Below are 57,671 nucleotides of genomic sequence, written 5' to 3'. Positions count from 1 at the left end.
CCGACGAGCCCACCGGCGCCCTCGACACCGGCACCGCCGCCGAGGTCCTCGGCCTGCTCCGGCAGGCGGTGGACACCCTCGGCGCCACCGTCGTCATGGTCACCCACGACCCGACCGCCGCCGCCTGGGCCGACCGCGTGCTGTTCCTCGCGGACGGCACCTTCGCCGGCGGCCTGGAGCGCGGTTCGGCGCAGCAGATCGGTGAGCGGATGTCGGAGCTGACCGCCCGCACCGCCGCCCGTACCGCCCGTACCGGCCGCACGGGCGCGATGGCGGGGGCGGCCGCATGATGCGCCCCAACGGACTCGCCCGCGCGGCCGTCCGCTTCAAGCCCGCGTCCTTCGCCGGGACCTTCGTCGCGCTGATGATGTCGGCACTGATCGTCACGGCCTGCGGCATCCTGCTCGAAACCGGCCTGCGCGCGTCGGTGCCGCCGGAGCGGTACGGAGGCGCGCAGGTCGTCGCAGCCGCCGACCAGTACGAGTACATCGTCACGGGCAGCGGCGAGGACCGCGAGGAAGAAGCCGTCCCGCTGCCGGACACCGCGCGGGTGGACGCCGGGCTCGCGGCGAAGGCCGCCGCCGCTCCGGGCGCGGCCACCGCCGTCGCGGACTTCACCTTCCCGGTCCGGACCGGGAACACCACGCACAGCGACAGCTCCCTCACCGCGCACGGCTGGGGCTCCCACGCCTTCACCGGTACCGCGCTGACCACCGGCTCCGCGCCCCGCGAAGGCGAGGTCGTACTCAACGCCCCCGCCGCCCGCGCGGCGAAGGCCACCGTCGGTGGCACCGTCGCCCTGCAGACCGCCGCCGGGCAGCGGGACTTCCGCGTCGCGGGTATCGCCGAGGCAGGACCCGCGGACACGGCCCGCAACACCGCCCCCGACAGCGGCGCCGCCCTCGCCTGGTTCGCCGACACCGAGGCCCCCGCGCTCGCCGGCCATCCCGGCAAGGCGGACGCCATCGCCGTGCTGGCCAAGGACGGCACCACCCCCGCCGCCCTCGCCGACTCGGTGAAGAAGGCCCTGGCAGGTTCCGCCGCCGAGGTGCACACCGGCGACGACCGTGGCGCCATCGAGGACCCGGGGCTCGGCTACGCCAAGGTGACGCTCTTCGGCATCGGCGGCTCCTTCGGCGGTATCGCCGCCGTCGTCGCGATCTTCACCGCGGCCGGGACCGTGGCCCTGTCCGTGTCCCAACGGGCCCGGGAATTCGCGTTGTTGCGCGCCGTCGGAGCGACCCCCCGGCAGATCCGCCGCGCGGTCGCCTCCGAAGCGCTGCTCGTCGCGCCGCTCGCCGGGATCATCGGCTCCCTGCCCGGCATCGGGCTCGCGCACTGGTGGTTCGGGCAGTTGCAGGACCGCGGCGCCGTCCCGGAGGCCGTGCGGGTGCACGTGTCCGGGCTCCCGCTCCTCGCCGCCGTCGCCGTCGGGCTGCTCACCGCGCTCGGCGCCGGCTGGATGGCCGGCCGCAGGCCCGCGAAGATCAAGCCGGGCCAGGCGCTCGCCGAGGCGTCGGTGGAACGGCTGCGGCCAGGCGTGATCCGTACGGCACTGGGCATCGCCGCCCTCGTCGGCGGCGCGATCCTCACCGGCGTCTCCGCCCATTCGGCGGGGGACGACGCGGCAGGCGCCGCGCTCGGCGTCGTCATGCTCTTCATGCTCGCCGTCGCGCTGCTGGGCCCCCTGGTGGCACGGCTGTGCGCGGGTCTCTTCGGCCTCCCGCTGCGCGGCGCCGGCCCGGCGGGACAGCTCGCCGCCGCAAACTCCCGTACCAACGCCCGCCGTCTCGCGTCCGCGATCACACCGATCGTGCTCGCCATGGCCTTCGCCTCGACGCTCGTCTTCATGCACACGAGCGAGAACCACGTCGCGGACAAGCAGTTGCGCGCGGGCATCACGGCGGACCACGTGGTGACGGACCCGGCCGGGCTCCCGGTGGACGCGGCTGAGCGCGCCGCCCGTACGCCGGGCGTGGACGCGGCCGTAGGCCTGCTGAACACGCAGGTGCTGGTGCCGGTCGGCTCCGGCGAGTTCAAGTCGCTGCTGGGCGCCGGGACGCAGGGTGTCACCGGCTCCGGTGCCGAACTGGCCAAGGTGCAGGACCTGGACGTACGCGAAGGCAGCCTCGGCCGGCTCGGCGCGGACCGTATCGCCGTCGACTGGACCCTGGCGAACTCGGCCGACGTCGGCGTGGGGGACAAGCTCCCGCTCTACCTGCCCGACGGCACCAAGGTCGCCCCGGAGATCGTCGCGGTCTACGGCCGAGGCCTCGGCCTGGCCACGGTGACCATGGACCGGGCGGCCCTGGCCGGACACGTCACCTCGGGCTTCGACAGCACTCTGCTGGTCAGCGGCGGCTCGGAGAAGTCACTGACCGCCCTGGGCGAGGTCACCGACGCGTCCGGTTACGCGACCCAGCAGAGTCTCGACGCGAAGCTCGGCGCCTGGACCAACAACATGATGGCCGCGGTCCTCGGCGGCTTCGCCGCCATCGCCGCTGTCAACACCCTGGTGATGACGGTCCTCGACCGCCGCCGCGAGCTGGGCACCCTGCGGCTCGTCGGCTCCACCCGGCGCCAGGTGCTTCAAATGCTGCGCTGGGAGGGTCTGTTGGTCGCCGTGGTCGGCGTCGTCCTCGGCTCGGCGATCGCCGCGGCCACGCTGATCCCCATGATGCGCGGTACGACCGGTGAACTGCCCTACGTCCCACCGCTGTTGTACGGATCCCTCGTGGCCGCGGCCGGCGGTCTGACGCTGGCGGCACTCACCCTGCCCGCCCGAGCGGCACTGCGCCGCTGGTCATGACGCACGCCGGACAACGCACGCCGGACAACACACGCCGGACAACGCACGCCGGTACAACACGCGCCGGGCAGCACACCGACGAAAGGACGTCCATGACCACAACACTCGCTCCCCCGGCCCGTATCGGAAAGGCCGCCGTCTGGTCGCTCGGCCTGCTGGCAGCCGCCACCGGCACCTTGGAGTCGGTGGTGACACCGACCCTCCCCCTCCTGCAACGCGAGTTATCGATGAGCCCCGCCCAAGGGGCGCTCATCAGCATCGCGATGCTCATCACCGGCGCTCTCGTCGCGCCCGTCGCGGGCAGCCTCGGTGACCGCTACGGCGGGAAGCTGGTCATGCTCCGCCTGATGACGGTGGTCAGCGTCGGCGGTCTGGTGTCCGCGCTGGCACCGAACCTGCCGGTGCTGCTGCTCGGTCAGGTACTGCAAGGCGCGATGGTCGGCGCGATGCCGCTCTCGTTCATCCTGGTGCGTAAGCACCTCCCGGCGGGCGAGTCCGCGGTGGCCATCGGCGTGGTCAGCGGGCTGTTCGTGGGCGGCGGCATGCTGGGCACGCTGATCGCCGGGCCCGTCGCCGAAGGTCTTTCCCGGCACTGGATGTTCGCGATACCGACGGGCGCGATCGTCGTGGCGACCCTGTTCGTCCGCGCGCTGATGCCGGACGATCCGCCGGCCAGGTCGGACGGCGCCGGGATCGACTGGCCCGGGCTGGTTCTGCTGAGCGGGATGCTGGTCACGCTCATGCTCACCCTCGCGCTGGCCCCCGAGATCGGCGCGCAGCCGCTCGTGCTCGGCGCCCTCGTCGTGGTGCTGGCCGCCTTCGTCGTCGGATGGACGGCCGTCGAGCGGCGTGCGGCGTCGCCGATGGTCGATCTGCGCCTGCTCGCGAAGCCGGCGATCTGGAGCTCGTACGTGATCACGTTCGCCGTGTGCGTGGGCACCTCGGTGTCGATGTATCTCGTGCCGCAGCTCTTCGCGGTCTCCGCCGACACGTACGGCTTCGGCGCCGGCGCCACCGACATCGGCCGGTATCTGCTGCCCGGCGCCGTCATGGCCGCGATCAGCGGGCCGCTCGGCGGGGCAGCCGCGCGTCGCTTCGGCACGCGCGCCGTGGTCACCGCCGGCATCGGCGTCATGACGGCCACCCTGGTCTTCCTGGCGTTCCTGCACAGCGAGGTCTGGCACCTCATGGTCGGCAAGGCGCTGGTCGCCCTGGCCAGTGGTGTGTGCGTGACGGCGATGGTCGTCAGGACCGCCACCTCCGTGGACCACGGCAACACCGGCACCGCCACCAGCCTGGTCCTGGTGACGCGCGTGATCGGTTTCGCCGCGGGCGCCCAGGTCAGCGGCGCCTTCCTCACCGCCGGGACCCCCTCAGGGTCGGACGTCCCGGCCGAATCCGCCTTCATCACCGGCTTCCTCATCGCCGGCGTCGTCACGGCGCTGTCCCTGCTGGTCGTCCGAACTCTGCGCGAAGGAGCCAAGGAATGCCCCACACCGAGCAGTTGACGCATGCCCGCACCACCCAGAGGCGCACGGTCCTGATATCCGGGGCCAGCATCGCGGGCCCCGCGCTCGCGTACTGGCTGAACCGGTACGGATACGCCGTCACGGTCGTCGAAAAAGCGGCCGCACCGCGCAGCGGTGGCTACCCGATCGACGTGCGCGGCACCGCACTTGAGGTCGTCCACAGGATGGGGATCCTGCCCCGGCTCCGCGAGGCGCACATCGATCTGCGCCGGATCACCTTCCTCGATGGCGACGGCGACACCGTGGCCTCGATCCATCCGCACACCGTCACCGGCGGTGTCACGGGACGGGACCTGGAGGTGCGGCGCGGGGACCTGACCGAGGCGCTGTACGCGGCGGTCCGTGACGACGTGGAGTTCCTGTTCGACGACTCCGTCGGCACGCTCGACCAGACCGGTCACGGGGTGGACGTCACCTTCCGTGGCGGCGGCAGCCGTACGTTCGACATGGTGTTCGGCGCTGAGGGTACGCACTCACGCACCCGGGAGACGCTGTTCGGCCCCGAAGAGCGGTTCCACCGCTACCTCGGCTACTGCTTCGCCGTGTTCACCATGCCCAACACCTTCGGCCTCTCCCACGAGACCGTGCTGTGGAACGCCCCGGGCAGGGCGGCGGCGCTCTACGCCGTGGGGGACGACGACGAGGTGCACGCCTTCCTGAACTTCGCCCGGCCGCGACCGCCGTTCGACGCCTTCCGGAACCGGGCGGCCCAACGGGACCTGGTCGCGACGGTGTTCGCCGACGCGGGGTGGGAAGTCCCGGGCATGGTCGCCGCCATGCGTGAGGCGGACGACGTGTTCTTCGACGCGGTCAGCCAGATCCGTATGCCCCACTGGTCCCAGGGCAGGGTCGCGCTGCTGGGCGACGCCGCGTACGCGCCTTCCTTCCTCACCGGCCAGGGCACCAGCCTCGCCCTCGTCGGCGCGTACATGCTCGCCGCATCCCTGGCCGGCCAGGACCACACCACCGGCTTCGCCGCGTACGAGAACGCCACCCGCGCTTTCGTGACCGCGAACCAGGACCTGGTCAAAACGGGCGACGCCGCACTCTTCCCCAGCACGGCCCAGGCCCTGGAGCAGCGCAACAAACGACTGCGCAGCCTGAGCGCCATGCCCGCCCCGAAGGGAATCCCGGCCCACTCGGCCCTGACTCTCCCGGCCCTCGCCCTCCCCGGTCCCACCCTCACGTAAGCGGGGCAACGCCGTGTGCGCGGTTGGTGACTTCTCGGGGCGTTCACGGTGTTCGCGGCGTTCCGGACACATCTTCCGTCCGAATTCTGTTTGCCCGTCGTATTCCTTTTCCCTGTCTGATGGCGCACGGTCGTGAACGCCACGGGTGCGATCCCGTGCGTCCACTTCCGCCTTTGCTCCGCACGCTCCGGTGTTTAGTCTGACAACGTTGTCTTCCTTGCGGGGCGGACTGTGCGGACGCCATACGACACTGGAGAGGTTACGTGCCCATCAGATCTCGAACTCCCTTGCCCCGCGCGGTTGTTCCGCGCGCCAACCGAAGACGGCACCGGCAACTGCGCGCCACCGTCGCCGTGCTGCTCAGCGGCGCGCTCGGCGTCGGCGCGCTCGCCGGCGCCGGCGCGGCCGCCGCCGTGCCCGGCGCGGCCACGGCCACATCCGCGACCACGAGCAAGTCCCCCGGCACCACCGGCGGTACGGACTACACGAAGCTCGTCGACCCGTTCGTCTCGACCGCGGGCGACGACGGCAACGACCTGCCGGGCGCCCAGGCGCCGCACAGCCTGGCCAAGGTCAACCCGATGACCACGCCGAACCGCAACCACTCCGGGTACGACTACAACGAGGACCACATCGCCGGGTTCACCGCGACGAACCTCGACGGCGTCGGCGGCTCGGGCGGCGGCGGCGACCTGCTCGTCGTCCCCACGTCCGTGAAGTACGACGGCCGGCCCGCCTCCGGGACGTACGCCCACCCGTTCAGCCACGACGACGAGACCGCGACGCCCGGGTACTACCAGGTGGGCCTCGGGGCCCTCTCCGGAACCGGCTCGGCGGTGAAGCAGGACTCCGGCACCGTCAAGGCCGAGATGACCGCGACGACGCGTACGGCGCTCCAGCGGTACAGCTTCCCCGCAGGGTCGGACCCCGAGCTCGTCCTCGACCTCGCGAACAACTACACCAGCCGCACCCGCTCGACGCTCAAGGCGACGACGCTCCCCGACGGGACCACCTCGATCACCGGGCTCGTCGCGGGATCGTTCAACGGCGCCTCCTACCAGATGTACTACAACGCCACCACGAACGCCCCCGTGACCTCCCTCAAGAGCTGGGGCAGCGACGGCAAGCTGAGCGAGGCGACCACGCAGGACGGGTCCGACACCGGCGCCGTCCTCGGGTTCGACAAGTCCGCGGGGAACGACATCGAACTGCGCGTCACCCTGTCGCCGATCAGCGCCGAACAGGCCGTGACCGACCAGCGCAACGAGGTGGGCGGCCTCACCTTCGACCAGGCGCGCGCCCGGACGAAGGCGGACTGGAACAGCGCGCTGGGCGCCGTCGCCGTGCGCGCCTCGGCGAAGTCCGACCCCGGGTCGACGCTGACCAAGGAGTTCTACACCCACCTGTACCGCATGTACGCGCTGCCGGTGAACGCCACCAGCACCAGCGGTACGTACCGCGGCGCCGACGGAGCGGTGCACAAGGCGAACGGCTTCACGTACTACGACGGCTGGTCCACCTGGGACGACTTCCGCAAGTACTCCGTCGAGGCGTACATCGACCCGGCCACCTACCGGGACATGATCCAGTCGCTCGTCGTGCTGTTCGCCGACGCGCGCGCCTCGGGCAAGAGCCTCGGCAGCCTCACCCACTCGGTCCCGACCGTGCGGTGGGAGCGTTCGGCCGTGCTCGTCGCCGACGCGTTGTCGAAGGGGTACAAGAACTTCGACCGGCTCGACGAGGCGTACCCGGCGCTGCTGGCGTACAGCGGGTACTACACGGGCGCGCAGCTGCGCCAGGGCTACGTCAGCGGCGATCCCGGTACGACCGTCCAGCGCGGCTACGACCAGTGGGCGCTGGCCGTCGTCGCCGACGCGCTCGGCAAGAAGGCGGACGCGAAGAAGCTGCGCGACCAGTCGACCATGGCGATCGACAACCTCGTGAAGTCCGGCGCCTGGACGGCGGCCGACGGCACGAAGGTCGGTCTGCTCACCCCGCGCGCCACGGGCGGTGACTGGCAGAGCGCGGACTACGAGAAGTTCGAGGCGGCCGGCCTCTACCAGGGCACGCTGTGGCAGTACCACTGGTACGACGCGTACGACATGGGCGGCCTCATCGAGGCCATGGGCGGCCCGAAGGCAGGGAAGGCCGCCGTCAAGCACATGTTCGGCGAGGACTCGGCCGTCGACGACGGCTCGACCATGCTGCACTCCAACGCGAACGAGATCGACCTCCAGGCCCCGTACCTCTTCAACTACGTCGGCGAGCCGAGCCTGACGCAGAAGTGGGTGCGCGCCATCTACACCGGCACGACCTGGAACCGCTACATCGCGACGGGCTCCACGAACGAAGCCCCCAGCTCGGGCGGCGAGTTCACCCCGCCGGTCAAGACCCAGGTCTACAAGCTCGCCCCGAACGGCTTCCTGCCGACCATGGACAACGACGCCGGCACCATGTCGACCATGTTCGTCGGTGCCGCCCTGGGACTGTTCCCGGTGACCGCCGGTTCCAGCCAGTTCCAGATCGGCAGCCCGTTCTTCGACTCCACGACGATCACCTACGCCAACGGCAGCCAGTTCACGGTGAAGGCCGACGGCGTATCGCCGAGCAACTACTACGTGCAGAGCGCGACCCTCAACGGCAAGCGGTTCGACAACACGTGGCTCGACTACGCACAGATCATCGGTGGCGGCACCCTGGACTTCACCATGGGGTCCAAGCCCTCGCAGTGGGGCGCCCGCACGGAGCCCGCGTACTCGCTGAACACCGACGCGGGCGACACGGGTGGCGGCGACGGGGGAGCGGGCAAGGGCGACACGGTCGTCTCCGCCCGCCCGGGAACCGTCGACACCGCGGCGGACGGCAAGCTCGACGACAGCGTGAAGCTGACGCTGAACGGCCCCGCGACGTTCGCCGCCCGCAAGGGCACCAGCCTGACCAAGTCAGGGGCGGCGACCGTCACCGGCCTGCCGGGCGGTGTCAAGGCCGACCTCCGCGTCAGCGATTCGCGTACGGCGACGCTGTCCCTCACCGGTACGGCGACGGTGGACGCGCGCTTCGGCATCACGTTCCGCGACGCCGCGTTCGCCCACGGCACGCGGGCCTCGACGGTGCGCGGCACGGGGATATCGCCGACCGACCCGCTCCTGATCTCCGCAGCCGCCGTGCACCGCAAGGCTCTTGGCGCACTCGTCGACCAGGCGTCCCTGGTGCGCGGCGACAACTACTCCGACGGCTCCTGGACGTTGTTCAGGTCGGCGCTCGAACGCGCGCGGACCGTCCTGGCCGACACCACGTCCGCCACGGGCACGATCATGGCCGCCGACGACGGGCTGCGCTCCGCCGTCGAGGGGCTCACCCTCGACGAGGGCGGCTACGCCGTCCTGCAGGCCGAGGACCCCTCGCAGATGGAGGGTCCCAGCCTGGTGAAGGAGGCGTACTACTCGGACGGCGACCTCGGCGGCGTCACCGAGGGCGCCTGGGAGCGGTACAACAAGCTGGACTTCGGCGGGGTCGCCCCGCGAAGCGTCTCGGTCCGCTACGCCAACTCCGTGGCGACGAACGCCCAGCCGAGCAGCGTCGACATCCACGCCGGCGCCGCCGACGGTCCCGTCGTCGCCACCGTCAAGCTCCCCGGAACCGGCGGCTGGCAGTACTACAACACCGTCCAGGCGACCGTCACCGACCCGGACGCCCTGCTGGCGGCGAAGAGCGCGACGTTCGTGTTCCACGCCCCGACGGGCCGGCAGTGGGTGGCGAACTTCGACCGGTACCAGTTCTCGCCGTACGAGGTCTCCACGTCACCCACGACCACGCTCGCCACGCTGACCGCGGTGAACTCCACCACGACCGGCGGCGGTTCGCTCCCGCTCTCCCTCTCGAACGGCATCTTCGAGAACGTGACGAACGGCGCGTGGGCGCAGTGGAAGGACACGGACCTCGGCGACGGCGCCGACACCGTGACCGTCAGCTATGACAAGCCGCAGTCGCGCGCGGCCTCGGACTCGCACATCGAGCTGCACCTCGGCTCCAAGGACGGCCCGAAGACCGTCGACATCCCGCTCGACTACACGGCTTCGGGCTGGGGCACCGTCGGCACGACGAGTGTGCGGCTCGACCCGGCCGTCTTCACCGGCGTTCAGGACGTGTACGCGGTCTTCGTCTCCAGCACGCAGACGGACGCCCAGCCCTACGTGGCCAACGTCTACTCGCTGACCCTGACGCAGGACGCCGCCGCCCCCGTGGGCTTCGACGCCACCGCGTTCCGCTCCCACAGCGGCGGCGGGCTCAAGAGCGAGCCGGTCAGCTGGACGGGGTCGGGTTCCACCACCGACCTCGGCGGCACGTACGACGGAGCCTGGCTCGACTACGGGGACATCGACTTCGGCAGCTCGGCCAAGAACACCGTCACGATCACCTACGCCAACAACTCCGCGCGCTGCGGCACCGGTTCGGCCGTCCAGCTCTACCTGGACTCCTTCGACCCGGCCGCCCCCGGCACCCCGTACGCGACCGTACCGCTCCCGGTCACGGGCAGCGCGTGGTCGTCAGGAGGGACGACGAGCCTGACCCTGCCCACGGCGATCACCGGCAAGCACGCCGTCCACCTGCGGCTGACGACGAACCCGGACGCCGCCCACCCGTACGTCGCGAATCTGGGCCGTATCACCTTCGACCACGTCGAGACGCCCGCCGTCACGGACAAGTCCGCGCTGCGGAAGGCGATCGACCAGTACGAGGGAGTCTCCGCCGACGCTGAGCGCTACGACACGGTCGACTTCGGTGTGTACCTGCGCGAACTCGCCTCGGCACGCGCCCTCTTCGGCGCCGACGACGCGACGCAGCTCGAAGTCGACACCCAGACGCGCCGGCTCACCCTGGCCGCGACCCAGTTGGTCCCGTTGCCCAGGCTGCGGCTTGAGGACCTGGTCACGACCGCCTCGGCCCTCGTCAACGACCGCTACACGGACGCGTCGTGGAAGGCGTTCAGCAAGGCACTGGGGGAGGCGAAGACCACGGTCGCGGACGACGCGGCTACGGACAAGGCCCTCACCGCCCGGTACACCGCCCTCGACCACGCGATGTCCGCACTGAAGTCGAAGCCCACGTCGGTGCCGGCCGCGCCCGACGCGGTGTCGGCGACATCGTCCGGCTCCAGTGTGACGGTCGCCTGGTCGGCGCCTGCCGACACCGGAGGCTCGGCCCTCACCGGGTACCGGATCAGCCTCAGCGACGGCCACCAGGTCGAGATACACGACCCGAACAGCCGCAGCACGACGTTCACTTCGCTGCGCGCGGGCCGGTCCTACACGGCACGCGTCCAGGCGGTGAACAAGGTCGGCGCCTCGCGCCCGAGCGCCGCTACGGCGCCCGTGGTGACCGGCGGCGGCAAGCCGCAGAAGCCGAAGGTGCAGGGCGTGCTCACCGACGGCAAGCAGGTCCGCGTGACCTGGCGGCCGGCGGGCGACGGCGGATTCCCGATCGTCGGCTACACGGTGGCCCTCGGCGACGGGACCACCGCGCATGTGCCGGCCACGGCTGACACGGCGCTGCTGACGACCACGGGCAAGGCCAAGGCGCAGACGGCCACGGTGACCGCGGTGACATTGGCGGGAACGTCGGACGACGCCGCGGCTTCGGCCCCGGCCTCGGCGGCTGCTTCCGGGTCCGGGTCCGCGTCCTCCTCCGACCCGACGTACGAACCGTCGCCCTTCCCGGACGACACGCTGAACGCGACCTACGCGTCGGACACCTGGCCGGGAGCCGGCGACGGCACCGACTACTTCAACAGCCTGCTCAACGGTTTCGACGACCTCGGCACCGGCACCCTCGGCGCCAACACCAAGGTGCCCAACGGCACCGAACTGAGCGCGGAGAACGACCAGATCGCGGTCCGCATCAACAACGCGGCGACACAGAAGGAGGTGGACAGGGCCGAGGTCGACGCGACCAACAGCGCCACCGTCACGATGGCCGACGGCCTCGGCTCCCAGCTCGGCAAGATCTACCAGGACGCCCTGAGCGGCGGCCAACTGCCCAAGACCAACGCCCTGTTCGGCCGGGTCACGAAGAACCTCGACAAGGTCGACGCGGCCAAGGACCACTACGGCTACCAGCGCCCGTACGTGCGGCTCGGGTTCGTCGGTGACGGCGGCGACATCTACGAGTCGCAGGACGGCTCGTACAGCGGCCTCGCCACCAGCGGCTCGTACCCCAGCGGCCACACCTACGGCGGCTACGAGGCCGGAACCGTCCTCGCCACGCTCCTGCCGGAGCTGGCGCCGTCGATCCTCGCGCGCACGTCGGAGTACGGGGACAACCGCATCGTCCTCGGCTTCCACTACCCGCTCGACGTCATGGGCGGCCGTATCGCGGGACAGGCCACCGTCGCGCACCGGTGGGCCGACCCCGAGTTCGCGGAGCTGCTGACCCAGGCCCACACCGAGATGGAGAACGTGCTGCTCGCGCAGTGCGCGAAAGAGGGGTACGGCGACACGCTCGCGGCCTGCGCGGGCGACTCGTACGGCGGCCTGAACGGGACGCAGCAGGTCGACCTGTACACGCGGCGCCTGACCTACGGCTTCTCCCAGGTGGGGAAGTCGGGGCAGGCCGTCAAGGCGCCGTCCGACGCGGCGGCCCTGCTGATCACCGCGTTCCCGGACCTCACCGCCGAGCAGCGCACCCAGATCCTGGAGCAGACGGCGACGGACTCCGGGTACCCGCTCGACCTCACGGCGGACGGCGGGGCGAGCTGGGAGCGGATCAACCTGGCGGCGGCGATGACGGCGCATGTGGTCGTCAACGCCGACGGGTCGGTCACGGTGAAGAACTTCCCGGACGCCACGGCGGCGAGTGTCGCCGACGCGAAGGCGATCACGGTCGGGGGCGCGGCGATCGACGGCTTCGACCCGAACGTGTCGACGTACGTGGTCGACTGGCCGAAGAACGCGCGGATCCCGGCCGTCTCGGCCGCCCCGGCCCAGGCCGGTGCGCGGGTGAAGGTCACCGACGGCAGTTCGGTGCTCTCGTCGAGCGCGTCCCGTCTCACCACCCGCACGATCAAGGTGACCTCGGCCAACGGCTCGGTCACGCGGACCTACACGGTCGGATTCCAGCTGACGGACCGCGACAACCACGGCGACGGTCACGCGGCCATCGCGGGACCGGGCCTGGCGGGCCTGCCTGGCCTGTCCGTCCCGTCCGGCACAGGCGGCGGCGCCGGACCCGGCTCGCCGGTTCCGACGCCGCCGTGGCTGGAGCCGAGGAGGCCCCTGATCCACTGACCACGACGTAATATCGAAACAGCCGAACCGGCCCCTCCGGGCGAACGCGTGACGTTCGCCCGGAGGGGCCGCGGTGTTTCGTACGGAGGGAGATCTGATGACCGGGACGTCAGGGGAGCGCGGCGCCAAGCCCCAACTGTTCGACTACGACGCGGAGTTGCGCCGTTACAACGAACACTTCCGCGCGGTTGCCCGCGTCGGCCGCCACGACCGCGTACTCGACATCGGCTGTGGCACGGGCCAGACCACCCGCGACGCCGCCCGCGCCGCGGTCGCCGGGAGCGCGCTGGGCGTCGACATCTCCGCGCCGATGCTGGAGCGGGCCCGTCAACTGGCCGCCGAACAGGGGCTGTCCAACGCGACGTACCACCAGGCGGACGCGCAGGTGTACGGCTTCGAACCGACGTACTTCGACGTCTGCGTCAGCCGGTTCGGCACGATGTTCTTCGCGGACCCGGTCGCCGCGTTCACCAACATCGGACGGGCGCTGCGCCCGTCGGGGCGGCTGGTGCTGCTGGTCTGGCAAGGCCGCGACCGCAACGAATGGGCGTCGGCGATCCGCGAAAGTCTCACCGCGGCACCAGCCCCTCCCGCCTCAGCTCCCTCTTCCGCTCCGAACGCGTTCTCGCTGGCCGACCCAAGGCTGACGGAGGACATCCTGACGACGGCGGGCTTCACGGACGTCACCTTCACCGACGTGCACGAACCGGTCTACTACGGCCCGGACACCGCCACCGCCCTCGACAGCGTGCTCCGCCTGCTGAAGTTCCAAGACCTCCTCGCCGACCTCGACACCACGACAGCCGACCAGGCCCGCACCCGACTCCACACGACCCTCGCCGCCCACGACACCGGCGACGGCGTCCACTTCGACTCACGCGCCTGGATCGTCACGGCACGCCGCGCGTAGCGGGAACGAGCGGGCAAGATGGCCCCCATGACAAAGCTCCCCGCACGCTCGGCCCGCCCCGGCTCCGCCGGCTCGGTGCTTTCGTTGTGGTCCCAGGACTCGGTGCTGTCGATCGGCTCGGTGGGATCGGTGCTGTCCGTGGGATCGATCGGCTCGGCCCTGTCGATCGGCTCGATCGGAAGCGCCCTCTCGCTCGGCTCGATCGGCTCCTCCCTGTCCCTTATCTCCGCGGGCTCATGGCTGAGCACAGGCTCGGTACTCTCCGCCCAGTCCCGCTGGTCGGTCCTGTCCTGGCGCTCCTCACGCGGCTTCCTGGCGGCAGGAGCGGCGGGAGCAGCAACCGCAGGCACCGCCCTGCTACTGACCCACCTGCTCCACAAGTCAGCCCCCGGCACCAACTGACCGCGCACCGGCCGTAACCGAGACATCCGGCCGGCGAAGATCCACCGATGAGTTCCGCCGACCGGGTCGGTCTACCAGCACGTACGCCATCGAGCCGTCGAGCCAATGACCGGAGACCGACCATGACCACTTCCGCACACCCCGGCCGCATGCTGTTCGTGAACATGCCCGTAGCAGACCTCGACCGCAGCAAGACGTTCTTCTCCAAGCTCGGATTCAGCTTCAACCCGAACTTCACCGACGAGAGCGGCGCGTGCATGCTGGTCGGCGAGCAGGCTTTCGTCATGCTGCTCACCCGCGAGAAGTTCGCCGAGTTCGCGAAGCTGCCGACAGCCGATCCCACCACGCACACGCTGGCGCTGTACGCCTTCAGCGCCGCATCCCGCGAAGAGGTCGACACGGTCAGCGCCGCCGCACTCGCGGCGGGCGGCACCCAGGCCGACGACGCCGAGGACTACGGCTTCATGTACTCCCGCAGCTTCTTCGACCTCGACGGCCACGGCTGGCAGGTCATGTGGATGGACCCGGCGGCAGCGGAGCAGGGCACGGAGGCATTCGCGCCCGCCACGCAGGACGCCGACGACCTGGCGTAGCGCAGGCCCGTTTCCACCTGCCCGCGCAGGGGCCGACACTGGCGGCCAACCGCCCCCCAGGCGAGGACGCGCGTGACGATCCAGTACTCGTCCTCCTCGGACGTGACCGCGCACAGCTGGCGACCGTCCGCCGACAGCGCCAGAAAGTCCGGCGAACCCGGCCACCACGTCAGGATGTGACTCCAGGACCGTCACCGTCGGCCTGACCTCCACCCCCGTAACGGCGCGGATGGCGGTCAGGACATCAGGCACAGGACACGGGGCTTCTCTTCCGAGGACCAGCAGTCCACACGCTTCGAGGGTGTTCCGCCAGGCCGGCTTCCCCGCACCGGAGGCCGCTGCCATGTGATTCCTCTCCTCCACCGGGACAACGTCTTGTGTGAAAGCCACCTCACACAACGAAAGGACACGTCCTGTGCGAACCCGACGTACAAGATCGGCGTTGGTCGCCGCGTGCGCCACGCTGCTGCTCTCCGGTGCCGCAGCCATGCCCGCCGTCGCCCAGCCGCGGCCTGCGGGGCCCGCGCCATCTGCCGCTTTCGGACTCACCCCGCTGGTCACGCTGACCGACCTGTTCGCCGAGCGACTGCTGGTCGCCGACAAGGTGGCCGCCGCCAAGTACGGCACCGACCGCCCGATCGACGACCCCGCGCGGGAGCAGCAGGTCCTCGACGACGTCGCCACCCGTGCCGTCGGGCTCCGGCTGGAGCCTGACGTGGTGGTCACCGTCTTCGAGGACCAGATCGAGGCGAACAAGCTGGTGCAGCGCGGGCTGTACGCGCACTGGGACGCGCATCCCGAACAGCGGCCCACCCGGCGGCCGGACCTCGACAAGGAGGTCAGGCCGGAACTCGACCGCATCACCACGCAGGTGCTCGACACGCTGGTGGCGACGGAGGGTGTGCGCTCCGCGCCGTCGTACGAACTGCGGTTGCACGGCGCGGCCGCCCGGTCGGCGTACAGCCATGGGCTGGACGTTCTGCACCTGAAGGGAATGGAGCGGGCGCTGCCGCCCTGCCGCGGCGGCGCGTCAGCTCTGTGCGGTGTCGTCGTCCGTCTGCCCGGCGTCCTCGGTCGCGCCTGATTTCTCGCGCATCTTGCGCACCAGCTCCGCCTTCCGGTCGGCGGCACCCTGGCGGTCGAGGTTGCGGTGCGGACCATTGTTCTGCCGTTCGGCACGGGACAGCCGCTTGCGCTGGCCGCCGCCCATGCCCACGGGGTTGTTGATGTTCTTGCTCACGGTCATGGATTCTCCCGAAGTGATGTGAAGTGATGTGAAGTGATCTACGGATGTGTCAGGGGGGCGGGCGCGGTGACGCTGAAGCGTGCAGGCAGTGGTCGTGGCATTCCGCGCTGCCGCCGTCACCCGTTCCCGTAGTCGTCGACCAGTTCGCCGATGAGCGCGAGCAGGGCGTCGGCTCTGTGGCGGTCCTCGCGCTGACTCCGCAGGCCGTGGTCGAGCTGCCGGAGTCTGGCCAGTCCTGCCGGGTCCCGGCGTCTCACCGCGTCGAGCAGCGGCGTGGTGATCACGTCCATGCATGCCGTGAACAGGAGCCGTGTGGTCTGCGCGGGGGGAGCCGGATCCGGGGCGGCGAATCCAGTGGTCAGATATCGGACGGGGTCGGTCAGGCTCCAGCCGACGACGGTGCCGTGCTGGACGATCAGTGCCATGTCGGGGGCGATGCCGATGCGGGCGTCCAGCGGTTCGTCCAGGACGTCGAGGTCGCGCAGACAGGTCAGCACGGAGTCCCCGGGGGCGCGGCAGAGCTCCGTGGTCACCTCCAGGCGGAAGTCCCGGGCCTCGTCCGCGCGAAGGCCGCCCGGGTGGACGGAGGGTGTGGTGGGAAGGCGGGCGGAGTCCTCGGGGTCGGCGGCCTCGCCGGCGATCTGGAACTCGGCCCCTACCAGTGCCCGGCCTTCCTTCTCGAACCGGAGCTCGTCAGGCGTGTCCCACAGCCAAGGCTCGCTGCCGAAGGTGTCGAGAAGGAACCGGCCGCGTTCCTCGACGTTCGTGTACTCCGCGACGCGCACACGGAAGTCCCGGAAGTCGAAACGCGGGGTGAGGTGCAGGGGATCGCCCGTCACCGTCGCGGTCCAGTCGTCGCCGATGGTGATTCTCATGGTGGATGCCACTTCATCTGATCTGCTCTGCGGGAGGCATGAAACCGTTCTTGGCTGGAATCCTGCCCTCCACCACGTCTGTGTGCGTGATCGGCGAACCGGGGTCGGTCGGCAGGCCGCCCAGCGCCTGCGCCCCGGAAGGACCCTTGATACCGGACGGACCGTATGCCGTGATGACGTTGCCCGCCCCGACACGGTCGGCGCGGACCACCACGACATCCTCCCCCTTACGGAAGATCAGGTTCCCACTGCCTCCCGTCGAGTGGTACACCGCGTCCGGCTCCTTGAGGATGTTCATGACCATGTCCTCGGTGAAGCCATGGTCGTGCGCGTGGTAGTTGCCGGCCTTCTTGATGTTCCCTTCGCGCGCCCTTTCGATGACGTCATCCATGGCTTGCCGGGCGTCTTGCCTGGCCTTCTGGGCCTTTTCCTCCTTTGTGTACTTGGGCATGAGGCCCAGCGGGTCGCACCCCGTGTACGGGTTGTCCACGTACCCCAGGGGATTCGGCGACGGAGCGAGGCCCAGGGGGTCGGGGGAGGTGTAGCGGCCGGTCTCCGGGTCGTAGTGGCGGAAGCAGTTGTAGTGGAGGCCGGTTTCGGGGTCGTAGTACTGGCCGGGGAAGCGGAGGGGGGTGTACGTACGGCTGTCACGCGCCCAGGCCGTGGTGCCCCAGAGGGTGCTGCGGCTGCGCCACGCGATGTCGCCGGACTCGTCGATCAGTTCGGTGGGGGTCCCGACGAGGTCGGTGGCGATGGCGAAGAACCGCCGGTCGATCTCCTCCTGGTGGGCGTCGGCGGCGAGGATGCGTTCGGTCTGGGCCAGCGGGACGACGTCCCGGTGGTCCCAGGTGAGGACGACGGTGCCCGGGGCGTCCGGCCGGTCGCTGGTCTGTTCGCACAGGGTGAGGCCGTCCCAGGTGAAGCGGACTTCCTCCACCACGCGTTCACTGCCGGCGGCCAGGCGCTGCTTCGCGCTGCGGCGGCCCAGGGCGTCGTAGCGGTACCTCCAACGTGTTCCGTCGGGGGTGGTGACGGATATGAGGCGGTTCTCCGTGTCCCACGCGTAGCGCCAGGTGTCAGGCTTGTGCGAGAGGCGGGTCTTCTGCCGCAGGGTGACCCGGCCCAGGGCGTCGTGTTCGAAGCGGACACCCCCGGCCCGGGTGATGGCAGTGCCGCTGTAGGCGCGTGATCCGGTGGCTTCGCTGCCGGGGTGGCCTGCCGGCCAGGAGGCCGAAGTCTGGTTGCCGGCGTCGTCGTAGGCGTACCGCTCCGTCCAGCCGTGGGCGTGGACGGCGGTGACCCGGCCGGTCCTGTCGAGATCGAAGGTGCGGGTCCCCGACAGCCGGTCGGCCACGGAGCTCAGGAGACCGTCGGCGCGATAGGTGTAGGCGCGGCTGTTGACGGCTCGCGCTCCGGCGCTGATGTGCTGCTCCGACAGCCGTCCCGCCTCGTCCCAGGCGGACGTCACGGTGACCGAGTCGCCGAAGGCGCGGGCGAGTTCGCGGCCCGCGACGTCGTGGGTGAAGTTGATGTGCCGACCGCCGGTGGTGAGCCGCTGGGGTTGTCCGTCGGCGCCGTAGGCGTAGGAGGTGACATGGCCGGTCGGTGTGGTGCGGTGCTTCCGGCGTCCCAGGGCGTCGTAGGCGTGGACGAGGGGACGGCCGTCCACGAGTTCGGTTTTGACCTGTCCGCGGCGGTCGTACTGGTACCGGAGTTCGCCGTCCGGTCCGACTGCCTCCAGCAGGCGTCCGGCCCTGTCGTAGGCGTACGCGGTCACCCGACCCTCGACGTCCTTGCGGATCACCTGGCCGAGCTGGTCACGGACGAACGAGATCGTGCCGCCGAGCGCGTCGGTCCGTGCGGCGAGCCGGCCCGCCGCGTCCGTACGGTAGGTGAGGGTGCGCCCGTCGAAGTCGGTCTCGGAGACGATGTTGCCGACGGCGTCGTACGTGTAGCTCCAGGTCAGCCCCTGCGGGCCGGTGACGCGGGTGAGGCGGAGGTCGTCGTCGTGCTCGAACGCGTAGCGCGAGCCGTCCGCTCCGGTCCGGGCCAGCGGCAGGTCGAAGTGGGTGTACTCGAAGCGGGTGAGGCTGCCGGACGCGTCCGTGTGGGCAACGCAGTTGCCCTCTCCGTCGTAGGCCCACGACTCTGTGGCACCGCCGGGATCCGTGCGCCGGGCGAGCCATCCGTCGTCGTTCCACTCCAGACGGGTGGCCTCTCCCGTCGGGTCGACGACGCGGACCGGCCGGCCGCGGGCGTCCCGCTCGGTGCGGGTGGTGCCACCGGCCGGTCCTGTCACTTCCACCGGCAGCCCCGCCGCGTCGCACCTCACGTGTGTCGTGGCGCCGAGCGCGTCGGTGACCGAGGTGAGACGACCGGCGCGGTCGTAGGTGCAACTGGTGGTGAAGCCGGCCGGGTCGGTGACTGCCGTGCGGTTGCCGAGCTCGTCGTACGCGTACGCCGTGCGCGCGCCGTCCGGCCCCACCATCTCCACCGGCAGACCGAACGGGCCGCGGGCGACGCGCAGTTCGCTGCCGTCCGGCCGGGTGGCCGTGAGCAGCCGGCCGTCTTCGTCGTACGTGAAGGCGGTGGTGGCCCCCAGCGGATCCGTGCGGGACAGCAGGTCGCCGCTCGGACCGTAGCGGAACCGGGTGGTGTGGCCGTGCGCGTCGGTGGTGGCCTGGACGTGGGAGCCGGGGCCGATCAGGTGGCGGGTGGCCCGCCCGTCGGCGGTGGTCAGGACCGTCGTGCGGTGGCCGGTCGCGGCGTCCGGTTCGGTGTAGGCCAGGGTGATCTGGACGTGCCCGGCCTCGCCGCCCTCGGCGACGACGCGGTCGCGGTCGTCGTAGACGTAGTCGTAGCGGCGCCCGTTGGAGTCGATCCAGGCGATGACACGGCGGCGTTCGTCGTAGAGGAACGTGGTGACGGCGCCGGACGGTCTGGTGACGGTGGTGAGGTTGCCGTCCTCGTAGCCGTAACTCAGCACCGGCAGCTCTGCGCCGGCCAGGAACAGGGCGGTGACCCGGCCGTCGGTGGTCGACAGCCTCACTCCGTGGCCCGCCGAGTGGACGAGGGCCAGCGGCAGACCGTTCTCGGCGCGGTCGACGGTGATGGTGTGGCCGTTGCGATCGGCTGTTTCGGACAGCCAGGCCGTACCGTCGCCGCCCGGTTCCGCGCCGGAAGGGCCGGTGAAGTGGCGGCTCACACCGGTGTCCGGGTCGGTGACCGTGTAGTCGCCGTCCGCGTCCCGGGAAAGGAGTGTGCGGGAGCGGCCCGCGTGCGGCCGGCTGGGCACACCGGGTGCCGGATGCGGATGCGGGACGAGCAGACCGTCGGCGGTGACGTGGACGACGCCGACCGCGTCGATCTCCAGGCGTTCGTCGACGGTGGAGGACCAGGCGGGCCCCAGGAAGCGGCCGGTCGCGCAGCCGGACTCGGTGCGGCGGGTGAAGACGAGAGGCAGGATGCCGGCGATCTCGAGGTCGGTCTGGGGGAGGAACATGTGGCCTGAGGCCAGGTCGACGGGGTCGGTGCCGTCGGTGGGGCGTTCGGCGTCGGGGCGGGTGTGGGTGCCGTCCGGGGCGTCGTCGATGAGTTTGCGGGCGCGGTTGGCGTCGGCGGCCAGGTCGGCGGCTTCCTTCGCCGCGCGGACTCCCTTGACCCCGGCGCCGGCTCCGCCGGTGGCTGCGGTGAGGACGAGGTCGGGGACGAGCCGGCCGAGTCCTTCCGAGGGGTCCTTCGCGAAGTCGGTGAGCATCTGTTTGCCCGCGCCCCAGGGGTCGTTGGCGACCTGGAGGAGTCCGGCTGCGGTGCTGTTGAGCGACGTCGCGTACTCGGCGGGGTGGGTGATGTTGTACGGGTCGGTCGGGTTGAGGCTGCGGGCGAACGTGAGCAGTCCTGCGGTGCCCTTGATGATGCCGCCGGTGAAGTGGTCCCGCATGATGTCGAGTTCGCTGACGCCCTGGACGGCCTGTTCGGCCCATTTGGGTTTCGGCGGCGCGGTGTCGCGGGCGGCTTGGACGGCGGTACGGGCGGTCTCGGCGGCCGAGTTGCGCTGCCGCCTGGCCTCGGTCAGGATCTCCTGCGCCTCTTGCATCTGTGCGGTGCCGGGATCGGTGAACGCGCCTGGACGCGGCGGGAGTTCGGAGGGGTCGCGTTTGTCGGCGGGTTTGGCGTTGTACTGGCTGACCGCCTTGTTGAAGGTGTCGACCTTCGCCTTGTGCGCGTCGGCCGCGTCCTCGGACGCCTTCGTGCCGGCCTTCCACTTGTCGATCGCCGTCTGTGCCTGGTCCTGTGCCCAGGTGACGGTTTCGGCGAAGGCCTCCAGGGCGCTGCCGGCCTTCGCGAAGGCGTCGGCGCCCTTGAACCACTTCGGCGGCTCGACCGCCACCGTCTCGCGGAAGGCGTCCGCGGCCTCGCCCTTCACGGCGGACGAGTCGAGGCCCTTCAGGCCCCCGCCGACCTTGTCGAACGCGGTCTGGAAATCGTGCAGATGGGAGGCGGTCTCGCGGATCTTCGACGGGCTGCCGTAGATGAGTTTGGTCTTGTCGTCGGTCTGTCCGAGGTCCATCTCGTCGACCTCGGCGCCCATCCGGTTCGCCACCGAGCGGGACTTCTCCCGCACCCAGTCGGCGCCGGACTCCCAGCCGACGTCGTCGAGCCGGTCCGCGGTCCAGTTCCCGACGTCCTCGACGCGGTTGCCGGCCCACTCCACCCCGTCCTCGACGGCGTCCTCGACGACGTCGGGGGTGAGGTCACTGACGAAATCCCCGATACCCATGACTTGTTCGCCCCCGTGGTCCGAATACCCGTTGTCGCGCTATCCGTTGCCCGTTATCCGTTGCCTTGCGACTGCTGCCGGGCCCGCTCCTCCGGCGACGGGCCGAACGTGTCGTCGACCGCCTGGTCGAAGTCGCCCTGGTCGATGCCGAGGGCCTCGTTGAGGATGTGCGACTGCCGGCCCCCCGAACCCTCGGTCACCAGCGCGCGCCCGGTGTCCTTCCAGGTCTGCGCCATGTCGTCCTGTGCCTTGTCGAACGACTTGGCGCTGTAGTCCGGACTCAGGTAGTCGGGCGTGAACACATCGCCCCAGTCCTGCTTGATCACGTCGTCCTCGGAGGCGTGCGGATTACCGACGGCCGAGTTCACGGCGACCTTGAACGTGCCCTGCAGGTACTGGTCTTCCTCCCACACCAGGCCCGCGGACAGCCCGAGTGTCGAGGCGATGGTGTTGGCGTTCTGGACCAACGCCCGTACGCCCCACTCCCAGCGCTCGCAGAAGTCCTCGAAGTCGACCGACAGGCCGTGGTGTCCGGCCTCCATCCCGGTCATCGCCAGGCCGGAGAAGCCCTTGCCCATCACCGCGCCCGTACCGGTACCCACGTCCCGCAGCTCGTCGACCGCGGCGCGCAGGCCGTCGGTGACAAGTTGGACGCTCTCCTTGTCGAACTTCAGGTCTTCAAGCCCGTCCGCACCCATCAGCCCCGTCCCCCGTCCCGCTCGCCGGCGTCCCGCTCGCCCGTGTCCACGGCGCCTGCGTCTACGGCGACCGCGTCCGGCACGATGCCCATCACCGGCGGGAACAGCATCGAGCCGTCCGGGTCGGCGACATTGAGAGCCACCCCGGCGGGCACGCCCATCGCCGGCACGATCTCGTCCAGCAGCCGCGCCCCGCGCAACTCGGCGAACTCCCACTCCCGGCCGGTCAACAGCCCGTCCCCGGAATCCCGCGCACGCGCGAACCGCGCCAACGCCTCGTCATCCGTGAAGCCGTAAATCCAGCGCACCCCGCCGAACGTGGCTGTCCACAACCCGCCCCCGTCCAACGGCACGAGCACCAAGGACCGCCGCAGTTCCCCGACCAACGCCCGCGGATCGCCAACTCCCGCCCGCCGGTCGGCTATCCGCTCCGCCAGTGCCGTTCCGGTACCCAACCCCAACACCCCCGTGCTGCCTTGCCGTGTCCCCGGACCTAGCACGGTAGGACACGAGCCGGGAAACTGGCCACCAGTCCCGGGGAACGAATGACGATCCCGGCCGGCTTCAACCGAAAGACGCACAGCGACCGACGAACGGTTGCACGCACCCGGCGACGAGGACCCTGCTGCGGGACGCCGAGCGAGGACCGGACAACACACAGCCCCCAGGTTGCTGACCTCGGGGTTTGTCGTGGGGCGGGTGACGGGAGGCGAAGAGCCGAAGAGGCGCCGATGGGTCAGAGCGAGATGATCCGGACGCGATCGCCGCAGAGTTTGGTCATGTCGTCACTGTCGGACGTGAGCAGCGCGACCGGCCTTGGCTGGCGTAGTGCCACTTCGGCCACGGTGGCGTCGATGGCGTACTTGTGGCCGTGCAGCCCGGCTTCCTTGAGGAGCCCCGCAGCGTCCTTTGCCGCCTGCTCCGTGACCGGTTCCACCTTGATTCGCGACAGAGTCCAATTGAGGCGTGGGACGTCGGTGCGCGAGTGGCTGACCTCCACGATGGTGTTCGCTCCGATGACGAGGTCGGCACCCATCTCGTGGAACACCTGTAGCAGCGCGAGGAACTTGCGGTCCTGCACGATCCAGGCCGAAAGCCCCTCCGAGTCCAGGACAACAGTTTCGATCCGCTCGCTCATGCGGCATCCGCGTCCTTGGAGGGGGCAACGGCACCGAAGATCTTCGACCGGGCCTCCGCCAGTTCCTCGTCGCTGAACTTCCCGTGCTCGTCTTCATGGCGTCGCAGATCGTCACCCAGCAGCTGGTGGCGGATCTGGCGGGCTACCGCTTCAGCCACATAGCCGGAAACGTTGTCCGTGAGCTTGCGGAGCTCAGCCACCTGGTCGCTGGGCAGCGTGACGGTGATGCGAGTCGTTGAGGACATACGGGAAGCATACTGCAGTATGCGCGGTGATGGTCGTGTGTGCTCCTCCCGGGTACTGGCCATGGGGGCGCTGTCATTGGCAGATGTCTTCCAGGTACGGCAGGAGCCCGTGTACCGCTCGGCAAAGGGCACTTCGGATGGCGAGGGGTTTGCCGGCCTTCAGCGCGTGACGATCCCCGGGGCGGGTGCCCGGCCGGGCCGCGGGACGGCTGGCGCGAGGCCCGCGCTGGTAAGCTTGGAACACGCTTGCAGAGAGCCTGGGCCCGTGCCGGACAAGGTGCGGGCCCAGGTCCGTTCAGGGCGTCGAAACGAGGAACCCCCATGAAGGCGAAGCAGCCGGCCTCCGGCCGCTCCGGACCCGGCAGGTCCGACCAGGAGAGGGCCCCGCGGGGCGAGCTCTCGGTGCCGGAGACAGTGGCGCCCGGCCTCCCGCCCGCTGGGTCCTTCGCGGAGCTGGACATGCCGGTCGAGCTGATGGGCGTGCTGGCGGGGCTCGGCGTACGGGAGCCGTTCCCGATCCAGGCGGCCACCCTGCCGAGCGCGCTGGCAGGCCGGGACATCCTCGGCCGCGCGCGGACCGGCTCGGGAAAGACCCTCGCCTTCGGGCTCGCGCTCCTCGCACGTACGGCGGGCCGCCGCGCCGAACCGAAGCGCCCTCTCGCGCTGGTCCTGGTGCCGACGAGGGAACTTGCGCAGCAGGTGAGCGAGGCGCTGGCTCCCTACGCTGAGGCGCTGGGGCTCCGCTCGGTGACGGTGGTCGGCGGGCTGGCGATCAACCGGCAGGTGGCGGCGCTTCGGGCGGGTGTCGAGCTCGTGGTGGCGACGCCGGGACGGCTCACCGACCTCGTCGCCCGGCGGGACTGCCACCTGGACCGGGTGCGGATCACGGTGCTGGACGAGGCGGACCAGATGTGCGACATGGGTTTCCTGCCGCAGGTCTCGGAGACGCTGGATCTGACGCCCCCCGACGGGCAGCGGATGCTGTTCTCCGCCACGCTCGACCGCAACGTCGATCAACTGGTCAGGCAATATCTGAGTGAGCCGGTGTTCGCCACGGTCGACCGGGCGGAAGGCTCCGTCGCGACGATGGAACACCACGTACTGAACGTTCATCCCGCCGACAAGTACGTGACAGCCACCGAGATCGCGGCCCGGGACGGGCGGGTGCTGATGTTCCTGGACACCAAGCACGGTGTGGACCAGTTCACCCGCCACCTGCGGAACAGCGGCATACAGGCGGGTGCTCTGCACAGCGGCAAGTCGCAGCCGCAGCGCACCCACACGCTGGCCCAGTTCAAGGACGGCGAGATCACGGTGCTGGTGGCCACCAACGTCGCCGCCCGTGGCATCCACGTCGAAAACCTGGACCTCGTCGTCAACGTGGACCCGCCCTCCGACCCCAAGGACTACCTCCACCGCGGCGGGCGCACCGCGCGTGCCGGGGAGTCCGGCAGCGTGGTCACGCTGGTCACGCCCGGCCAGCGCCGGGACGTGAACCGGATGATGTCGGACGCCGGGATCCGGCCCGTGGTCGCGCAGGTTCGCTCCGGCGAGGAGAGGCTGACCAGCATCACCGGCGCGAAGCGCCCGCCGGTGCAGGACAGCGCGAAGACCGGCAACGCGCCGTTCCGGGGTCTTGGCACCCGCGCGGGCCGCCCGCCGAAGGAATCCCGCAAGGCCGTGGAGGCGCGCACGATGGCGGAGGCCCGCAAGGCCGCCAGAGCGCGCAAGGCCCGCTGAGGGTCGGGTACGCGAGGCACCCACTGCCTCGCACCGCGTGGAGCGTCAAGGAGTGCCGATGGCGAACAGGGTCCAACGCCCCCAGGAGGACGCCGAGTTCGAGTTCATCCTGGCGAGGGCGGACGTGCCGGTGCTCGCGTACTTCCACGGGGTGTGGCCCAAGGCCGCGGCAGCATGCAAGGAAATGGATCCCCTGGTGCGCGAGGTTGCCGACGCCTACCAGGGCCGACTGATCGTCGTACGGGCCGACATCGCACGGTGCCCCAGCCCCGTACGTCGGTACGACGTCACCGGCGCGCCCTCCTTCGTACTGATCGATCGGGGCGAGCCGCTGGCGGCCGAGAGCGGTCCGATGTCCAGGGCGGCGCTCGGAGAATTCCTGGACGCCCACCTGTGAGCAGGCCACACACCGGCCACCGAGGTGGTGCGTCCGAGTCCAGGAGGACGGTTCCGACGCGCGCGCTCACGCGGCGTCCGCGCCGGCATCGTCAACGCCCTCAACAAGCCTGACGCCCCTCCCGATCCACTGAGACGCGGAGCGAGTACGGCCGCGTGAGGCGGCCGCAGCGACGACTCAGGCCAGGCCTGCCCCGATGGCGCGGCGGACGGCGTCGGCGCGGTCCTTGATGTCCGCCTTGGCGAAGAGGTTGTTGATGTGCGTCTTCACCGTGGCCTCGCTGATGAAGAGCTTTTCGGCGATGGCGCGGTTCGGCAGGCCCTGGCCGATCAGGGTGAGGACCTCGCGCTCGCGCGGGGTGATGTCGCCGGGCAGCGGCTGTTCGGGGGCCGGGGGCTTGGTGCGGACCGCCTGGAGGAGGCGGTCCTGGACCTCGCGGTCGAGGACGGACTGCCCAGCGGCGGCGGCGCGGATGGCGCGGGTGATGTCCTGGCGCCCCGCGTTCTTGGTGAGGTAGCCGCTGGCGCCGGCGCTCAGCGCGGCCAGGATGGAGTCGTCGTCGGCGAACGTGGTCAGGATGACCACGGCGACCTCGGGATGTTCCTCGGTGAGCCGCCGGGTCGCCTCGGTGCCGTCCATCACCGGCATCCGCAGGTCCATCAGGACCACGTCGACCGGGTTCGCGGCGACCGCGGCGAGCACTTCGGTGCCGTCGGCGGCCGAGGCGACGACGTCGATGTCCTCGGCCAGACCGAGGACCGCGGCCAGCGGCTCCCGTACGGCTGCCTGGTCGTCGGCGACGATCACGCGCAGCCGCCGGGTGTTCTGCGTCGGTTCACTCATCCCGTGATCACTGCCTCCACCTGCCAGCCGCCTTCGTCCGGTCCTTCGGTGACCGGGCCTGCGGTGATCGTGCCGCCCAGGAGGGCGACCCGCTCCCGCATACCGATCAGCCCCATTCCGCTGCCGACGCCCGCGCGCGCCGCACGGGTTGCCGCGCTGTTGCGGATCCTCAGTGTTGTCGATGCGGCATCGAACGTCAGCTCTACGTGGACTTCGCAGCCGGGCGCGTGCCGGGCGGCGTTGGTCAGCGACTCCTGCGCGATCCGCAGCAGGTTCTGCGTGATCCGGGACGGCACGTCGCGCGCGGTGCCCGTGACGGTGAGGGCGTCGCGGTGGCCGGACGAGTCGAGCATCGCGGTCAGGCTGCCCACCAGCGGCAGGGAATCCTCGCGGAGCGCGTGCACGGTCCACTGGGCCTGCTTCAGACTCTCCTTGACCATACGGTGCGCCTTCTGGTTCGCCTCGCGGACCTTCTCCACGTCACCGGTCTCGATCAGGGCGTCCGCCAGCTCCAGCTGCATGTTGATGCCCGCGAGGGAGTGGGCCAGGACGTCGTGCACGTCGCGGGCGATCCGTCCCCGCTCGGTGAGAACGGCGGCCTGGGCCTCGGCGCGGGCAGCCCGCTCGGCGGACTCCGCGGCCTCGATCACCGCCTGGACAGCGCGTCGGCGGCTGCGGTTGATGATGCCGAGGACGACCGGGGTACCGGCGGCCAGACCGACCGTCCAGGACAGCAGATCGTGGCCGGGGCCGACGTGGAAGTACAACACTCCGCCGCACAGCAGACTGCAGAACGCCGCGAGGACCAGGGCCGGCTTGGGCTGCAGCCGGTATCCGGCGTGGCCGACGAGGAAGAACGCGAAGAGGTAGCTCGATCCGCTGCGGCTGACGGCGATCAGGGCGGCCGCGGCGACGATGCCGAGGGTCAGCCAGACTGGGGCGACGCGGGGCGGGACGCTGTGCTCGGGCAGGTGCCGGGCGAGGAGAGCGAGCGAGTTGACGACGATGAGCACGGCGACCACAAGGCCCCGGCCGCTGAGGCCGATCGGCCGCACCGTGATGAACGCGGAGCCGATGACGCACAGGGTCAGGACCCAGGCCACACGAGGATCGTGACCTGTGAAGGTCAGGGAGCCGGGCGCCCGGTACGAGGCCGAGCCCGTACCGGGCACACTCTGCTCCGCAGGGGCCCACTGTCCTTCCGGGACACTCTGGACTTCGGGCACGGCGCGACCATAGTCCATGGTCAGACCGTGCGGTCCAGCGAGGGCGCCAAGTGCGTCGCCGCGGACGTCCGCGCCTGCCGGCCGTTCACCATCCGGCCCCGGATGAAGATCGTCGCGAGTCGCGTGACGACCTCGGTGAGAGCCATCAGGACGAAGGCCGCGACCCAGGCCTGGTCGGTGGTGATGTGGTGGGCGATGCTGAACCGCGCGACGTTGTCGGCGCCGCCGTGCGAGACCCAGAACTGGAAGCCCATACGGGCGCCCATGCCGAGCACCCAAAGGATCGCGGAGACCGCGCCGGCCTTGATCAGCAGGTGCTCGCCCGCAACCCGGATGCGGGTGTAGACGCCGCCCGCGATGCCGAGAGCAGCGCCGACGGCCATGAGCGCGCCGATCAGCAACAGGTCGTTGCCCGAGGTGGGCACGCTGTCCAGGTACGTGTGGGCCACGAAGGCCACGATCCCCAGCGGGATCAGGAAGGTCTTGAGATCGAGACGGCCTTCCCGCAGCTGCCGGAAGACGATCAGGACGAGGGCGATGTCGGTGATCCACTCGGTCGTTGTCATGCCCTCAAGACTGCTGGCGCAGGGCCTCACGCACCTGGACCCATGGGTGGAACGACAGGTGGAGATCGCCGCCCCACCCGCGTCCACCCCACCTGTCCGCACCTCTCCGCCGTACCGCGCGGCGAGGTTGGTAGCGGCTCGGAGAGGCCGGCGCACAACTCCATCACACCCACTACAGGGGAACCGGGACTGCTCAGCACACTGAGCAGCAATGAAGCCCCGGGCCGCCGGCCCGGGGCTTCGTTGTGGAGCGGGTGACGAGAATCGAACTCGCGCTCTGAGCTTGGGAAGGCAGGGCGCAGCTTTGTAAGCCTGGCGACGACCAAAGGGCTGTTTAGCTGGTCAACGGCCGTACAGCAGCGCCAAGCCAGTCAGCCCTTGCCCGCACCACCTCACATTCCGCTCGACCGTGATTGACCACTCGATCTGGCACGGAGCTGGCACGCGGCATCTAGCGCGGGCAGGGACAGGTTGCTGTGCTGCGAGGGTCCTATGCCGCGACTGTTCAGGACGGCAGCCCCTCACAGTGGCAGGCGGACCTAGATTTCCGATTTACTCAGACCCAGAGCCAAATGACTATAGAGCCGCTATCCTCTCGATCCACGATGACACCCACAGAGGTCGAGGCCTTACTGGCTCAACCTGAAGGAATAGACCTGGAACTCAAGAACGCACGGGTTCAGCCTAGCTCTCTCGGGAAGGCGATTGCCGCGTTCGCGAATGCTGGTGGCGGCACCATTATTGTTGGCGTAGATGAACGCAGAGGCAGTGAAGAGGCAGAGATGAGAGGCGTTCAACCTCACGCTTCGAGAGGCTCGTACGTCACGCGTGTGCACGTCTCACCCCTCTGCCTGACGTGCAGGACTTTTGCGTACTGATCCGCGGCAAGAAAATCGGTGTGATTCAAGTAGCGGCAGAACCTGGATCCTACATCTCTGCCGATGGGCAACTGGTGAGGCGAGTTGGTGCGGAAACTCGAACCGTGAGTTCTGAAAGCGTCAATAGTCCACATGCGCCGACCAGGTGGACCCGTCGCCGTCGGACCTTGGCTTCTCCACGCCCTTACGGTGAATCTATCTCGGCGACTTTTAGAGCCGACCTGGATTTAGGGTCAAATTCAGTAGCGAGCCATTCGTCGAGCAGAAGCACCGCATGTTCGATTGCAATAACTCGGCTGCCGAAGCAGATAATTTTACAATTATTCGAAAGAATGGATCGTCGTACCGAATAGAGGTCGTGACAGATCGCGGCATTCGCTCCCGGAACACGATTTGCTGCGATGCTTACGCCGATACCTGTTCCGCACACCAGGAGACCCCGCCAACCACGCCCCTCCGCGACGACTTGGGCCACCGCCGCGGCCACGCGGGCATATCCCAACCCTCGATCGACAGTATTCCGCACATCGAGAACCGAGGTGCGGGCGTTCAGATGATGAGCGAGTAGCTCATCCAGGAAAAAATCTCCGACATCATCGGACCCGACAATCAGAGTCTTCTCTGCGCGTTCCATTTTCCCCCCTGTGGCATCCTAGACAGTTATTCCGACGGTAATCTCTACCGGAGTTCTGAGCCACTGGTGGTGGTCTTTCGAGAAAGCGCGGAGCAGTTGTACCCTGACCGGTCGGCCGGCGCTCGCTTCGGGGAGAAGCTTCAGTTGAATCTTGTTTGCCTCCGTCGAAGCCCGCTCGACGAGTTCGGCATTCTCGACCAGGATGTCAATCGATTCCTCATCGATGTCTGTCTCGCCCAGCACCTGCACCACGATCTCACCCGAGGAAGTCCTTTCACCCACACTGAGCGTGAGCTGCAATGGAGAGAGAAGATCGAAAGATCCCGACCAGCGATCATCGAATCCCCGTTCCAGGTCGGTGATCATGGCAGAGCTGGACTGTGTCGACCCTTCGATGAGCATGCCGTAGTTCTGATCGCCGCCCCGCCCCTCGCGCGACAGCGTCACCAGGCAACGGGAAGAGTCACAGGAAATTATCCCGTAGTAGGGAATCGCAAAGTATCCGCGTACCTGGAGTCTGTCCTGGATTCCCTGGTTACTCTTGAGGCTTGCTAGCGGAAGGATTGTCTCCTCGACGAGCTGACGAATTGTGCCGTCGCGAAATCCTATGTCGTTCTCACGGTACTGGACGTGCGGAGAATACGGATGTATGAGCAAGATCTTTACCGTAAGCTGAGGCCGTCCGCGGAACAACTCTTCGAGGATCTGGGTGGTCTGCCACTTCTGGGAGAGGGAAATAGACTGGATACGCAAGCGCCCTTCGGTGTCGCTCATCCCGAGTTTGGAGAAGAGTCTGGCGCGAGGGCCGAAATCGACCGCGCTGGAGGCCACCTCGGCCACTGCTGCCATGACCTCGTCCCGGATTACATTGCGGAAACCCGTCTCATGGTTCGGATCCGCCTGGAAGTCAAAGGCTTCCATGACCGCGTCGTAGGTTGGATTGAGGAGTTCGGATATGAGACTTGCCACAGCGTAACCTATGAGAGCACCGGCTAGTCCGACCACCGCATTCTTCGCAATCTCTTCGCCGTGTTCTCTGAACATCCAAGCTGGGGTGCTGATCAAGAACAGACCGATGCCGAAGATTGCGAAAGCGAATGAATATCGTGTCGCTCGACCGGCGGTGTAGAGTCTCCTGGGTCCAGACCGATGTGGGCTGTCAGAGCCGACCATCCGAGTATCCTCCTCCTCTTGAGGCATCTTGTGCGCCCAGGTTGCGCCAGACAGCGGTCCCGCTGCTTTCGGGGCATGTCCAGAGAGCAACACCCGAGAGATGCCCCTCGTCAATGGGTCCAGGTACGCCGATTATCAGGCGGATGGCGCGGAGGACCGTCTTGTGCGATATGACGATCAAGGGCTTGTCCTGCCGCAAAAGCTCTATCAGCCTCGGCGTCAACCGGGCTATCAACTGATGGATAGACTCCCCGTCCGGGTAGTACGGGACCTTTCCCGATGACCAATCGGCGAACAGTACAGGATGAGCCTCCCTGATCTCATCCTCTGTCATTCCACTGAGCTTGCCGACATGTACTTCTCTGAGTTCCTTGATTCGTCTGATGGGACCAGATCCGACTCCCGAGCGCCTGAGTACTTCGGCGGTCTCGACTGCTCTCAACATGGTCGACGACACTAGCGAATAACTTTCGTCGAGCCCGTAGGTCCGTAGACGGCGGCTGAGCTCCGCGACCTCCGCTCTCCCTGATTGCGACAGTGAGAAGTCCACCTCCCCGCCCTGCCATCTCAGCTCTTCATTCCACTGCGTTGCCCCATGTCTCAAGAACACGACCCCAGGCGGACGGTCATCCACGATGACCATCCTGGACATTCATTCGATCGGAGAAGTAAGCCCATTCCTGACCTGTCTCACGCGCCAGCCTGATCGATTCCTCCAGGATTTCCGGCCGCCCGTGGTCCCGCCGCCACTCCGGATCGATGACCGCGCGCAGTGCCTGAGCTCCGGCCTCTGCCCCGCCAGGGTGGTCGAATATTCCGGTGCCTGACGTCAGCGCAACCAAAGCTGTGTCGTGCAACGCCATCAGTTTGTCGGCGTTCTGGACTGACACCGAACCCGAGTGCATGGCCAAACTCGGTTTCTTTCCGTCCAGATCCTGGTGGCAGCTTTCCACCATCGAACGAGTCTCCTCGGCGCTGAAGCCGAACGAGCCGTAACCGGAGGGCAGCACAACCCCATCGGCTCCCGCAAGACGCTGGAGAGAGACCCACAGAGGAAGCGCGAGCCCGAAGCTGACCAGCCTGGATGCGTTCGTCTGATAGGCGTTGTGCGCGACGACGGGAAGGTCGATGCCGTCATGACGCATCGTAGTAATGCAGTCCTGCCCCTGGAGGCTGGGCGCCACTAGCAGTGCATCGGCTCCCGCCTCAACAAGGTCACGACAACGCTCGTTGAACCTGTAGCCGGGTGCGATAGCGTTGGCGAGGTACACTTTTCTTTCTCCGGTGTCCTGTTCCGCTCGACGGACTTCTCTCGCTACTACTCGGGCCCTGCTGACATTACTGGTCCGAGCAGTGGAGAAAGCGAGTTCGTCGTCCTTGACGACAGTGGCACCGCCCACTGCGGCTTGATAGGCGAGCTTGCCGGCCTCTTCGGGTAACAGCCCGGCCGAGGGCTTGATAGGAGCACAGAGCAGAGTCCGAGTAGCGGGCGGGGCTCCCTTCGCGAACCATGAGTTGCCGAAGGGAGGTCCTGGAAACGAGTCTCCTCGAAGGCTCTGCAAGTCCACTTGCTCGAGACGAAGGGCGCTAACGATTCCCAGGTGCTGGGGTTCTCCCAACAGTGTATTGAGTAGAGACACTAATCCGTCCTCGCAGCGCCAGTTGCTGTATCTGACCCTGACGCGTGCCGCTTTCCGTACGCCGACACGTGCGCCGGACGGGCGCGTCAGTGCGAGGGGCAGGGGATCTTCCGTTGGCTCGACCTCTTCGAGTCCTGCTACTTCGGATTTTCCCGCCAGGTAGGATTCATCGGAGATTCCCTCCCATGAAGTCGAATGACCCGCGCTCTGCTCCTTTGCTATCTGCTCTGCAACGTAGGAAAGATCAAGTTGAGACTCGATGTAGTAGGTCGCTTCGATCACGTCCTGCCCTCCCGACTCCTTGGTGCCTCGGAATTCCAGTTGCCCGGCTTCAGGCCTGCGGGGATGAGCGATGTCCGTCCGTGCCTGGTCGGCTGCGACCGCAGGGGTGGTCGGCAAGATCATGCTATTCGGCAGTAACTATCCTCCCTTGCATACCCATTGGGGATCGATCCACCCCGGCCCGGCCTCTCGAGCGCCTGCAGATCACCGTATTCACACGGTTCAGGGCCCGGCGTTGGTCCTCCCAGCCGTCGCGCCCAGTCCCGGCGGGGACGTTGGCCCCTGGGACCGCAGTGCCCGCGGGCCGTTCTCCTCCCACGTCCGCTGCCACCGGTGCGTCGATCGCACACCGCCCCGCAAGTCGCTGGCGACGACCGAACTCTCCTCGCCCTGGCCGAACCTCTCGGTCCCCTCAAGCCGTAACTCCTCGCGACACTGGTGCCGCTCGGAGGTCAGCCCGCCCCCTTGTGGATACCGCATCTTTCGGTGAAAAAATACCCGAGCCGCCGTCCAACCGTCAGCTCTTACGACACCGTGAATTCAACCTCAGTGGATCGTCGGAGCGGGTTTGGTAGGCGTCCTACCCGGTTTGGGGTCTCGAGCGGTCTCCTCGTCGTTGACGAGAAAGGCGCACCGTTCCGCCGGAGCAGCTTCGGGTGGAAGTGGCGCAAAGCCCGTACCGTCGTGGTGCTTCCTGACAACTTCTGCTTCTACGACCTTTGTCACACCAGCCAAACCCTGTCGACCCAGTCGGGCGCGACGCTCAAAGACACCATGGCCCGCGCGCGAACGCATCAGCCGCGGTAACGACGATTGAAGGCGCCGTGACCACGTGCGGAATGGCGCTGAAGCCCGGTTGCTGCCGTCGTCGGACGTACCGCAGCACTTCTATCAGGACACCGGCCTGCTCATCCCGTACTGCAGAAGGCGCGGCCAGACGCACCTTGCTCCGGAGCAGGAGGCGCAGACCACCATCCATCGCCGGCCCTAGCCGTAGCGACGCGCGGCGCACCCCGGCCGGTGGCGCCAGAACAAACCGGGAAGAATCAAGCGTCTCAGGCAGCCGCAAAAACCACTGAGCATTTGAGGCTAACGGCTGGCCGGGTTACGGCCAACTTTTGTGTAACACGGCTTGTTCGCGTCGTTACTGGCCAGTCGCTATTGATTACACGGTTTCTCTCCCACATCCTGGAAGGCTTTCCGTCGAGCCATGGCCTGGAGGATACGTGTCTCTTCACTCTGCCCTGCGTGCGAACAATCCAGAGGCGGTCCACTGCGCACGTCAACTTATCGAATATATGCGCGAAATTGTTCGCGGGTCGTACAAGCCGGTGCGGGACTGCCAGAAGTATCCGGAGGTCCTCTGGCTCTCCGGTCTGCCGGACGACAGGCTGCGGCGACAGCCGGACGGCGATCGGCTGCTGCTCAAGGTGCCGCACCGTCCGCCGAGACCAGCTCCTGTCCTGCCCGAGGTGCTGGCAGGCTGGGTCGATCCCGAGGCCGCCACCACCGCGACGCCCGAGGTGCCACCGCTGGCCGAGTCGGGTCCGGGGCAGGGCTGGCAGGAGGACGAGAACGGAGACCTGTTCGAGGTCTCCGAGATTCGCCGGGAGGAAGCGCATGACGTGCTACGCGCCTACTCGCGATGGCTCGACGCGTGGCGCAAGTGGTCGGAAAAGGAGCGCGTTGACCGGCCATACCGGGAGCTTCATCAGCAGCTTTATCGAATGGTGACCCGGATTCAGCAGGACGGCGAGGAATACGAGGCTGTACTGGGTGTCGGATTTCTGAGCATCGGAGGAGCGCGTCCGTCGGCGCGTATAGCCCGGCACATTCTGACGGCGCCGCTGATAGTCACGATGAATTCCGCCACTATGACCATCGCTGTCGCTCTCACGCCCGGGGACCCCGCGCGGCTGGAGGACAGCGAGTTCCTCGGCGCGGACGAGGGATACAGCACACGGCTGCTGAGCCTGCTGCGGGACCGTGTCGACGCGGATGGATTCCATCCGCTGTCCCGTGACTCCCAGGACGTGCTTGGTGGCTGGTCGGAGAGGGCGTTCGGTACTGATCGTGCAGTGGCTTTTCATCGTGACTGGGAGCGCCCACCCGCCGACCCGATGCTGCCGGTGCCCACGCTCGGGTTCGCGCCGGCCATCATTCTCCGTCAACGTGGCCAGGGTGCCCTCGTGAACTTCTACGACGGCATCGCGAGCCGGCTTGCGCAGCCGGGTGCCGTCGCTCCCCTGGGACTCTCCCAGTTGTTGTTCCAGCTGGAAGCGGAGGACCGAAGGGGGTGGGGTACGGCGGGCGGCCGTGACGTGCCGCCCGCTCTTGGTTCCGACCCGCTGTTCCCTCTGCTGTCGAACGAAGCCCAGCGGGAGGTCCTTCGGCGCCTTCAGACCGATACTGGTGTCGTCGTTCAGGGACCGCCTGGCACGGGAAAGACTCACACCATCGCCAATCTGGTGTGCGCTTTGCTGGCGGACGGCAAGCGGGTGCTCGTCACGAGCGAGAAGAGCCAGGCGCTGAAGGTCCTGCGGCAGCAACTGCCCGCCGAGTTGCGCAGCCTATGCGTCCTCCAGGGTGGTCGGCGCGAGGACGGCAGCGGCGACCTTGAACAGTCCGTGCGCGCGCTCTCCCAGCTCAGCGCCACCCAATCGACAGAGCGTCTCGACGTAAGAATCAAGGGTCACGAGGTGCTGCGTTCGAAGCTGTCGGACACCCGCGCGCGGCTCCGAGACGAACTCCGCACCGTTCGTGAGGCGGAGTGGTACGAACACCTCGATGTGGCACCCGGTTACGAGGGACGGCTCGCGGAGATCGTGGAGGCCGTCACTGCCGGTGCACCGAAGTACGACTGGATGCCCGCCCTGCCTGCGTCAGCACCGCGAGAACTCTCCCTTACCCAGGACGAGGCCCAGCGCCTGCTCGGCCTGGTGTCCCGGCATGGGGCCGGAGTGCTGGAAGAGCATGCCGCCCGCTGCCCGGACCCCGCAGATTTTGTGGCGCCTGTGTTGTTCGAAGAGGCGGTCAACGCCTGGACACGGCGGTGCGCGCCTGTGCCGAGGCATCGTCCGACACGCTCGCAATCGAAATCGCGAACCAGGGGTCCGATCTGATCGTGACGTTGGTTGAACTTTTGGACGCGGCGGAACACGCACTTCAGAGCGAGGGACTGCCAGGTGAGCCGGCTGCGTGGTTGCCAGACGAATGGACTACTAGCGCTCTGCGGGACGGTATGGCCGGCCAGCGGAGCCATTTGTGGGACGGGGTGCGCCGGTCAGCCGCACGCGCTGAGGAAGTGCAGAGCGTGCTTCAGCACAGCCCCTTCACCGTGCTCGACGTACCTGAAGTGGCGCTGGCCGAAGAGTCGCGTCTCATCGCCGCTGGGAGGGACCTCGAACAGTTTCTGCGCGACGGTGGGAAGCTGCGCAAGCTGGCTCCGAAGGCTGTACAGAAGGAAGCCCAAGTCCTCCTTCAGGACTGCCGGGTGGATGGGCGGCTGCCCAGTACGTCGGACGAGATCTCCGCACTGGTCGCTTACTTGGCGGCACGTCAGTGCGTCCGGCAGCTGAACGAGCGTTGGCAGAGTGTCGGTGCGTCTGCGGCCGAGGGCTCCACGGAGATTGCTCTGTCGGAGCTGTTGGACCGGGTGCCGACGCTCCGTGCGGTGGACGGATTCACTGAGTCCGTACGTACGCTGCACGACGTTCTACTCAAGGCCCGGATCAAGGCCACGGTGAGAACTGCGCAGCAGTGGGACGCCGTCCGTGCTTCGGCGAACGCTGCGGAACGGTTGCTGCGTGCACGTGAGGCGGAGGAGAAGCTTCGGTCCATCGCCGACCAGCTGCCGCGAGCCGATGCCCACGGAGTGGCTGAGCTCGCGGACGTTCACCGTGCCATCACCGCTCGTGATCCGCGGGCGTACCTTTCGGCGATCGAGTCGCTGACCGAAGCGTTCCATCGTGAGGGTGATCGCCGGGAGGCCCGCAAACTCCTGGACCGACTGTCCGAGGACCACCCCGAACTGGCCCGCCGTTTCGCCGAGTCCGCGACCGAGACAGCTTGGGACGCCCGCCTCGTGGACTTGGACGGTGCGTGGGCTTGGCGGCGTGCGCGTACCTACCAGGAAAAGATGCTGACACCCGGCAGGGAAGCAAAACTGGAAGGGGAGTTGGAAGCGGTCGAGGCGCAGTTGAGGAACACGGTTACGCAACTGGCGGCAGACAGAGCGCTGTACCACTGCCTGGACCGGATGACGGCCGGCCAGAAACAGGCGCTGAGTGCCTACGCGTCGGCGACGGCGAACGCGGGCAAGGGAATGACGGCACTCGGCAAACGGCACCTCAAGGCCGCCCGTTCCGCGATGCGTGATGCGCGTGACGCTGTGCCTGCTTGGGTCATGCCGATAAAGCAAGTGGCCAAAATGATCGATCCCGAGCCGGATGCCTTCGACGTAGTCATCGTGGACGAGGCGAGCCAGGTCGGTCTGGACGGTCTGATGCTGCTGTGGCTCGCTCCGAGAATCATCGTCGTAGGTGACGACAAGCAGTGTGTTCCGTTCTACACGGGCGGCAAGCATGAGCGCTTCAACGAACTCCTCGACTCACTTTTGCCCCATCTCACCGATTGGCAGCGAGACGGGCTCAGTCCAAAGTCAAACCTCTATGACCTGCTATCCGCGCGCTTCAGCGAGAGGATCCGGCTAACCGAGCACTTCCGGTGTATGCCAGAGATCATCAAGTGGTCCTCCGCTCAGTTCTACCCCGACAACGAACTCGTGCCCCTGCGGCAGTACGGAGCGGACCGGCTGCGGCCCCTCGAAGTCGTCCACGTCCATGAGGGCTACTGCGAAGGACGGCGGGAGACTCTGGTCAACAGGCCCGAGGCTGAACGCATCGTCGCCAAATTGCAGGAACTCGCAGAGGACGAGGCATACGCGAAGCGGAGTTTTGGAGTCATCGTTCTCCGTTCCGGACACCAGACAAGGCTGTTGGAGAATCTCATCGACACACGGATCGATTCCGCGGTCCAGGAGCGGCACAACATACGGGTCGGCACAGCCGAACAGTTCCAGGAGACGAACGAGACGTCGTCCTCCTCTCGCTGGTCGTCGATGCCGACAACACTCGTGCCCTTACCGGTCAGGGCGACGGAAGGCGGTTCAATGTGGCTGCCAGCCGGGCTCGTGACCAGATGTGGCTGTTCACCTCCGTCACGCCGGACCAACTGCGCAGCAGAGACCTGCGACACTCTTTGCTCACCTATATGCAGGCGCCGCCGGAACTCCAGGGCACCTCTCCCGGCCTTTCCAGCGTTCCGCAGGACGAGCAATGCGAGCCGTTCGACTCTCTGTTCGAGCAGCGGGTCTATCGCAAGATCAAGGAATGCGGCTACCACGTCGTTCCTCAGTGGAAAGCCAGCGACAAGCGCATCGACCTCGTCGTCGTCGGAGAGACGGGCCGTCTCGCCGTGGAGTGCGACGGCAGTCCGTATCACTCCGCCCCTGACCAAATCCGTGACGACTACGAGCGAGAGCGGGAACTGCGCAGAGCCGGCTGGCAGTTCTGGCGCGTGCGCAGCAGCGAGTTCGCCCTGTCTCCGCAGGATTCGCTAGCGCCGCTGTGGAAGCGCCTTGACGCCTTGGGTATCCGGCCTGGAGTCACGGAGGAGCCTCAGGGCCAATCGGGGAGCACCTGGTCCCCGGTTGACATGGACGATGCCGACCCCAACACCGATGAACTCGACGCCCTGCTCGATGAGGATGCGTCCGTCTCTCTCGAAGGAGCCTGATGTGAACGAGACATTCGATGACAGCACGCTGACGGAGATCGCCCACCTGATCTGCGGGGACGAGACCCCGCTGCTCTACCGGAAGGGGTACGAGATTGCTGCCTTCTTCCAGCGGGCGGGCTGGGACGACGTTCCGGAGTACGACGGCACACCGAGGCACAAGTGGGCCCGGGAACTCCTCAAGGAGCGGCAGGAGGACGGCACGGACGACGCCGAGCGCGCAATCTTGCGCCTGGCGAGCCGACTTGAGTACTACAACCGGCAGCAGGAGTACCGCGCCACTCTGAAGCGGCTCAACGAGGTACTCGTGCTCGATGGACGCCGGATCGGTAAGGACGGAGGCCACCCGCCCTCGTCCGTTGCGAAGCCGGTTTCGAGGACGAGGTAATGCAGTTGCCGCGTGTCGAGCTGAAGGTCTCCGTTAAGGATGTGGTGAGCGACCAGGATCTCGCTACCGCCGTGCAACTAAGGCTGGACGAGGCACGCACCTGCTACGAACACGGTGCCTATACCTCAGCGATCATCATGTTGGGCAGCCTTCTGGAGGGGGTGCTCGCGCATGCGGCACAGGTCCGTGCCGCCGCCAGCCCCATGCCGAAGCCGTTGCGCAGCATGGGGCTGAATGACTTCGTGGACTTCGCCTTCAAGAACAAATGGATTGAGCACGACGCCAAGCTGGCCTCTGAGCTTGTCCGGCACTACAGGAATCTCGTCCATCCCCTGGCGGAGAAACGGACAGGACACAGTCCGAACCGCGACACCCTCGACATGTGCTGGCCCGTAGTGAACGCCACGCTGAACGACCTTGCGGCGACGGCGACGGCGACTGTGACGGTGACAGCGCCCCCTGTACCCCCCGTCGTTCCTTCACCCGCAGAGCGAGGTCGTGGCCGTACCTCCACTGCCTCCTCACAACGCCCAACGCCAGCCTCTGTCGCCCGTTGGCGGCGCGGTGGCGGGTACTTGAGCGGGGCGCACCTGATCCAGCGGCGGCGTCGGGACCCGCGTCCTGTCCGATCAGTGGATGGTGCGGATCATGACGGTGAGGACTGGTGAGGCTGGTGACGGTTGGCTCTGGCCGATGTCCTCGTAGCTCCACGACTTGTAGAGCGCGTTGACCTCCCGTCGCCGGCTGCCCCGTTGACCATGAGGGTCACGTAGGGCTCGTCGCGGGTGGCGAGGAGGGTGTCGTGGATGCGGCGGGCGGTGCCGGTCTTGCGCCAGGCCGGCCGGACACCGATCTCCTTCAGGGCCACCGCCGGGCGCTCGGTGTACTTCTCCGCCGGCGCCGGGCTGGTGCGCTGCCAGTAACGGTCGCCGTGTTCCATGGTGTTGCTGTACGCCTAGCCGACCGGCTGGCCGGCCGCATATGCGAGGACGGCTGTGAACCCTGGTTCGGCCGCGGGCCGGTCGATGCGCTCACCGAACGCCGTGACCGTGTAGTTAGGGCAGATGCAGCAGCGGGGCGCGCACCTCGGCGTACACGTCGAGGATGTCGCCGCGGGCGTTGTCCAGGTCGGTGAACGTGCGCAGCTCGCTGCCTGATGCCAGGGTCATGCGGCCATTCTCCAAATGGTGGTCTGCTCAGTCCAGGTCTGGACCGTGGTGCTGCGCGGTGCGGTGGCTCGGAGCGCGGCCCCGAACTCTTGGAGCATGCCGGGAGACCCAAGCGTGGTGGGTGGTGGCGTCCGCAGGGACTCTCATCGCGGTGGCTGTGGCCGCCTCGGCGGCGCCCTGGGCGAGAAGGGCGTGTGCGAGGCGGACGGTGGTGATGGTCCGGGACCTGAACATGACAATAAACAACCCCCAGGTCCCTGAGCTGGGGGTTTGTTGTGGAGCGGGTGGACGAGAATCAAACTCGAGCTCTGAGTTTGAGAATCAGCGCGCTTCCAGATTGATGTGGTGCCTTTACCAGCAACAATAAGTATTACGAGGGATCCCCGACCTCCCGTGATGCCCATCGTTCACGGTGGCTACCGCCCTCACGGGCACGGAACGGACACGGTTTTGGGTGTCGATCTTTTCGTTTGAAGCAATTTGAGGGCGTGATCGGCCTTTAGCTGGGGGCTCTCTGAGCTGCTTCGATCGTCCATCGGGGCACAGGTCGTCCGCCGCTATTTGACAGCGTTGTCACGCAGTTAGGTACTCACTGATGCTTGATCACCAGTGCCTCTTTATCCCTGGGTCATTCCGCAACCACCAGGCGATACACCATGGTTGACGGTAATGTTGTTAGTTCGGCAGGCCTGGGACGGGGTGGGACTTGGGACGCGAGTGGGGCATGTATACCACCGACGTGGGGGCCTGCCCGATCCGGAAAGAGATGGACAAGTGCAAGCTCTCCAAGACTGAGCTGGCGAAGCTGCGCACTCTCATGGAGCGCGTGCGCGCGAACCGTACCCTGCCGGGTGACGTCAAGTCCCTGGGTGGAGGCATCCTGGAGATCAGGCTTGACGGTGATCGTAGGATCTTCCGCCTCCTGTACGCGGAGGAGGCTGATGGACTCCTCCTTCTGGCGCTCGGCTTCTTCCAGAAGAAGTCGCAGGCTACGCCACCGACGCGCAAGCTCACTGCTGTCATGCGTCTGAGGGACTGGCGAAAGAGGCAATCAAAGGAGTGATTCCAGGTTCACGGGTATCGGGTTTGGGCGATACTGTAGCTACACGCCGAGGGGAGATGGTCGTGATGGCACCTGCGTTGGATGAGCTGCTTGGTATCGATCCGGACGACCCGGCGATCGCCGCTGCTGCTGACGATGCCGAAGCCTACGCCGACCTCGTTGAATCGCTGGTGGTCCTGCGCAGGCGGAGGGGGCTCACCCAGCAGGACGTGGCCAGCCGCATGGAGACCACGCAATCGGTCGTCTCGGACTTCGAGCGGGTCGGCGGGAACGCTCGATACTCGACTCTGCAGCGTTACGCCAGAGCTGTCGGTGGGCGACTCTGCTCGATGATCGACGCGTCTGGAGCTAATCTCTCGCCTACCTGGCGTCAGACTGCCGAGATGCCCGTTCGGCTCAGGTACAGAGCTGCGGCGCAGCCTCACGTGCGGGCGCCATGGACTGAATCCACCGGAGTGGCCGCGTGACGGCTAAGCAGGCGGATGCCTCAGGGAGCGGCCCACAGCTTGCTGAGCTAACCGGTAACGCTGAGTTGCTGGGCATCACGTTCTCAGAGCTTCACGCTGCTCTAAAGGGTGTCGACGGGGTGTCTGAGTGGGAACCCGACGATGGGCCGAACATGAGGGTCTGGTACAGAGCGGACGATGGCCAGATACAGGTTCGCTGCCGGTTGGACCTGCGCACTGACGAGGCACGTTTCGTGGCGGACGCCGTGGCTGACTTCTCGGTTGACGGAGTTCTCCCTAGCGAGGAATCTGTCCAAGCTGGATTTACTCAGCGCATTGGGGTGGCTGTGATTTACCCCTACCTGAGGGAGTCCGTACACAGCCTTGCGCAGAAGGTCGGCGTAGATCCGCCGATCCTGTCAGTGATTGCTGGGGAGCTTAACGAGTTTTATCCTCCACTGGGCGGCTCAGAGCTGAGTCCCTCCTAAGCTCACCACTACCTGGGCTGCCATCGCGTCCGCCTTCGGGCCACACTCCGTGGAGTGGGCGTGGTTTCTGGCGTTCAGGTGGAGCGCGCCACTATACGAACGACCGGGACGCCAGGGGACTCGTCTGCTCGGCTCTGCCTGGGACGAGGGTGGTTGGGGTGGGAGGCCGCGTCGCTTGCTGCACTGGGGCCGGCACTCGCGTATGTCGCCCCGTCCATCCCGGAATCTGGGTGCCCCCTGCCGGAGGCATGGTCTTGACCTTGGCTGTGGCCTCTAAGGATCCCGTCTCATGGCGTCGGACGTACCGCAATGGGCGCGCGTTGGCAGACGGTGCGCGGCGAGGGCCGAAGGCAGGAGCGGAGCTCAGCCGGGTGCCTCGACGAGGTAGGGCAGGTTCTACTGTGCTGCTCGCATAATCACGACCTTCAAAGCGGTGCGGTTTGCCCGACGGAAATGCCATCTGACCTGCACGAACGTCACTTGCCAGTTGCCGCGAGAATGTCACAGACCACAAATGGGACCTCTAGCGAGCCATCCGGTCAACGAGTCAGTGATTTCAGATGGCCATCTCCGCCGGCGAAGCGCCGCTCTTGGCCAAGTCGCCGATCCGGCACAGTGTGCTGAACGCTCCCCACGGTCGCCCTCCTGATCCGCAGTTCTGTTTGGGTCCGCGGGGTGAGGGTCATGTCGGTTGAGAAGGGGCTTGAGGAGGCTGACGGTCGAGGGCAGTTGCTGGGGTTGCGGTATCAGGTTGCTCTCGCCTGTTTTTGCGCCACGAGCGCCTGCCTCTCCGCGCCACCAGGGCCTCCCCTCTGATCTGTCAACGTGAGCTGAGTTCTTCGCTTGCGACAAGTTTGGCGGCTACGGCGGCGAGCCGTAGCACGGCGGGGTGATATTGGGTGCCGTGCCGACACGGCGCGGAATGGCTCAATGCCCAGAACATCCGATGCGCACTAACAGAATACGTTGTCGGATCAGTGTGGACCGAACGTCAGGATCAGTCATGGAAGACGATTTGTCCGTCTTCGTTCAGACGGCGGGAAGTACGGTCGTGGCCCTTATGGCATCGGCTGCTTTCAATGGCGCCAAAGGCGCTGTACTCGCACTATGGGCCCGTCTGCGCCCTGGCGAGGTGACGGCGATCGCTGCGGAGCTAGAGGCGACGCGAACGACGCTAACTCGGGGAGCGCCGGACGTTCTGATCGCCCACGATCTCGCATGCGCCTGGCAGCAACGCCTCGCGCCGCTACTGTCCGTTGAATCGGACGCCGCGGCCCTGCGTCGTGCGCTGGTCACGGTCGGCGCGGACGCTACGTCACGGGAGTCACAGCCAGTTAATGGCATCCGTATGACTGCCGAAGCTCACGACGGCAACAACTTCCAGGCCGGGCGGGACCAGTACAACGTCGTTGGCCGCTGACCTCTGTGACTGGCGGGCAGGCAGGGCGCGTGCAGGAGGCTAGCTCGCGCGAAACTATGCGCCCGAGAAGTGGAGTAAGCAATGCGGTATCCCAACGGCGACCTCATTTACATCAGGCAGAACGCGGAGTCCACTGGGGGCGGCAGCAACATCCAGGCAGGGCGCGACCAGTTCGTGTTCGACTCAGGGACAGTGCATGTCCACTTCAGTGGCCTCCAATCGCCCAGTGTCCCTCCAGCATCACTGCGGCCACCGGTAAATCTCAGGCCGCCGCAACTGCACGGGCGAGATACCCTCTTCCGCGACCTGGGCGGCGGAGACTTGGCAGAATTGATGGGCCACATCACCGTTCTGAGCGGTCTAGGCGGCATTGGGAAGTCCGCGCTGGCCCTGACCATTGCCTACAACGCGCAGAGAGCCGGAGCGCAGGTGCTGTGGGTTCACGCCTCCGGCGGGCCTGAGGTAAGCGAAGCGTTCCGGCAGATCGCAACGAAGCTCCGCCGACGGGGTGCCGAGGGCGACGAGGCGCCGCTGGACGGGCTGAACACTGCCGACCTGGCTTGGGAAGCCCTCCATGCCAGCAAGAGGCCCTGGCTGTTGGTCTTCGACAACGCGGATGACCCCGTGCGGCTCGAGCAGGACTTGGGGCCCAATTGGCTGGAGCCATCTGCGTCCGGGGCGGTCCTGGTAACCACCCGCCAAGCACACCGGCACGTGTGGCCACCCGGGGCACGACTGATGAGGCTCGGCCCGCTTGACCCTGAAGCCGGCGCAGACATGCTTCTCGCCCTATCCGGCAGCACCGCACCGGATCCTGCGGAACGCGGCGCCGCGCGCCAACTCTCCGAGCGGCTGGGCGGAGTGCCTCTCGCCTTGCGGGCCGCCGGACTCTGCGTGGCGCAGCCTCTCTCTCCCATCCGCGATCTCACGGCCTTCCGCCAGGCGCTCGACCGTGACTTCCCGAATGTGGTTGATCGGGCCGCCACCACTTCCCCGCATTCGTCCACGATCGAAGACGCTCGGAGTCTGGTCATGCAGACCTGGGAGGTTTCCCTGGATGCGCTGGAGCAGCAGGGAATCCCTCAGGTCAGGCCGATCATGCGGATCCTGTCGTGCTGGGCATCCCGGCCTGTACCAGTGGCCCTATTGTCGCCCAAAGTGCTTGGAAGAACCCACGGTTCGGATAGCGGCGGCTGGGACAGCCTCCTTGTGGAGCGTGCGCTGAACGCTCTCAGTACCGTCGGCCTGATCGACATCGCCGACGAGAATTCCGAGGGGCTTTCCGTGGAGGCCAACGCGGTCTACCGCTGGATGGGCGACGTGCGCCAACGCCAGTGCGTCGTTGTGCACCCGCTGGTCGCCGAAGTGAACGCGGTGCATCTGGAACTTTCCCCTCATCGTGCCCGTACTTGGGCTGCTGCGGTCCGCTGCCTCGGAGCTCTGCGAGACACCGATGACCAGGATAGCGCCGCCCAATGGCCCCTCGCCGTTGCTCACATGATGGCGGTGGCCGGGCGACTCCCTCCGTTATTTGGAGAATTGTTCGAGGCCGTTGTCGATACGCATATGTACTTGAGTCGTTACTTGAGGATGGTCGGCCGGTACGACATCGCGTACAGGTCCGCCATGGCTCTTCGTGCGCGACTGGCCGCCTTCACCCCCAATGACCGAATCCGTTATCTGGTCGAACTCAACGCGGCGGAGTGGGCCTGGAACATGTCGCGCCTGGATGAGGCCGACACCATGGCCGGGGCGGCGTGCCGCCTGGCCGACTGTTTCATCGGAGCAGACAGTGTTGAGTTTCATGCGGCCCGCGCGCTGGCTGTCGCGATCCATTCGGAGCGCGGCTCCCTGGAGTCGGGAGAGAAAATGGCACGCGAGCTGTGCGCGGAGATGGACAGCAAGCCGCACCTCCCATACTTCGGCATGCAGGCCCATCATCACCTTGCCACCATTCTGCGTCAGTCCGGGCATCTCGACGAGGCGGAGAAGCACTCCCGTCGAGCCATCGAGTCCTCGGATCGACTGGAGCCCGCGCCCTTCAGCCGGGCCATCATTCGCCACGAACTAGGCGTCATTCTGTGGCATCGCGGCCATCTCGACCAAGCACTCACTGTCCTGTCGGAGGTGCTGCGGCAGCAGCGCTCCTTCCTTCCCACCTGGCACCCGTCAGTCCTGGTCACCCGATATGACATCGCGTCCATCCAAAGCCTGCGGGGAAACTCAATCAGGGCCTTCACGGATTTCATGGACATCTGGCTGGCCGAGCAGGATCTGCTGGGGAAGGACCATCACAAAACACTACAGACTCGCCACCAGGTGGGCCAGATTCTGGTGGAAATCGGGGAAGTCGATCTGGCCGAGCCGATCCTCAGCGAGGTGGAGGAGGAGTACGGGACACAGGGCCTACAGGGTCTTCTCACCGATCTACTCTCCACCCGGCACGAGAGGGTACACATCGCGGCGCAGCGCGGCCGGCATGTGGAAGCCCATCAAGGATGGCGCCAGATCCTCGAGGAGGAGCAACGCAACCTGGGCGCACGGCACCCTTCCACCCTCCGCACTCACTACAACTGGGCCCTCTGCTGGGCGGTCCTGGGCTCTTTATCGGTGGCTCGTGCCGAGATGAGGAAGGTGCTCGTCGCTCGCCGCGATGCGCTCGGTAGGGACCACTATGAGACGACGCAAGCCGCAGACACGCTAACGGCACTGGCACGCAATCCATCCCTGAACTGGCGCTTCGGTGGAAACCGCAGACGCAATGTGCCCGTGAACCGCTCGGCACGCAGAAACACCAAAGGCCCGGCGGGCGACATCTGAGACGGGCCGGCCGCCCGAAGGCGAAGCCCACCCCATGTCCCGTACCATCACGGTGCATTCAACGCTTCTCGACCCGAATGTCTCACCACAAGGGCAACGAAGCACCAGCGTCCGGGCCAATCTGCTGAGTGAGGCGGATCGGTATGGCGGCCCTCTGGAAGCTCACCTGGGCGCACGACTCGTTGTGAGAGCTTTTGCTGTGGACGTATCCGATGGGCCATGGAGCGACTTGACGCGCCTCCACAAGTGGTCGGGCACTCCTCACGAAACGTCATTCCTTGGCGCGGGTGCGCCCGACGGTCACTGCGCAGTGGTTCCCACCCGTTGTGGTGGACATCGTGGTCATTAGCGAGTGTGTACTTTTGCGGCCCAGTCGGCGCGGGCCACCGCGAGTTCACGTGAGACCTGGTCGAGCCTGCGGGCCTGCGCCTTCAACTTCGTTGCTAGGTCAGTGACTCCCTGCGGGTCCAAGTGTTCAATGATGTGGTCCTGGATAACCGTCACGATGGCGTGCGGCATCCGTTCTGCTGCATCGTCGTCGGAAGGCCGGCATGAGATCTGGGGGCGGAACACCTCTTCTTCGTAGATCTCTCGGTGGCCCTCGTCAGGGGCATTCACGGTCATCAGCTGACCGGGGAAGTACTTGGTGTGCGTCACGTCAGTCGTCTTGAGCCGCAACTTGCGGAAAGGGACACCTTCTTCACTCGGATCATCTTCGGCCCACAGGGGGAGATAGCCCTGTGCCCTGATCCCATTTTCGGTCATGATCGTCCACTCGCGCTTCGCCGGAAGTGCTGTTTGTTGCAGCGGTGAAGTCTTCAAGGCGTCGACCGCGAGTACGCTTCGCATCGCCCGGAGGTCACCGGTGAAAACCAGCAGATCAGCGATCAATTGATCCGTAGCTGCGAGATCGAGTTCGTCGTCGGTCCCGCACTCGCTATAAATCGCGATCCGTGGTCCATCAGATGCCTCATCGTCCTCGTCAGCGAAAAGGTACGCCTTGAGAATCGCGCCGTCGGCCCCTGCGGTCCGAATTGCCGCCGCGTGTTCCGGTTCGGTGGGCGGGTTGTAGGGCTCCGTTGTGGGAACGGTTGAGTCCTCGGGGACGAGTCCCGTGTCAACGGCACACAAGGCGAGAAGCATGTCTGCCTGATCTCGGCTGATGTGTTGCGGGTCCCACCGGAGACGGATGCGGCCGGTAGCCCGCACGTAACTGATGTTGAGTGGTGCGTCGGCCGTGAGCCCGCACGTCTCGAACTCGAAGTGCGGCAAAGAATCCAATGAGGAAGCTTGGCTGCGAGCGCCACCCACTTCGTACGGGGCGGCTACCGGCTCACCCCCGAAGCCGCGTGACCCGTTTGCGGCACTTCGCGGACGTACGCCCATGAGGGAAGACAGGGTTGGCCTGACTACTTCTGCCGTAGAGATCTCGGTCATGGGAAGTGCTGCTTTCTGCTGGGCAGGGACGATATGCGGTGCTTGGACAAGCGGCACTGCGATATCGGCGGTGAAGAGGATCGACTGGGGAGTAGCGAGGTCCTCGCCGGGATACGCTCCCCCGCCAGTGAGCCGGCCACACCGCTAGATCAGCACTGATCATGTCTGTCCGCAACGATGAGGGATTCGATGCAACATGCACGGTTATGATCGGCCGTCACTGATGTCCGCAACCGAAGTAGCCCCAGTCGAGCCTGGAAGATTTGGTGGCTCGGCAGTCCGGGCGACAGCCCACGGATGGCGACGGCCCGAGGAGTGGGTCGCTGTTGTGAGACCGACCTGACATCTCTATCCGGATCGAAGACCGTCGTCGTGGAGATCGGACGGGACCGTCCGATCTCCAATTCTGCGCCCTACCGCGACAAACGATCGACTCTACGAGCGCGAGACTAAATACTTCCTCGATTTCCTTCAGAAAACGTCCAAGGAAGCATGCCGGCGCGAATAATCCGCGAACCAGGAAAACGCATCTCCGCCAGTAATTTCAAACCCATTCTTGACGGCTTTCCATCCGCCCATGCGGCGCAGTTTCGGGCTCTGCAAAGATCATGGGCGTGATTCGCGGGTAAGTTCGCGCCCTCTTTGTGAGGCGAAGCTTGATGAATTCCAACGGACGGATCGCGCTGCAGCGCCACGAAGCTACGTCGTCAGGGGTCACGGCTCGCGCCCAGGATGCCCGGTCGACCAGTAATAACGTCCCATGCAGTTGGCCGCACGACTGCTCTCTGACGCTGTGCCCGCGTGGCTGGCATCAGTTGGTGATGTTAGGCCAGGGATACTCCGCGGTTGCCGAAGAATTCGGCGAACTCGGTTACGAGCAGGTTCGCGGTCCGCGCTTGGTCGGTGTGGCCGGAGGGGTTTCGGAAGTGCACCGTGTCGCCTTGGCGGCCGGTGACGAGGACGAGGTGGCCGCCCTTGCCGGGGGCTGGGTTCTCGGGGCGGCGGATCTCCTTGTGGACGGAGGCCATGACGAGGCGCCCGTCGTCGAGGAGGGAGAGAAGGTCGGGCACCGTCAGGGTGGGTTGTACCTCTGCGCGCAGAGGGTGAACGTCCTGTACGTACTGGACGAAGGGGGCGTAGATCAGGCCGTGGATCGTTCCGGTGTCCGGGTCTTCGGTGTACGCGCCGTATTTGCGGGCTCCGTCGAGGAGTTCGAAGAGGGTGGGTGCGTTGCCGGTGCGGGCGAGGAGTGCCATGCGTAGGCAGGCGATGCCGCACATGTGGCCGCACCATCGGCCGTAGGTGTTGATGTCGGGGGCGCCGGATTCGGGCCAGCGGGGATCCGCGTCGTGTGCGCGGCCTTCGTAGGCGAAGGCGGCGATCAGGTCCGGGCTGGCGTACTGGGTGATCGTGGGGAACGGGTGGTCATCGGGCACGTGAGGGTTCCTTCCGGTGGGCGCTCTGGCTGATCAGCCGGTGGAAGGTGGGCAGGTCCACACCACCGCCGGAGATCACCACCCCGATCATCCCCGACTCGTGGGGGACGAGGCCGGCAAGGACGGCGGCGAGGGCGCAGGCGCCGCTGGGTTCGGCTACGACTTTCAGGTGCCGGAACGCGAACGCCATGGCGGTGGTGATGTCGCGGTCGGTGACGGTCACGACGGCGTCGAGGAGCCGGGAGTTGACGGCCCAGGTCAGCGGTGAGGGGCTGTTGTGCCCGAGGCCGTCGGCGATGGTGGCGGGTACGTCGGGCAGGGCGATGCGCTGGCCGCAGCGTAGGGAAAGCAGCGTGTCGGCCCCCTCCTGCGGTTCCACGCCGATGACTTTGATGCCGGGGTGGAGGTGCTTGGCGATGGTGGCGGTTCCGGCGGCAAGGCCGCCGCCGCCGACGGGGACGACGAGTGTCTCGATCTCGGGGTGGTCGGTGAGGAGTTCCAGCGCGGCGGCCCCGGCTCCGGCCATGACGTGCCGGGAGTTCGCCGACGGGACGACGGCCAGGCCGTCACGGGCGGCGATCTCGGAGACGAGGGCGTCGCGGTTCTCGGAGTCCCGGCGGTAGGTGACGACATTGCCGCCCAGCGCGCGGATGCCTTCGACTTTCGGGGCCGGGGCGTCGGCGGGGATGACGACCGTGGCCGGCACTTCGAGGAGCCGGCCGGCGAGGGCGAGTGCCTGGGCGTGGTTCCCGGAGGAGGCACCGATCAGGCCCCCGGCGCGTTCGGCCTTGGGGAGGGATGAGGCGTGGTGGTAGGCGCCGCGGAACTTGAAGCTGCCGGTGCGCTGGAGGCTTTCGGCCTTGCACACGACCGGCCAGCCCGCGGCCTGGTCGAGGGAGAGCGCGGAGAGGGCCGGGGTGCGGGCGGCGACCGGGGCGAGGTTGGCGGCGGCGTCCTCGACGTCGCGAGCGGTCAGCTCGGTCATGGCCGGTACCCCGCGTGGGTGGTGGCGGTGGCGAGGATCGTGCGCACGAGTTGGTCGTAGTCGATGCCCGCCGCGTCCGCCATGGTGGCGAGGTTCCCGGTGCGGGAGAGGCCGGGCAGGGTGTTGATCTCCAGCCAGACCGGTCCGCCCGGGGTGATGATGAAGTCGGAGCGGGAGTATCCGGTGCAAGCGAGGGCTCTGTGCGCGGTGAGCGCGGCGTCGGTGATCGCGTCGAGGGTGGTGGCCGGGAGTTCGGCCGGGCACCGGTAGCGGTATCTGTCCTTGTCGCGCTTGGTGGCGTAGTCGTAGAACTCGGCGCCGACAGGCAGGGTCTCCAGCGGCGGCAGCGCCGCGGGTGTGCCTTCGACCTCCAGGATGCCGCAGGTTACCGGTGTGCCCGTGGTGAACGGCTCGGCGAACCAGCCGTCGTCGGCCCTCACCCCGGACAGCGCTGCGGCGAGTTCGACGTCGTCATGACAGACCGTCATTCCGATGCTGCCGCCTTCGGAAAGGGGCTTGAGAATCAGCGGGAAGGCGATCATGCCGGTGATGGCCTGCGTGATCGTGTCGCGGTCGCGGGGCGGGAGAACCACGGACGGCAGGACCGTAACGCCGGCGGCGGCAGCGACGGTCTTGGCGAGCGTCTTGTGCATGCCGATGGCGGACGCCGTCACGCCCGAGCCGGTGTAGGGGATGTTGAGAGATTCCAGTAAGCCCTGGAGCTTGCCATCCTCGGCGTACTGTCCGGCGATGGCCAGGAACGCGACGTCGGCGCTGCGGATCTGGTCGGTGAAGGTGGTGTCGGCGGCGTCGAGCAGCGTGGTGCTGTAGCCCTGTCGGGCGAGGGATTCCTGGGCGGCGCGGCCGGACAACAGAGACCGCTCCCGTTCGGTGGACCTCCCGCCGGACACGACGGCGATTCGGGCGGCGGGTTCGAGAGACTGCTTCGTCATCAGTTAGTGCTCCTGTTTCGGGGTGGTCTGGCCGGTCTCGGATGTGCCGGCCGGTGAAGGCGCTACGGTCGGAGGACTGAGCCGAGCGGCTGTCTGCCGTGCCGGGCAAGTCCTGCTGATGCGGAGTTCGTTACGTGATCCCTTTTTCGCTCGAAGCCGTCGCGACCGCCGTCGGCGGCCGTCTGTGTGACGTACCGGATTCCTCCGTGCTGATGACGGCGCCCGCGGTCGTCGACTCACGCACGGTCGAGCCCGGTGGACTGTTCGCCGCGCTGCCTGGTGAGCAGGCAGACGGGCACGCCTTCGCGGTGAATGCGGTGAAAGCCGGTGCGGTGGCGGTCCTCGCCACCCGTCCCGTCGGTGTCCCGGCCGTGGTCGTCGATGACGTGCTGGACGCGCTCGCGGCACTGGCCCGCGCCGTGCTGGGCGCCGTGCCGGAAGCGACCGTGATCGGGCTGACCGGCTCGGCGGGCAAGACCAGCACGAAGGACCTGATCGCCCAGGTACTCCCCGAACTCGGTGAGACGATCGCGACGGCGAAGTCGTTCAACGGTGAGATCGGTATGCCGCTGACGGTGACGCACCTGAGCCGCGGCGTTCGCTACATCGTGCTGGAGATGGGTGCCCGTGGCATCGGCCACATCACCCACCTGACACGCATCGCCCCGCCCACGGTCGGCCTGGTCCTCAACGTGGGGACCGCCCACGTCGGCGAGTTCGGCGGCCGTGAGCAGATCGCGAAGGCCAAGGGCGAACTCGTCGAAGCACTTCCGGCGGACGGACTGGCTGTCCTCAATGCCGACGATCCGCTGGTCGCCGCCATGGCGTCGCGTACCCGCGCCAGGGTGCTCACCTTCGGTATCGAGAACGAGGCCGATGTGAGGGCCGTGGACGTCGCCCTCGACACCTCGGGCCGGGCCTCGTTCACCCTGACGGCCACCGGCGCCAAGGCGCGGGTCGACCTGTCCCTTTACGGCGAGCACCACGTGGCGAACGCACTTGCTGCCGCCGCCGTCGCGATCGGGCTGGGCGCCGGCGTGGAGAAGACGGCGGCGGCGCTCTCCCGCGCGGTCCTGGTGGCGTCGGGGCGCATGGAGGTCACCGACAGGCCCGACGGAGTGCGAGTCATCAACGACGCGTTCAACGCGAACCCCGACTCGATGAAGGCGGCATTCAGCACCCTGAAGTCCATGGCGGACGGGCGCCGGACCATCGCGGTCCTGGGAGAGATGAAGGAACTCGGCGCCGACGGAAGCGACGAACACCGCCACGTCGGCCGTCTCGCCGCCGCGGCAGGCATCCACGTACTCATCGCGGTCGGCGACGACGACGCGCGGACGATGGCCGACGCCGCCCAGCAGGAGAACCCGCAGTTGGAGGTGGTGGCCGCCCGCGACCGCGACCACGCCCTGACCCTGGCTAGCGACCTGATCCAGCCCGGGGACATCGTCCTGGTCAAGGGCTCGCACAGCGTCGAGCTGGAGCACACGGCAGAACGTCTGGCCCATGCCGGCACGGTGACCCACGAACGCTAAGAGTTGGGACATCAGAAGCGCTGCCATTCGGCGTTGACGTTGCATTCGTGGCCAAGGACGGCGGTCGGTTCGGCGTCCTTGGAGCGGGCGGCCGAATTCGTCCGTGATGCCACGACCTTGGCTCGGACGGCGACCACGTGGGATGGGGCGCGGCGTGACAACGGGACTCCTGTGTCGTTGGTTGTCGGTGCCCCCGGTTGTGAGGGGAGCGAGAGCGGGTTCGGCGGGTGTGCTGAGCTACTTCTTCTTGTCCGTCTTGTCCGTCTTGTCTTTCTTGGCGGCGGCTCGGCGTTCTGCGCGGTTGCCGTTCGCATTGGGTGTTGCTGCGGCCGATGACTTGTTCTTGCGGACGGACACGCCGTCCGATGCCGGCGGTACCGACGTTGCGCTTGAACCTGCTCATCCATCTGCTCCTGGGTGTGTGGTGTGGTGGGTAACCGGCATTGGTTACAACGGGGTTGGAGGTTTCTGCGTGGGCTGTGGAGGGGGGAGGACTCGCGGCATGGGGGCTGCTGGAAGCGGGAGGTTGTCATGCGATTTCCTTGACGCTCTTGGTCTCCGCGAGCCGTTCCAGCAGGTCGTTGACGACCCCAGCCATTCGTCGAAGGTGGCCGAGGGCCTGGCGGTAGCCACCCGGCAGGATCTCGGGGTGCAGTGTGTGTGCACGCCGAAGAAGACCGCGCACCTGGGCGTCCCCGTCGCCAGCGGGGTTGGCGATGGCGACGAGCTGCATGAGATCGGCGCGCAAGCGCTCGGCGATCTCTCCGAACTCGCTCTCGCGGGGGTTCTGGTCGCCCAGGACGTCACCGACGTCGTCCACGATCTCCTCCAACGGCTTCACATCACGAAGCAGGCAGGCGATACGAGCCAGGCCCTCAGCATCGACGGTTGGCGACCACTGCCCGGCCGGCGGTAGTACGGGTCGGCTGATCTCGGCGAGGCCAGTAGGGGAGGAGCGCATCAGCAGCGCCTGACGGCGTATGTGCACCACGTGCAGGTGCCTTTACGGCCCCAGTCGCTGGCGAGATAGGTGACGAGCTGCATGCCGCGTCCGCCCTCGTCGTCCGGACCCGCCTCCCGTACCTCCGGAGCGCCGGACGAGTGGTCATCGACCTCGATCAGAACGTCACCGGAGGTGTCACAAGTAATTTGAAAAAAGATGGAGTTGACGTTGCCGTGGACGATGGCGTTGGTGACGATCTCGCTGACCAGCAGCTGCACCGTCCCGACCACGTCCCGGTCCCTGACGCCGGCCCTTCCGAGCACAGCTGCCGTCATCCGACGCGCGGCCTTCACGCGCCTCGGATCGGCATCGAACGACATCGCACTGTGCGCACTCCTCATCGGCCCTCTCCAAGTCGCCGTGTCGCTACCCGCGGGGATCGTGTCGAGGCGGGCCGGTAAACACCGGGAGAAGAGGGCGGTAGCGCGGTGTGTCAGAGGCGTCCGACGCATAGGAATTCCCTCCGAGTTCGTCCAGGGCCGAGCCCTCACCGGGACACGGGTCGCGTTTTTCTGGCGTCGCCGTCGCCTGCCGCAGCGGTCGCCCAGTTCCGCTGTCGGCCGTGCGGGGCAAGGCGTTGTGCTGTTGGTCTACTACCGCCACTGCCCGGCACCGTGCAGACCTCGGCGCTGATCCAGGAAGTCATGATCTTCATCCGGGTATCGCCAGGCGCTGAAAGTGGCGGCACAGCTCATCGACTGAGCGGGCGAGAAGCGTGGCGTGCCGTACAGGTCCGAGCGAGCAGGGGCCGGCCGCCAGACGCCGCCGGGCTTCGCCGATTCCCGCTTGGGCACACGCCACGTTTCGTGGCCCAGCTACGTCACACCGCTGTGCCAACTCCGGGATGAGCAGGTTGAGGTGCCCGCGAAGTTGGAGCGTGAGCGAGCTCAGTGCCTCGCCGGAGGGAGCCTCGGCGCCGTCGTTGAGCAGGGCGGCTGCAGCGGCGGTCATCGTGGAGATGTCGAGCGGGACCGTGCTCTGCATCGCAGGATAAGTGGTCTCGTCCATGGCGTGCTCCCCGGCTCGTCGGTTTGTGCGTTGTGCAATCAGGTTCGACCGGAACGCGCAACTGCGGGATGACCGGCGGGGGTTACCGAGGCGGTAATACACTCGTTGACGCCCCAGCAAGACGCGCTCGCGTGCGTAGGATCACCCTGGAGGCCGGCTCACATGGACGCCACGACACCTGGCCCGCTCGCCCCCGACGTTCTCGACAGAGCAGACGTACGAGCAGCCCTCGCGGAGCACGACTTCGCGGCCGTCTTCACCTTGATCAAGAAGTGGGGCGGTCTTTCCCAGAACCGCATCGCGTCCGCCTGCCAACTCACCCCCGGCAAGGTGTCCACGATCGCCAGCGGCAGCCAGCGCGTCACCAGCTTCGACGTGGTGCGGCGGATCGCCGACGGACTACGCATCCCAGGGCACATGCTCGGGCTCGCACCGCGCCCCTGGGAGCACCAGCAGCAGACCCAGCTCCCGCCAGAGTCGCCGGGCGCACGATCGGCAGCCAGCGAGGTCCCGTGGAGGCCGGATGCCACAATCGACCTGGCAGCAGACCTGACGAGGAGCGATCTCGTGATGGACCGTCGCGCAATCACGCGCGCCCTTGCCGGAGCGGCTGTAACCGGCGGCGCGCTGCTCGAATCCCTGGAGGGCTGGCTCCAGCCGGCTGCCGTACTGGCCGCACCGGCCCGGCGTGGCCGACTCGGACTTCGCGAGACAGACGAACTGGAGACCACCGCACGCGCGTTCCGGCAATGGGACCATCGGTACGGCGGCGGGCTCCGCCGCAAGGCGGTCCTCGGGCAGCTTTCTGAGGTGGCCGGCGCGCTCGACGAGCACCAGGCACCCGAGGTGGAGACGCGCCTCTACCGGATCATGGCGCAGCTCGCCGGAACCGCGGCGACCATGGCATGGGACAGCGGTCTCCACCGACGGGCGCAGGAGTACTACCGCCTGGCTCTGCGATCGGCGCACGCTGGTGCCGACCCGGTGTTCGGTGCCAACGTCCTTGCCGGCATGGCCCGTCAGATGCTCTACCGTGATCGCCCGGACGACGCGCTTCAGCTCATCCAGCTTGCTCAGGAAGGTGCCCGGGACGTGATCGGGCCTCGCGTGCGGGCCATGCTCCACACGCGCGAGGCGTGGGCGTACGCCGCACAGGGCCGCACCGCCGGATTCCAACGGGCCACCGCGAAGGCGGCCGAAGCCCTCGCCGACGCGTCCTCCAGTGAAGAAGAGCCATACTGGATCGCCTACTTCGGTGAGGCCGAGCTGGCGGGAGTCACCGGCGGCCGACTGCTCGATCTCGCGCGTCAGGATCCCCGGCAGCACGCGGAACGGGCGGCCGATGAAATCCGTACGGCGCTCTCTTCGCGTGGCCCGGAAGCAGGCCGCTCTCATGCGCTCGACCGGATCGGCCTCGCCGAGTGCCGTTTCCTCGTCGGGGACGTCGGCGGCGGCGCGGAGGAGACCCACCGCGCGGTCGCCGCCGCGAGGCTCACCCAGTCCGGCCGGGTCCGTACGCAGCTCGGGCAGCTTTACCCGTACACCGTGGGCCACCAGGCGTCGCGGCCAGTGCGCGAGGCGCGCGATAGTATCCGCGACCTGCTGTCGAGCTGAGGAGAGCGGCGTGACGACGCTGGCCGTGACCGGACACATGGACCTGACCGAGGAGAGCGTGCCGTTCGTACGGTCCGCACTACGTCACCTACTGGAGTCTTACCGCGGGGATTTGACCGGGGTGTCGTGCATCGCCGCCGGGGCCGACGCGTTGTTCGCGGAGGAAGTCATTGCGATCGGTGGCCGGCTTGTCGTCGTGATCCCCTCCCGGGACTACCGGGCGAAGAAAGTGAAGCCCGACCATGCGGCGGTCTTCGACCACCTCGTTGAGACTGCCGCGGACGTGGTGACGTTGCCTCATGAGACAGCGAATCGGGCGGCGTACGAGGCGGCGAACAGCGAACTGCTGACGCGTGCGGACCGGCTTGTCGCGGTGTGGGACGGAACTCCGCCGTCGGGCAAAGGCGGGGGCACCGCTGACACCGTCGAGGAGGCGCGAGCGGCGGGGCTGGGTGTAGACGTCGTGTGGCCTGATGGGGCGGCACGCCGGGCGTGACGAGAGAGCGCCTCGTCCGGTCTGGAGACTGGCTAAGGGGTGCAGGTGCAGTTTCACTGTGGACCGCCGTGTAGGCGAGGCGGCTGCCTGATCGGCTAATCCGGTCGGTGCTGGATGTCACCCAGCGGGGGGCACGATTCCGCGCCGATGGTCTGTGCCCTTGCGGCCGGGCGGTGCTCGCGCGGCGGAGGATGCCCAGGGCACGTCGACGGCGGTTCTGGTGAGCGCGGTGAACGAGGCACTCCTCGGGCTCGGGGACCGTGTGCACGGTATTCAGCGCAAGCAGTACCGGGCCTATCAGCGTCTGCGGAACCTCGCGTGCCAGGGTCAGGGAGCCCTCGACGACCCGTTCGGCCAGTTCGGGGTCCTCCTGCCGTAGCCGGGTGACGATACGTTCGCTTGCTGCGGAACTTGCGTGGAAGCCGGCGAGAGTGCGTGAGCTGCTAGGGATGCCAGATAGTCGCCCAGTGCTGAGGCTTGTTTGACGGGACACTGGAGGGGGCGGGTCGCTCTCCTCCAGCGGCTGTCAGTCCCAAT

General features: G+C 67.5%; 46 protein-coding genes and 6 pseudogenes (1 of these 52 running past the window's edge). 28 read left to right on the top strand and 24 right to left on the bottom strand.

Features of this window, described 5'->3' with window-relative positions; translation table 11 throughout:
- The 9 genes from OHS57_RS18320 to aroQ all read left to right on the top strand — a co-directional run.
- Nucleotides 1-290, top strand: partial view of an ABC transporter ATP-binding protein gene (locus tag OHS57_RS18320; protein ID WP_328582678.1) — the end only. Its footprint begins 619 nt before the window's first position; only the last 290 of its 909 coding nucleotides appear in the window; the start codon falls outside the window, past its left edge; it ends in the stop codon at nucleotides 288-290.
- Nucleotides 287-2,809, top strand: a complete 2,523-nt coding sequence (locus OHS57_RS18315; RefSeq protein WP_328582677.1) for an ABC transporter permease — start codon at nucleotides 287-289, stop codon at nucleotides 2,807-2,809. Before OHS57_RS18320 ends, OHS57_RS18315 begins: the two co-directional genes overlap by 4 nt.
- 92 nt (nucleotides 2,810-2,901) lie before the next feature.
- Nucleotides 2,902-4,317, top strand: coding sequence for an MFS transporter (locus OHS57_RS18310; RefSeq protein WP_328582676.1), 1,416 nt, complete (start codon nucleotides 2,902-2,904; stop codon nucleotides 4,315-4,317).
- Nucleotides 4,296-5,528 (top strand): FAD-dependent monooxygenase, encoded by a 1,233-nt coding sequence (locus OHS57_RS18305; protein ID WP_328582675.1) that lies wholly within the window; start codon nucleotides 4,296-4,298, stop codon nucleotides 5,526-5,528. Before OHS57_RS18310 ends, OHS57_RS18305 begins: the two co-directional genes overlap by 22 nt.
- Before the next feature lie 263 nt (nucleotides 5,529-5,791).
- Nucleotides 5,792-12,811, top strand: a complete 7,020-nt coding sequence (locus OHS57_RS18300; RefSeq protein WP_328582674.1) for a glycoside hydrolase domain-containing protein — start codon at nucleotides 5,792-5,794, stop codon at nucleotides 12,809-12,811.
- 97 nt (nucleotides 12,812-12,908) lie between these two features.
- Nucleotides 12,909-13,721, top strand: coding sequence for a class I SAM-dependent methyltransferase (locus OHS57_RS18295; RefSeq protein ID WP_328582673.1), 813 nt, complete (start codon nucleotides 12,909-12,911; stop codon nucleotides 13,719-13,721).
- A 27-nt stretch (nucleotides 13,722-13,748) separates the two neighbouring features.
- Nucleotides 13,749-14,123 (top strand): hypothetical protein, encoded by a 375-nt coding sequence (locus tag OHS57_RS18290; RefSeq protein WP_328582672.1) that lies wholly within the window; start codon nucleotides 13,749-13,751, stop codon nucleotides 14,121-14,123.
- 122 nt (nucleotides 14,124-14,245) lie between these two features.
- Entirely contained in the window at nucleotides 14,246-14,716 is a 471-nt protein-coding gene (locus tag OHS57_RS18285) for a VOC family protein (protein WP_328582671.1), read from the top strand.
- Nucleotides 14,717-15,131: 415 nt separating this feature from the next.
- Nucleotides 15,132-15,800, top strand: coding sequence for a gamma subclass chorismate mutase AroQ (aroQ, locus tag OHS57_RS18280; RefSeq protein WP_328582670.1), 669 nt, complete (start codon nucleotides 15,132-15,134; stop codon nucleotides 15,798-15,800).
- Here aroQ and OHS57_RS18275 read toward each other — a convergent pair.
- From OHS57_RS18275 to OHS57_RS18245, 7 genes are all read right to left on the bottom strand, one after another.
- Nucleotides 15,747-15,962: a DUF6243 family protein gene (locus OHS57_RS18275; RefSeq protein ID WP_041987748.1), complete on the bottom strand. Its 216-nt coding sequence runs from the start codon at nucleotides 15,960-15,962 to the stop codon at nucleotides 15,747-15,749. The genes aroQ and OHS57_RS18275 overlap by 54 nt on opposite strands.
- Before the next feature lie 116 nt (nucleotides 15,963-16,078).
- Nucleotides 16,079-16,837 (bottom strand): hypothetical protein, encoded by a 759-nt coding sequence (locus tag OHS57_RS18270; RefSeq protein ID WP_328582669.1) that lies wholly within the window; start codon nucleotides 16,835-16,837, stop codon nucleotides 16,079-16,081.
- A gap of 13 nt (nucleotides 16,838-16,850) precedes the next feature.
- The gene (locus tag OHS57_RS18265) at nucleotides 16,851-21,617 is read right to left on the bottom strand and encodes a putative T7SS-secreted protein (RefSeq protein ID WP_328582668.1); all 4,767 of its coding nucleotides are present in this window, start codon (nucleotides 21,615-21,617) and stop codon (nucleotides 16,851-16,853) included.
- A 53-nt stretch (nucleotides 21,618-21,670) separates the two neighbouring features.
- Nucleotides 21,671-22,315, bottom strand: coding sequence for a hypothetical protein (locus OHS57_RS18260; protein ID WP_328582667.1), 645 nt, complete (start codon nucleotides 22,313-22,315; stop codon nucleotides 21,671-21,673).
- Nucleotides 22,315-22,770, bottom strand: a complete 456-nt coding sequence (locus tag OHS57_RS18255) for a hypothetical protein (RefSeq protein ID WP_328582666.1) — start codon at nucleotides 22,768-22,770, stop codon at nucleotides 22,315-22,317. Before OHS57_RS18255 ends, OHS57_RS18260 begins: the two co-directional genes overlap by 1 nt.
- Before the next feature lie 281 nt (nucleotides 22,771-23,051).
- Nucleotides 23,052-23,453, bottom strand: coding sequence for a DNA-binding protein (locus OHS57_RS18250; RefSeq protein ID WP_328582665.1), 402 nt, complete (start codon nucleotides 23,451-23,453; stop codon nucleotides 23,052-23,054).
- Nucleotides 23,450-23,698 (bottom strand): type II toxin-antitoxin system CcdA family antitoxin, encoded by a 249-nt coding sequence (locus OHS57_RS18245; protein WP_328582664.1) that lies wholly within the window; start codon nucleotides 23,696-23,698, stop codon nucleotides 23,450-23,452. The genes OHS57_RS18250 and OHS57_RS18245 overlap by 4 nt, the downstream gene beginning before the upstream one ends.
- Nucleotides 23,699-24,019: 321 nt before the next feature.
- Between OHS57_RS18245 and OHS57_RS18240 the strand changes: the two genes are divergently transcribed.
- Together OHS57_RS18240 and OHS57_RS18235 are read left to right on the top strand one after the other, a co-directional pair.
- Complete coding sequence (locus tag OHS57_RS18240; protein ID WP_328582663.1) at nucleotides 24,020-25,438, top strand: DEAD/DEAH box helicase; 1,419 nt, start codon at nucleotides 24,020-24,022, stop codon at nucleotides 25,436-25,438.
- A 58-nt stretch (nucleotides 25,439-25,496) separates the two neighbouring features.
- The gene (locus OHS57_RS18235; RefSeq protein ID WP_328582662.1) at nucleotides 25,497-25,835 is read left to right on the top strand and encodes a thioredoxin family protein; all 339 of its coding nucleotides are present in this window, start codon (nucleotides 25,497-25,499) and stop codon (nucleotides 25,833-25,835) included.
- 177 nt (nucleotides 25,836-26,012) lie between these two features.
- On the opposite strand, the gene OHS57_RS18230 is transcribed toward OHS57_RS18235, so the two are convergent.
- From OHS57_RS18230 to OHS57_RS18220, 3 genes are read right to left on the bottom strand one after another with little or no spacing between them, the layout of a single operon-like run.
- Entirely contained in the window at nucleotides 26,013-26,678 is a 666-nt protein-coding gene (locus OHS57_RS18230) for a response regulator transcription factor (RefSeq protein WP_041987766.1), read from the bottom strand.
- Nucleotides 26,675-27,922: a sensor histidine kinase gene (locus OHS57_RS18225; protein WP_328582661.1), complete on the bottom strand. Its 1,248-nt coding sequence runs from the start codon at nucleotides 27,920-27,922 to the stop codon at nucleotides 26,675-26,677. The genes OHS57_RS18230 and OHS57_RS18225 overlap by 4 nt, the downstream gene beginning before the upstream one ends.
- 2 nt (nucleotides 27,923-27,924) lie before the next feature.
- Nucleotides 27,925-28,470, bottom strand: a complete 546-nt coding sequence (locus OHS57_RS18220; protein WP_041987772.1) for a hypothetical protein — start codon at nucleotides 28,468-28,470, stop codon at nucleotides 27,925-27,927.
- Between the two features lie 572 nt (nucleotides 28,471-29,042).
- On the opposite strand from OHS57_RS18220, the gene OHS57_RS37790 reads away from it, so the two are divergent.
- Nucleotides 29,043-29,348 carry an AlbA family DNA-binding domain-containing protein gene (locus OHS57_RS37790; RefSeq protein WP_443042914.1) on the top strand — a complete coding sequence of 102 codons (306 nt, stop codon included), beginning with the start codon at nucleotides 29,043-29,045 and terminating at the stop codon, nucleotides 29,346-29,348.
- A 184-nt stretch (nucleotides 29,349-29,532) separates the two neighbouring features.
- Here the strand turns inward: OHS57_RS37790 and OHS57_RS18215 are convergent, their stop codons facing one another.
- From OHS57_RS18215 to OHS57_RS37785, 5 genes and pseudogenes are all read right to left on the bottom strand, one after another.
- A complete protein-coding gene (locus OHS57_RS18215) occupies nucleotides 29,533-29,982 on the bottom strand; it encodes an RpiB/LacA/LacB family sugar-phosphate isomerase (RefSeq protein WP_328582660.1) in 450 nt (149 codons plus the stop codon).
- Between the two features lie 18 nt (nucleotides 29,983-30,000).
- Complete coding sequence (locus OHS57_RS18210) at nucleotides 30,001-31,026, bottom strand: hypothetical protein (RefSeq protein WP_328582659.1); 1,026 nt, start codon at nucleotides 31,024-31,026, stop codon at nucleotides 30,001-30,003.
- Between the two features lie 115 nt (nucleotides 31,027-31,141).
- A complete protein-coding gene (locus tag OHS57_RS18205; RefSeq protein WP_328582658.1) occupies nucleotides 31,142-31,807 on the bottom strand; it encodes a histidine phosphatase family protein in 666 nt (221 codons plus the stop codon).
- The gene (locus OHS57_RS18200; RefSeq protein ID WP_328582657.1) at nucleotides 31,782-33,077 is read right to left on the bottom strand and encodes a RuBisCO large subunit C-terminal-like domain-containing protein; all 1,296 of its coding nucleotides are present in this window, start codon (nucleotides 33,075-33,077) and stop codon (nucleotides 31,782-31,784) included. The genes OHS57_RS18205 and OHS57_RS18200 overlap by 26 nt, the downstream gene beginning before the upstream one ends.
- A 193-nt stretch (nucleotides 33,078-33,270) precedes the next feature.
- A pseudogene (locus OHS57_RS37785) lies at nucleotides 33,271-33,557 on the bottom strand (IS630 family transposase); the annotation flags it as partial.
- A gap of 123 nt (nucleotides 33,558-33,680) precedes the next feature.
- Here OHS57_RS37785 and OHS57_RS18195 point away from each other — a divergent pair.
- The 7 genes and pseudogenes from OHS57_RS18195 to OHS57_RS18165 all read left to right on the top strand — a co-directional run.
- A pseudogene (locus tag OHS57_RS18195) lies at nucleotides 33,681-33,863 on the top strand (tyrosine-type recombinase/integrase); the annotation flags it as partial.
- A gap of 103 nt (nucleotides 33,864-33,966) precedes the next feature.
- Nucleotides 33,967-34,062: pseudogene (locus OHS57_RS18190) on the top strand (IS5/IS1182 family transposase); the annotation flags it as partial.
- A 313-nt stretch (nucleotides 34,063-34,375) separates the two neighbouring features.
- Nucleotides 34,376-36,199, top strand: coding sequence for an AAA family ATPase (locus OHS57_RS18185; RefSeq protein WP_328582656.1), 1,824 nt, complete (start codon nucleotides 34,376-34,378; stop codon nucleotides 36,197-36,199).
- 119 nt (nucleotides 36,200-36,318) lie between these two features.
- Nucleotides 36,319-38,097, top strand: a pseudogene (locus tag OHS57_RS18180) (DEAD/DEAH box helicase); the annotation flags it as partial.
- A 179-nt stretch (nucleotides 38,098-38,276) separates the two neighbouring features.
- Entirely contained in the window at nucleotides 38,277-38,873 is a 597-nt protein-coding gene (locus tag OHS57_RS18175; protein WP_328585098.1) for a hypothetical protein, read from the top strand.
- A gap of 1 nt (nucleotide 38,874) precedes the next feature.
- On the top strand, nucleotides 38,875-39,261 hold the full coding sequence (locus OHS57_RS18170) for a hypothetical protein (RefSeq protein ID WP_328582655.1): 387 nt from the start codon (nucleotides 38,875-38,877) through the stop codon (nucleotides 39,259-39,261).
- Nucleotides 39,261-39,929: a hypothetical protein gene (locus tag OHS57_RS18165; protein ID WP_328582654.1), complete on the top strand. Its 669-nt coding sequence runs from the start codon at nucleotides 39,261-39,263 to the stop codon at nucleotides 39,927-39,929. The genes OHS57_RS18170 and OHS57_RS18165 overlap by 1 nt, the downstream gene beginning before the upstream one ends.
- Here the strand turns inward: OHS57_RS18165 and OHS57_RS18160 are convergent.
- Both OHS57_RS18160 and OHS57_RS18155 read right to left on the bottom strand, forming a co-directional pair.
- Nucleotides 39,891-40,430, bottom strand: a pseudogene (locus tag OHS57_RS18160) (GNAT family N-acetyltransferase). The gene OHS57_RS18165 and the pseudogene OHS57_RS18160 overlap by 39 nt on opposite strands.
- Nucleotides 40,427-40,664 (bottom strand): annotated as a pseudogene (locus tag OHS57_RS18155) (hypothetical protein); the annotation flags it as partial. The pseudogenes OHS57_RS18155 and OHS57_RS18160, both read right to left, overlap by 4 nt.
- A 490-nt stretch (nucleotides 40,665-41,154) precedes the next feature.
- On the opposite strand from OHS57_RS18155, the gene OHS57_RS18150 reads away from it, so the two are divergent.
- From OHS57_RS18150 to OHS57_RS18130, 5 genes are all read left to right on the top strand, one after another.
- Nucleotides 41,155-41,493 (top strand): type II toxin-antitoxin system RelE/ParE family toxin, encoded by a 339-nt coding sequence (locus OHS57_RS18150; protein WP_328582653.1) that lies wholly within the window; start codon nucleotides 41,155-41,157, stop codon nucleotides 41,491-41,493.
- A 65-nt stretch (nucleotides 41,494-41,558) separates the two neighbouring features.
- Nucleotides 41,559-41,960 (top strand): helix-turn-helix domain-containing protein, encoded by a 402-nt coding sequence (locus OHS57_RS18145; protein ID WP_328585097.1) that lies wholly within the window; start codon nucleotides 41,559-41,561, stop codon nucleotides 41,958-41,960.
- On the top strand, nucleotides 41,957-42,427 hold the full coding sequence (locus tag OHS57_RS18140) for a hypothetical protein (protein ID WP_328582652.1): 471 nt from the start codon (nucleotides 41,957-41,959) through the stop codon (nucleotides 42,425-42,427). The genes OHS57_RS18145 and OHS57_RS18140 overlap by 4 nt, the downstream gene beginning before the upstream one ends.
- Before the next feature lie 1,003 nt (nucleotides 42,428-43,430).
- Nucleotides 43,431-43,847 carry a hypothetical protein gene (locus OHS57_RS18135; protein WP_328582651.1) on the top strand — a complete coding sequence of 139 codons (417 nt, stop codon included), beginning with the start codon at nucleotides 43,431-43,433 and terminating at the stop codon, nucleotides 43,845-43,847.
- A gap of 81 nt (nucleotides 43,848-43,928) precedes the next feature.
- Entirely contained in the window at nucleotides 43,929-46,667 is a 2,739-nt protein-coding gene (locus OHS57_RS18130) for a tetratricopeptide repeat protein (RefSeq protein WP_328582650.1), read from the top strand.
- A gap of 345 nt (nucleotides 46,668-47,012) precedes the next feature.
- Here the strand turns inward: OHS57_RS18130 and OHS57_RS18125 are convergent, their stop codons facing one another.
- The 4 genes from OHS57_RS18125 to OHS57_RS18110 form a co-directional block, all read right to left on the bottom strand.
- A complete protein-coding gene (locus OHS57_RS18125) occupies nucleotides 47,013-48,104 on the bottom strand; it encodes a DUF6907 domain-containing protein (RefSeq protein WP_328582649.1) in 1,092 nt (363 codons plus the stop codon).
- Nucleotides 48,105-48,928: 824 nt separating this feature from the next.
- Complete coding sequence (locus tag OHS57_RS18120) at nucleotides 48,929-49,540, bottom strand: C39 family peptidase (protein WP_328582648.1); 612 nt, start codon at nucleotides 49,538-49,540, stop codon at nucleotides 48,929-48,931.
- Nucleotides 49,530-50,525 carry a threonine/serine dehydratase gene (locus OHS57_RS18115; protein WP_328582647.1) on the bottom strand — a complete coding sequence of 332 codons (996 nt, stop codon included), beginning with the start codon at nucleotides 50,523-50,525 and terminating at the stop codon, nucleotides 49,530-49,532. The genes OHS57_RS18120 and OHS57_RS18115 overlap by 11 nt, the downstream gene beginning before the upstream one ends.
- Nucleotides 50,522-51,478, bottom strand: a complete 957-nt coding sequence (locus OHS57_RS18110; RefSeq protein ID WP_328582646.1) for a D-alanine--D-alanine ligase family protein — start codon at nucleotides 51,476-51,478, stop codon at nucleotides 50,522-50,524. Before OHS57_RS18110 ends, OHS57_RS18115 begins: the two co-directional genes overlap by 4 nt.
- A gap of 134 nt (nucleotides 51,479-51,612) precedes the next feature.
- Between OHS57_RS18110 and OHS57_RS18105 the strand changes: the two genes are divergently transcribed.
- Nucleotides 51,613-53,013, top strand: coding sequence for a UDP-N-acetylmuramoyl-tripeptide--D-alanyl-D-alanine ligase (locus OHS57_RS18105; RefSeq protein WP_328582645.1), 1,401 nt, complete (start codon nucleotides 51,613-51,615; stop codon nucleotides 53,011-53,013).
- 529 nt (nucleotides 53,014-53,542) lie between these two features.
- On the opposite strand, the gene OHS57_RS18100 is transcribed toward OHS57_RS18105, so the two are convergent.
- The 3 genes from OHS57_RS18100 to OHS57_RS18090 all read right to left on the bottom strand — a co-directional run bounded on the left by OHS57_RS18100 (nucleotide 53,543) and on the right by OHS57_RS18090 (nucleotide 55,024).
- Nucleotides 53,543-54,004, bottom strand: coding sequence for a DUF6415 family natural product biosynthesis protein (locus tag OHS57_RS18100; protein WP_328582644.1), 462 nt, complete (start codon nucleotides 54,002-54,004; stop codon nucleotides 53,543-53,545).
- Complete coding sequence (locus tag OHS57_RS18095) at nucleotides 53,974-54,336, bottom strand: ATP-binding protein (protein WP_328582643.1); 363 nt, start codon at nucleotides 54,334-54,336, stop codon at nucleotides 53,974-53,976. The genes OHS57_RS18100 and OHS57_RS18095 overlap by 31 nt, the downstream gene beginning before the upstream one ends.
- 331 nt (nucleotides 54,337-54,667) lie before the next feature.
- Nucleotides 54,668-55,024, bottom strand: a complete 357-nt coding sequence (locus OHS57_RS18090; protein ID WP_328582642.1) for a DUF6415 family natural product biosynthesis protein — start codon at nucleotides 55,022-55,024, stop codon at nucleotides 54,668-54,670.
- 162 nt (nucleotides 55,025-55,186) lie between these two features.
- On the opposite strand from OHS57_RS18090, the gene OHS57_RS18085 reads away from it, so the two are divergent.
- The 3 genes from OHS57_RS18085 to OHS57_RS18075 all read left to right on the top strand — a co-directional run bounded on the left by OHS57_RS18085 (nucleotide 55,187) and on the right by OHS57_RS18075 (nucleotide 57,513).
- Nucleotides 55,187-56,638, top strand: coding sequence for a helix-turn-helix domain-containing protein (locus tag OHS57_RS18085; protein ID WP_328582641.1), 1,452 nt, complete (start codon nucleotides 55,187-55,189; stop codon nucleotides 56,636-56,638).
- Nucleotides 56,639-56,648: 10 nt separating this feature from the next.
- The gene (locus tag OHS57_RS18080) at nucleotides 56,649-57,134 is read left to right on the top strand and encodes a hypothetical protein (RefSeq protein ID WP_328582640.1); all 486 of its coding nucleotides are present in this window, start codon (nucleotides 56,649-56,651) and stop codon (nucleotides 57,132-57,134) included.
- 229 nt (nucleotides 57,135-57,363) lie between these two features.
- Nucleotides 57,364-57,513: a hypothetical protein gene (locus OHS57_RS18075; protein WP_328585261.1), complete on the top strand. Its 150-nt coding sequence runs from the start codon at nucleotides 57,364-57,366 to the stop codon at nucleotides 57,511-57,513.
- Nucleotides 57,514-57,671 lie beyond the last annotated feature (158 nt).

Source organism: Streptomyces sp. NBC_00370, from assembly GCF_036084755.1.
GTDB lineage: Bacteria > Actinomycetota > Actinomycetes > Streptomycetales > Streptomycetaceae > Streptomyces.
Note: the sequence above shows the minus strand (reverse complement) of the source record. Positions and strands in the feature narration are given on the sequence as shown.

Coding starts and splice junctions, on each gene's coding strand:
- OHS57_RS18165 (WP_328582654.1), top strand. CDS start 39,261: ATGCAGTTGCCGCGTGTCGAGCTGAAGGTCTCCGTTAAGGATGTGGTG.
- OHS57_RS18225 (WP_328582661.1), bottom strand. CDS start 27,922: ATGGACTATGGTCGCGCCGTGCCCGAAGTCCAGAGTGTCCCGGAAGGA.
- OHS57_RS18125 (WP_328582649.1), bottom strand. CDS start 48,104: ATGACCGAGATCTCTACGGCAGAAGTAGTCAGGCCAACCCTGTCTTCC.
- OHS57_RS18135 (WP_328582651.1), top strand. CDS start 43,431: ATGGAAGACGATTTGTCCGTCTTCGTTCAGACGGCGGGAAGTACGGTC.
- OHS57_RS18305 (WP_328582675.1), top strand. CDS start 4,296: ATGCCCCACACCGAGCAGTTGACGCATGCCCGCACCACCCAGAGGCGC.
- OHS57_RS18265 (WP_328582668.1), bottom strand. CDS start 21,617: ATGGGTATCGGGGATTTCGTCAGTGACCTCACCCCCGACGTCGTCGAG.
- OHS57_RS18205 (WP_328582658.1), bottom strand. CDS start 31,807: ATGTCCAGGATGGTCATCGTGGATGACCGTCCGCCTGGGGTCGTGTTC.
- OHS57_RS18285 (WP_328582671.1), top strand. CDS start 14,246: ATGACCACTTCCGCACACCCCGGCCGCATGCTGTTCGTGAACATGCCC.
- OHS57_RS18095 (WP_328582643.1), bottom strand. CDS start 54,336: ATGTCGTTCGATGCCGATCCGAGGCGCGTGAAGGCCGCGCGTCGGATG.
- OHS57_RS18245 (WP_328582664.1), bottom strand. CDS start 23,698: ATGTCCTCAACGACTCGCATCACCGTCACGCTGCCCAGCGACCAGGTG.
- OHS57_RS37790 (WP_443042914.1), top strand. CDS start 29,043: ATGACTATAGAGCCGCTATCCTCTCGATCCACGATGACACCCACAGAG.
- OHS57_RS18115 (WP_328582647.1), bottom strand. CDS start 50,525: ATGACCGAGCTGACCGCTCGCGACGTCGAGGACGCCGCCGCCAACCTC.
- OHS57_RS18230 (WP_041987766.1), bottom strand. CDS start 26,678: ATGAGTGAACCGACGCAGAACACCCGGCGGCTGCGCGTGATCGTCGCC.
- OHS57_RS18220 (WP_041987772.1), bottom strand. CDS start 28,470: ATGACAACGACCGAGTGGATCACCGACATCGCCCTCGTCCTGATCGTC.
- OHS57_RS18185 (WP_328582656.1), top strand. CDS start 34,376: ATGCGCGAAATTGTTCGCGGGTCGTACAAGCCGGTGCGGGACTGCCAG.
- OHS57_RS18250 (WP_328582665.1), bottom strand. CDS start 23,453: ATGAGCGAGCGGATCGAAACTGTTGTCCTGGACTCGGAGGGGCTTTCG.
- OHS57_RS18210 (WP_328582659.1), bottom strand. CDS start 31,026: ATGTTCAGAGAACACGGCGAAGAGATTGCGAAGAATGCGGTGGTCGGA.
- OHS57_RS18110 (WP_328582646.1), bottom strand. CDS start 51,478: ATGACGAAGCAGTCTCTCGAACCCGCCGCCCGAATCGCCGTCGTGTCC.
- OHS57_RS18150 (WP_328582653.1), top strand. CDS start 41,155: ATGTATACCACCGACGTGGGGGCCTGCCCGATCCGGAAAGAGATGGAC.
- OHS57_RS18085 (WP_328582641.1), top strand. CDS start 55,187: ATGGACGCCACGACACCTGGCCCGCTCGCCCCCGACGTTCTCGACAGA.
- OHS57_RS18275 (WP_041987748.1), bottom strand. CDS start 15,962: ATGACCGTGAGCAAGAACATCAACAACCCCGTGGGCATGGGCGGCGGC.
- OHS57_RS18215 (WP_328582660.1), bottom strand. CDS start 29,982: ATGGAACGCGCAGAGAAGACTCTGATTGTCGGGTCCGATGATGTCGGA.
- OHS57_RS18235 (WP_328582662.1), top strand. CDS start 25,497: ATGGCGAACAGGGTCCAACGCCCCCAGGAGGACGCCGAGTTCGAGTTC.
- OHS57_RS18315 (WP_328582677.1), top strand. CDS start 287: ATGATGCGCCCCAACGGACTCGCCCGCGCGGCCGTCCGCTTCAAGCCC.
- OHS57_RS18270 (WP_328582669.1), bottom strand. CDS start 16,837: ATGAGAATCACCATCGGCGACGACTGGACCGCGACGGTGACGGGCGAT.
- OHS57_RS18260 (WP_328582667.1), bottom strand. CDS start 22,315: ATGGGTGCGGACGGGCTTGAAGACCTGAAGTTCGACAAGGAGAGCGTC.
- OHS57_RS18130 (WP_328582650.1), top strand. CDS start 43,929: ATGCGGTATCCCAACGGCGACCTCATTTACATCAGGCAGAACGCGGAG.
- OHS57_RS18090 (WP_328582642.1), bottom strand. CDS start 55,024: ATGGACGAGACCACTTATCCTGCGATGCAGAGCACGGTCCCGCTCGAC.
- OHS57_RS18145 (WP_328585097.1), top strand. CDS start 41,559: ATGGCACCTGCGTTGGATGAGCTGCTTGGTATCGATCCGGACGACCCG.
- OHS57_RS18175 (WP_328585098.1), top strand. CDS start 38,277: ATGTGGCTGTTCACCTCCGTCACGCCGGACCAACTGCGCAGCAGAGAC.
- OHS57_RS18240 (WP_328582663.1), top strand. CDS start 24,020: ATGAAGGCGAAGCAGCCGGCCTCCGGCCGCTCCGGACCCGGCAGGTCC.
- OHS57_RS18295 (WP_328582673.1), top strand. CDS start 12,909: ATGACCGGGACGTCAGGGGAGCGCGGCGCCAAGCCCCAACTGTTCGAC.
- OHS57_RS18290 (WP_328582672.1), top strand. CDS start 13,749: ATGACAAAGCTCCCCGCACGCTCGGCCCGCCCCGGCTCCGCCGGCTCG.
- OHS57_RS18310 (WP_328582676.1), top strand. CDS start 2,902: ATGACCACAACACTCGCTCCCCCGGCCCGTATCGGAAAGGCCGCCGTC.